At 47.3% G+C, this 57,671-nt stretch carries 53 protein-coding genes and 3 riboswitches (1 of these 56 running past the window's edge); of the genes, 20 read left to right on the top strand and 33 right to left on the bottom strand.

The annotated features are described in order from the left end of the window. Positions 1-2,682 (bottom strand): IPT/TIG domain-containing protein (locus GT589_RS05765; protein WP_293397355.1); only part of this gene is annotated, 2,682 nt, incomplete at its 3' end. Between the two features lie 428 nt (positions 2,683-3,110). Here GT589_RS05765 and GT589_RS05770 point away from each other — a divergent pair. Beyond that, positions 3,111-3,329, top strand: a complete 219-nt coding sequence (locus GT589_RS05770; protein WP_293397358.1) for a hypothetical protein — start codon at positions 3,111-3,113, stop codon at positions 3,327-3,329. Further along, positions 3,316-3,912 carry a sigma-70 family RNA polymerase sigma factor gene (locus GT589_RS05775; protein ID WP_293397361.1) on the top strand — a complete coding sequence of 199 codons (597 nt, stop codon included), beginning with the start codon at positions 3,316-3,318 and terminating at the stop codon, positions 3,910-3,912. The genes GT589_RS05770 and GT589_RS05775 overlap by 14 nt, the downstream gene beginning before the upstream one ends. A 102-nt stretch (positions 3,913-4,014) precedes the next feature. Here GT589_RS05775 and GT589_RS05780 read toward each other — a convergent pair whose 3' ends face one another. Further along, a complete protein-coding gene (locus GT589_RS05780; protein ID WP_293397364.1) occupies positions 4,015-4,422 on the bottom strand; it encodes a hypothetical protein in 408 nt (135 codons plus the stop codon). 218 nt (positions 4,423-4,640) lie between these two features. Here GT589_RS05780 and GT589_RS05785 point away from each other — a divergent pair, with 218 nt between their 5' ends. The 3 genes from GT589_RS05785 to GT589_RS05795 all read left to right on the top strand — a co-directional run bounded on the left by GT589_RS05785 (position 4,641) and on the right by GT589_RS05795 (position 5,574). Then, complete coding sequence (locus GT589_RS05785; RefSeq protein ID WP_293397367.1) at positions 4,641-4,859, top strand: DUF1659 domain-containing protein; 219 nt, start codon at positions 4,641-4,643, stop codon at positions 4,857-4,859. Positions 4,860-5,197: 338 nt separating this feature from the next. Beyond that, positions 5,198-5,416, top strand: coding sequence for a DUF2922 domain-containing protein (locus GT589_RS05790; protein WP_293397370.1), 219 nt, complete (start codon positions 5,198-5,200; stop codon positions 5,414-5,416). A gap of 11 nt (positions 5,417-5,427) precedes the next feature. Further along, entirely contained in the window at positions 5,428-5,574 is a 147-nt protein-coding gene (locus GT589_RS05795) for a YvrJ family protein (protein WP_293397372.1), read from the top strand. A 323-nt stretch (positions 5,575-5,897) separates the two neighbouring features. Here GT589_RS05795 and GT589_RS05800 read toward each other — a convergent pair whose 3' ends face one another. Together GT589_RS05800 and glyA are read right to left on the bottom strand one after the other, a co-directional pair. Next, positions 5,898-7,115 (bottom strand): MGDG synthase family glycosyltransferase, encoded by a 1,218-nt coding sequence (locus tag GT589_RS05800; RefSeq protein WP_293397375.1) that lies wholly within the window; start codon positions 7,113-7,115, stop codon positions 5,898-5,900. Between the two features lie 150 nt (positions 7,116-7,265). Beyond that, positions 7,266-8,516: a serine hydroxymethyltransferase gene (gene glyA, locus GT589_RS05805; protein WP_293397378.1), complete on the bottom strand. Its 1,251-nt coding sequence runs from the start codon at positions 8,514-8,516 to the stop codon at positions 7,266-7,268. Positions 8,517-8,954: 438 nt separating this feature from the next. On the opposite strand from glyA, the gene GT589_RS05810 reads away from it, so the two are divergent. Both GT589_RS05810 and GT589_RS05815 read left to right on the top strand, forming a co-directional pair. Then, complete coding sequence (locus GT589_RS05810; protein ID WP_293397381.1) at positions 8,955-9,473, top strand: NADH-quinone oxidoreductase subunit NuoE family protein; 519 nt, start codon at positions 8,955-8,957, stop codon at positions 9,471-9,473. After that, positions 9,466-10,719 (top strand): complex I 51 kDa subunit family protein, encoded by a 1,254-nt coding sequence (locus tag GT589_RS05815; protein WP_293397384.1) that lies wholly within the window; start codon positions 9,466-9,468, stop codon positions 10,717-10,719. Before GT589_RS05810 ends, GT589_RS05815 begins: the two co-directional genes overlap by 8 nt. A 202-nt stretch (positions 10,720-10,921) precedes the next feature. Here the strand turns inward: GT589_RS05815 and GT589_RS05820 are convergent, their stop codons facing one another. The 8 genes from GT589_RS05820 to GT589_RS05855 form a co-directional block, all read right to left on the bottom strand. Continuing rightward, positions 10,922-12,313 (bottom strand): alanine/glycine:cation symporter family protein, encoded by a 1,392-nt coding sequence (locus GT589_RS05820; RefSeq protein ID WP_293397386.1) that lies wholly within the window; start codon positions 12,311-12,313, stop codon positions 10,922-10,924. Between the two features lie 115 nt (positions 12,314-12,428). Further along, positions 12,429-12,586, bottom strand: a riboswitch (glycine riboswitch). 2 nt (positions 12,587-12,588) lie between these two features. Further along, positions 12,589-12,661, bottom strand: a riboswitch (glycine riboswitch). A gap of 583 nt (positions 12,662-13,244) precedes the next feature. Next, positions 13,245-13,382, bottom strand: a riboswitch (glycine riboswitch). A gap of 257 nt (positions 13,383-13,639) precedes the next feature. Continuing rightward, positions 13,640-14,104, bottom strand: a complete 465-nt coding sequence (locus tag GT589_RS05825) for a hypothetical protein (RefSeq protein WP_293397389.1) — start codon at positions 14,102-14,104, stop codon at positions 13,640-13,642. 229 nt (positions 14,105-14,333) lie between these two features. Further along, positions 14,334-17,159: an S-layer homology domain-containing protein gene (locus GT589_RS05830; protein ID WP_293397392.1), complete on the bottom strand. Its 2,826-nt coding sequence runs from the start codon at positions 17,157-17,159 to the stop codon at positions 14,334-14,336. A gap of 386 nt (positions 17,160-17,545) precedes the next feature. After that, the gene (locus GT589_RS05835) at positions 17,546-18,715 is read right to left on the bottom strand and encodes a hypothetical protein (RefSeq protein WP_293397394.1); all 1,170 of its coding nucleotides are present in this window, start codon (positions 18,713-18,715) and stop codon (positions 17,546-17,548) included. Positions 18,716-18,839: 124 nt separating this feature from the next. Then, complete coding sequence (locus GT589_RS05840) at positions 18,840-19,217, bottom strand: hypothetical protein (protein ID WP_293397397.1); 378 nt, start codon at positions 19,215-19,217, stop codon at positions 18,840-18,842. A gap of 219 nt (positions 19,218-19,436) precedes the next feature. Next, positions 19,437-22,271: an S-layer homology domain-containing protein gene (locus GT589_RS05845; protein WP_293397400.1), complete on the bottom strand. Its 2,835-nt coding sequence runs from the start codon at positions 22,269-22,271 to the stop codon at positions 19,437-19,439. A gap of 272 nt (positions 22,272-22,543) precedes the next feature. Further along, positions 22,544-23,929 carry a S41 family peptidase gene (locus tag GT589_RS05850; RefSeq protein WP_293397403.1) on the bottom strand — a complete coding sequence of 462 codons (1,386 nt, stop codon included), beginning with the start codon at positions 23,927-23,929 and terminating at the stop codon, positions 22,544-22,546. Between the two features lie 152 nt (positions 23,930-24,081). Beyond that, on the bottom strand, positions 24,082-24,252 hold the full coding sequence (locus tag GT589_RS05855; protein ID WP_293397406.1) for a DUF362 domain-containing protein: 171 nt from the start codon (positions 24,250-24,252) through the stop codon (positions 24,082-24,084). Between the two features lie 328 nt (positions 24,253-24,580). On the opposite strand from GT589_RS05855, the gene GT589_RS05860 reads away from it, so the two are divergent. Further along, entirely contained in the window at positions 24,581-25,642 is a 1,062-nt protein-coding gene (locus GT589_RS05860; RefSeq protein ID WP_293397409.1) for an S-layer homology domain-containing protein, read from the top strand. Positions 25,643-25,913: 271 nt separating this feature from the next. On the opposite strand, the gene GT589_RS05865 is transcribed toward GT589_RS05860, so the two are convergent. Both GT589_RS05865 and GT589_RS05870 read right to left on the bottom strand, forming a co-directional pair. Continuing rightward, complete coding sequence (locus tag GT589_RS05865) at positions 25,914-26,750, bottom strand: DegV family protein (protein WP_293397411.1); 837 nt, start codon at positions 26,748-26,750, stop codon at positions 25,914-25,916. A 62-nt stretch (positions 26,751-26,812) separates the two neighbouring features. Beyond that, positions 26,813-28,591: a transglutaminase domain-containing protein gene (locus GT589_RS05870; RefSeq protein ID WP_293397413.1), complete on the bottom strand. Its 1,779-nt coding sequence runs from the start codon at positions 28,589-28,591 to the stop codon at positions 26,813-26,815. A gap of 149 nt (positions 28,592-28,740) precedes the next feature. Here GT589_RS05870 and GT589_RS05875 point away from each other — a divergent pair, with 149 nt between their 5' ends. From GT589_RS05875 to GT589_RS05910, 8 genes are read left to right on the top strand one after another with little or no spacing between them, the layout of a single operon-like run. Beyond that, positions 28,741-29,232 (top strand): Na+/H+ antiporter subunit E, encoded by a 492-nt coding sequence (locus GT589_RS05875; RefSeq protein ID WP_293397416.1) that lies wholly within the window; start codon positions 28,741-28,743, stop codon positions 29,230-29,232. Then, positions 29,229-29,486 (top strand): monovalent cation/H+ antiporter complex subunit F, encoded by a 258-nt coding sequence (locus tag GT589_RS05880; RefSeq protein ID WP_293397419.1) that lies wholly within the window; start codon positions 29,229-29,231, stop codon positions 29,484-29,486. Before GT589_RS05875 ends, GT589_RS05880 begins: the two co-directional genes overlap by 4 nt. Next, positions 29,483-29,824, top strand: coding sequence for a monovalent cation/H(+) antiporter subunit G (mnhG, locus tag GT589_RS05885; protein WP_293397422.1), 342 nt, complete (start codon positions 29,483-29,485; stop codon positions 29,822-29,824). Before GT589_RS05880 ends, mnhG begins: the two co-directional genes overlap by 4 nt. Before the next feature lies 1 nt (position 29,825). Beyond that, positions 29,826-30,362, top strand: coding sequence for a Na(+)/H(+) antiporter subunit B (locus GT589_RS05890; protein WP_293397424.1), 537 nt, complete (start codon positions 29,826-29,828; stop codon positions 30,360-30,362). Next, positions 30,355-30,615 carry a hypothetical protein gene (locus GT589_RS05895; RefSeq protein WP_293397427.1) on the top strand — a complete coding sequence of 87 codons (261 nt, stop codon included), beginning with the start codon at positions 30,355-30,357 and terminating at the stop codon, positions 30,613-30,615. Before GT589_RS05890 ends, GT589_RS05895 begins: the two co-directional genes overlap by 8 nt. Continuing rightward, positions 30,612-31,025 carry an MnhB domain-containing protein gene (locus GT589_RS05900; RefSeq protein WP_293397430.1) on the top strand — a complete coding sequence of 138 codons (414 nt, stop codon included), beginning with the start codon at positions 30,612-30,614 and terminating at the stop codon, positions 31,023-31,025. The genes GT589_RS05895 and GT589_RS05900 overlap by 4 nt, the downstream gene beginning before the upstream one ends. Before the next feature lie 20 nt (positions 31,026-31,045). Continuing rightward, positions 31,046-31,381, top strand: a complete 336-nt coding sequence (locus tag GT589_RS05905) for a sodium:proton antiporter (protein WP_293397434.1) — start codon at positions 31,046-31,048, stop codon at positions 31,379-31,381. After that, complete coding sequence (locus GT589_RS05910; RefSeq protein ID WP_293397437.1) at positions 31,382-32,992, top strand: complex I subunit 5 family protein; 1,611 nt, start codon at positions 31,382-31,384, stop codon at positions 32,990-32,992. Positions 32,993-32,994: 2 nt separating this feature from the next. Here the strand turns inward: GT589_RS05910 and GT589_RS05915 are convergent, their stop codons facing one another. The 5 genes from GT589_RS05915 to GT589_RS05935 form a co-directional block, all read right to left on the bottom strand. After that, positions 32,995-34,593, bottom strand: coding sequence for a DEAD/DEAH box helicase (locus GT589_RS05915; RefSeq protein WP_293397440.1), 1,599 nt, complete (start codon positions 34,591-34,593; stop codon positions 32,995-32,997). Between the two features lie 314 nt (positions 34,594-34,907). Then, positions 34,908-35,657 (bottom strand): peptidylprolyl isomerase, encoded by a 750-nt coding sequence (locus tag GT589_RS05920; RefSeq protein WP_293397443.1) that lies wholly within the window; start codon positions 35,655-35,657, stop codon positions 34,908-34,910. 102 nt (positions 35,658-35,759) lie between these two features. Continuing rightward, entirely contained in the window at positions 35,760-36,557 is a 798-nt protein-coding gene (locus GT589_RS05925; protein ID WP_293397446.1) for a hypothetical protein, read from the bottom strand. Between the two features lie 63 nt (positions 36,558-36,620). Continuing rightward, on the bottom strand, positions 36,621-37,055 hold the full coding sequence (locus GT589_RS05930) for a DNA-directed RNA polymerase subunit alpha C-terminal domain-containing protein (protein WP_293397449.1): 435 nt from the start codon (positions 37,053-37,055) through the stop codon (positions 36,621-36,623). 45 nt (positions 37,056-37,100) lie between these two features. After that, a complete protein-coding gene (locus GT589_RS05935; RefSeq protein WP_293397452.1) occupies positions 37,101-37,367 on the bottom strand; it encodes a hypothetical protein in 267 nt (88 codons plus the stop codon). A 464-nt stretch (positions 37,368-37,831) separates the two neighbouring features. Here GT589_RS05935 and GT589_RS05940 point away from each other — a divergent pair, with 464 nt between their 5' ends. Further along, positions 37,832-38,248, top strand: a complete 417-nt coding sequence (locus tag GT589_RS05940; protein WP_293397454.1) for a CvfD/Ygs/GSP13 family RNA-binding post-transcriptional regulator — start codon at positions 37,832-37,834, stop codon at positions 38,246-38,248. Positions 38,249-38,329: 81 nt separating this feature from the next. On the opposite strand, the gene sppA is transcribed toward GT589_RS05940, so the two are convergent. The 4 genes from sppA to GT589_RS05960 all read right to left on the bottom strand — a co-directional run bounded on the left by sppA (position 38,330) and on the right by GT589_RS05960 (position 43,387). Then, positions 38,330-40,120 carry a signal peptide peptidase SppA gene (sppA, locus tag GT589_RS05945; protein WP_293397456.1) on the bottom strand — a complete coding sequence of 597 codons (1,791 nt, stop codon included), beginning with the start codon at positions 40,118-40,120 and terminating at the stop codon, positions 38,330-38,332. A 22-nt stretch (positions 40,121-40,142) separates the two neighbouring features. Further along, positions 40,143-41,438, bottom strand: coding sequence for an S-layer homology domain-containing protein (locus GT589_RS05950; protein ID WP_293397458.1), 1,296 nt, complete (start codon positions 41,436-41,438; stop codon positions 40,143-40,145). A gap of 102 nt (positions 41,439-41,540) precedes the next feature. Continuing rightward, on the bottom strand, positions 41,541-42,554 hold the full coding sequence (locus GT589_RS05955) for a dihydroorotate dehydrogenase-like protein (RefSeq protein ID WP_293397460.1): 1,014 nt from the start codon (positions 42,552-42,554) through the stop codon (positions 41,541-41,543). 635 nt (positions 42,555-43,189) lie between these two features. Further along, a complete protein-coding gene (locus GT589_RS05960) occupies positions 43,190-43,387 on the bottom strand; it encodes a hypothetical protein (RefSeq protein WP_293397462.1) in 198 nt (65 codons plus the stop codon). 269 nt (positions 43,388-43,656) lie between these two features. Here GT589_RS05960 and GT589_RS05965 point away from each other — a divergent pair, with 269 nt between their 5' ends. Beyond that, on the top strand, positions 43,657-46,053 hold the full coding sequence (locus GT589_RS05965) for a bifunctional diguanylate cyclase/phosphodiesterase (protein WP_293397464.1): 2,397 nt from the start codon (positions 43,657-43,659) through the stop codon (positions 46,051-46,053). Between the two features lie 129 nt (positions 46,054-46,182). On the opposite strand, the gene GT589_RS05970 is transcribed toward GT589_RS05965, so the two are convergent. The 5 genes from GT589_RS05970 to pap all read right to left on the bottom strand — a co-directional run bounded on the left by GT589_RS05970 (position 46,183) and on the right by pap (position 51,752). Next, a complete protein-coding gene (locus GT589_RS05970) occupies positions 46,183-47,133 on the bottom strand; it encodes an acetyl-CoA carboxylase carboxyltransferase subunit alpha (RefSeq protein ID WP_293397466.1) in 951 nt (316 codons plus the stop codon). Beyond that, entirely contained in the window at positions 47,123-48,064 is a 942-nt protein-coding gene (gene accD, locus GT589_RS05975; protein WP_293397468.1) for an acetyl-CoA carboxylase, carboxyltransferase subunit beta, read from the bottom strand. Before accD ends, GT589_RS05970 begins: the two co-directional genes overlap by 11 nt. 22 nt (positions 48,065-48,086) lie before the next feature. Then, positions 48,087-49,442, bottom strand: a complete 1,356-nt coding sequence (locus GT589_RS05980; protein WP_293397470.1) for an acetyl-CoA carboxylase biotin carboxylase subunit — start codon at positions 49,440-49,442, stop codon at positions 48,087-48,089. Between the two features lie 4 nt (positions 49,443-49,446). Next, positions 49,447-49,920 carry an acetyl-CoA carboxylase biotin carboxyl carrier protein gene (gene accB, locus GT589_RS05985; protein ID WP_293397472.1) on the bottom strand — a complete coding sequence of 158 codons (474 nt, stop codon included), beginning with the start codon at positions 49,918-49,920 and terminating at the stop codon, positions 49,447-49,449. A 275-nt stretch (positions 49,921-50,195) separates the two neighbouring features. After that, complete coding sequence (gene pap, locus GT589_RS05990; RefSeq protein ID WP_330582869.1) at positions 50,196-51,752, bottom strand: polyphosphate:AMP phosphotransferase; 1,557 nt, start codon at positions 51,750-51,752, stop codon at positions 50,196-50,198. 630 nt (positions 51,753-52,382) lie between these two features. Here pap and GT589_RS05995 point away from each other — a divergent pair. Both GT589_RS05995 and GT589_RS06000 read left to right on the top strand, forming a co-directional pair. Further along, the gene (locus GT589_RS05995; protein WP_293397474.1) at positions 52,383-53,390 is read left to right on the top strand and encodes a hypothetical protein; all 1,008 of its coding nucleotides are present in this window, start codon (positions 52,383-52,385) and stop codon (positions 53,388-53,390) included. A gap of 172 nt (positions 53,391-53,562) precedes the next feature. Beyond that, positions 53,563-53,790, top strand: a complete 228-nt coding sequence (locus tag GT589_RS06000) for a helix-turn-helix domain-containing protein (RefSeq protein WP_293397476.1) — start codon at positions 53,563-53,565, stop codon at positions 53,788-53,790. Positions 53,791-53,902: 112 nt separating this feature from the next. Here GT589_RS06000 and GT589_RS10110 read toward each other — a convergent pair whose 3' ends face one another. The 5 genes from GT589_RS10110 to pgmB form a co-directional block, all read right to left on the bottom strand. Further along, on the bottom strand, positions 53,903-54,046 hold the full coding sequence (locus GT589_RS10110; protein ID WP_293397478.1) for a lmo0937 family membrane protein: 144 nt from the start codon (positions 54,044-54,046) through the stop codon (positions 53,903-53,905). A gap of 117 nt (positions 54,047-54,163) precedes the next feature. Then, a complete protein-coding gene (locus GT589_RS06010) occupies positions 54,164-55,618 on the bottom strand; it encodes an alpha-amylase (RefSeq protein WP_293397480.1) in 1,455 nt (484 codons plus the stop codon). Positions 55,619-55,771: 153 nt separating this feature from the next. Beyond that, positions 55,772-56,950 (bottom strand): THUMP domain-containing class I SAM-dependent RNA methyltransferase, encoded by a 1,179-nt coding sequence (locus tag GT589_RS06015; RefSeq protein WP_293397482.1) that lies wholly within the window; start codon positions 56,948-56,950, stop codon positions 55,772-55,774. Positions 56,951-56,970: 20 nt separating this feature from the next. Next, positions 56,971-57,303, bottom strand: coding sequence for a MazG-like family protein (locus GT589_RS06020; RefSeq protein WP_293397484.1), 333 nt, complete (start codon positions 57,301-57,303; stop codon positions 56,971-56,973). A gap of 80 nt (positions 57,304-57,383) precedes the next feature. Then, positions 57,384-57,671 carry the final stretch of a beta-phosphoglucomutase gene (gene pgmB, locus GT589_RS06025; RefSeq protein ID WP_293397486.1) on the bottom strand. The gene runs 369 nt beyond the window's last position, so 288 of the gene's 657 nt are visible here — the last part of the coding sequence; the start codon falls outside the window, past its right edge; it ends in the stop codon at positions 57,384-57,386.

The raw sequence follows: 57,671 nt of genomic DNA on the forward strand, positions 1-57,671 counted from the left end.
GACGTTAAGCACCATGAACTCGTCTTCTGTACCTGAAATTTCAAGCACCACGCTGTGGTAGTAGTCGGCCAGGACAGGCTTCTTGCCGCTGGAGTCAAGCTCTATTATGTCTTCGCCTTCAGGCGCTTCATACCTCTTGAGTATTATCTTGCCCTTTGAGTCCTTGTTGTAGTTGTTTATGTCCTTTCCACCTATGAGCACCCTTGCTCCTATCAGCTTCTGTATGTAGCTCTCACTTCCGCTTGGATCAGGGAGGAGGAAATTCTGGCCGCTTATAACTACGAGCGTCGCCTCAATTCCCGAGCCGACGTCGTCACCGCTGCCCTTCCCTGGAGAAAACGAGCTTATCTTGGGATCTGTGTACGTCTTTACGAATCTGAACTCTGCAGTGTCAATTCCGCCCTCGGAATTCATGACTTGGAGCTGGGTTACCCCTTCCCTGCCCTTGGGAGCCTTGAAGGTTATCTGCGTGCCATCGAGCTGTCTTTTTATTCCTGTGACCTCGTAGCCGTCTATGAATACCCTGACTCCGTCCTGGAAGTTGGAGCCTGTGATTGTAACAGTCTCACCGCCTTCCTTCATGACCGCATCAGGCGCTACGCTTTCTATGACGGGTACCTTGGCCGACGGCGGGCTTGCAAACTCCACTCCGTACGAGAGTATCCCCGTCTTTCCCTCTATGCTGGTGCTGTCCTTCATTGGATTTATGACCTTTACGTCTGCCTTTGCCGCTTTGGACACCGGTGTGCCCGCAGGTATTATGGCGACTATTCTGACTCCTGTCTGTCCTGGAGTGCTGCCGTCCACCTCGTTGTCGTTTTTGTCAAGCACCTTGAATTCAAGCTTATCTGGAGCAACGGAGCTCTCCGCCCCCCCGTAGGTGTTCTTGTTGAGCGTTATTTCCTTATTTCCAAGCTCGACTATTGGATATTTTATCTTTTCCTGTCCTTTGTCGTCTATGTATCTGTGCACCAGGAAGTTCTGGCCGGTTATTGATATCATTATGTCCTTCGTTGTGACGTAGCCTCCGTCGCCATTGCCTTCAACATATATCTTCGGCGGCGTTATTCCGCTGACTGTTGGTGTTATTGTGCCAGGCTGGTAGGTGTAGCCGTTTTTGAGCTCTGCCCTGTCCTTTAGTACTATCGTGTCCTCGTAGATGCTCCCGTCAGACGCCTTCTTGTTGACCTTTATGGTGGTTTCGGTTTCTATTACTACGCTTTTTGTGGGACTGGTCTCTGCGTCTGTAACCTGCGGAGTTATTACCTTCACCTTGTCAAGCTGCGAGTTGAAGCTGTAGTCGTATGCGCTCTCAGACGCCTTTGCAAAGCTGGCCACGTCGCCTATTATCACCCTGACTTTCCTTTTTGCGCTTGTCACCTCGTCGCCCTTGTAGGTTCCCTTGCCGTAGTCTATGTACATGGACTTGTCATCGCCCGCTGGGGCCAGCACTGTCGTCTTCGCATCCTGAGCGGAAATGAAATCGCTGAGGTTAAGCGAGCCTATGAATACGCCCGATATCTCCGTCTTGGAGCCCGAGTCCGGACCCGAGCCTGGGTTTAGCGGGGAGTATATCTTCATCTTCTGGCTGGCGCTTATTATGGTGAACTTGTCGCTTCCGTCGAATTCGTACTGCTGGTTGACCGACTTGTCCGGATCCGCTCCTGTTGGTATCTTGTTTGTTATTACGACGTAGTATTCGCCATTTTCAATTATGCCCTTTTTCTCGGCAGGCACCTTGACTGTCAGCACCTGCTTGCCGTTGGCATCCGGATTGGAGCCTGCGAATATGCACTTGTTGTCGTTCGTATACTTGTCCGTGAGATTCTTTAGGAGGAACACATCGACGTTGTCGACATCAAGTCCCGAAGTGGCCGTAAATGTTATTTCATCGCCGAACTGACCCCTGTTAGGGTTCATCGATATGCCCTCTATGTCCATGTCCCTTGTGAGCCTGAACTGGTCGTTGTAGGTATTCTGTATTGTTATTTCTACGTTTTTGCTGCCTGATGTGAAGTCTACGCTCTTTGAGTATGTCTTCTTGAACACTATGTTCTGGAGACCCAGGTTGCCGTTTAGCGCGCTTGTCGAAAGCTTTGAATCACTGCGCGGCTCTGTCTCAGGAATTAACACCGGAAGCGCAATCTGTCCCACAGCACCGGCCTTGTCTTCGAAGTAGCCGCCTACCGCAGCCCCTTCATAAGTTGTCCCCACCTTGTCGAGATTGGCCCCTGATATTGTAATGCCCTCCTCACCGGCAACTATGGCTCTGTCGGTTATGCCCGACATTGTCGGGAGTCCGCCCTGGTCTATTGGAATGTCCTTTGTGCCGACTGTTATGCTGTTTCCTATGAGGTTGTCCGCTATTAGAAATTCAACTACTCCGTCCGTGTTGATTTCTTTGTTTGTGTATGTCTTGAAGCCCTGGGAGGTCTCGGCCACTATGGCTATGTCCTTGAGCCCGGATCCCTTTATGCCTATCCTGGTCTGGGTTACCTTGTAGAGGCCGTCTGCGTGTATTTTGGTTATTAGGACCTTTTCTATGTAGTATGTGCCTGCGTCGAACGCGTAGGATTTTGCCATGTCGCCCCACGGCACGCTCCCAAGCGCCATGAGCATAGTAAGCAGCATGGCTGTAATCCTTTTCATAAGCTTTGAAGCCCTCTGTCTCTTGTTTGTCATGTCTGTAATCACCAGTCCTTTATCTGTTTATATCTATATGTCCATTGAATTTGGTCTAATCAGACGGGTTAAACTCCCGCATATGGTTTATCGGCTGTTTCGGATTTTTCTTTAATTTTTAAGATATATTATTATTTTATGCGCAGAGCGGCGCAGAATGTATAGTGCTCCAGTCCTACAAAACTGCAGAGACAAGCAATATTTCGAATAATTATTCATCTGTGTATAAGCTTTGCAGCATCGGGGTTTTACGTTTTCAACCGAATGAATTTCAGGGGCGAACAAAAATTTGCGGCTTGTTTATGCAATATGTCTTATGTATAATGTGGGCAAGCTCAGGATCCCGGTTTTTCCAGTATGTTCACGTCTTTGTTTTGCAGAGTATTTGCCGTTTTCGGGTTCGGGCTAACTTTTGGGAGGTGGAGGGGTTGTATGGAAGGAGTTGCGAGGAATACTGCAGCGAGACTCTCAGGAGCGATATGATCGTCTTCATAAGGGAGTGTCAAAGCATGGGGTATTGTCCCAGCCGCAAGGAGATAGGCGCAAAAGTCGGCAGGGCTCCGAGTGTTGTAAACAAGCATCTTCACAGGATGGCAAATGATGGCGTGCTGGAGCTGAAAGGGGTGAGAAGGATTGAATTTCTGTAATCAGGAAGGCAAATCAGCTGTAGTAGAGCAGGAGCATTTGGAGGCGCAAAGGCTTGCCGAGCTGGCCTGCTGTGGATGCAAGGACTCTACTTATGAGCTTGTGGAGCGCTTTACTCCGCTGCTTAGGGGCAAGTGCAGGCAGTATTTCGGCGTGGTGGATGAGGATCTGCTTCAGGACGGCATCGTAAAGCTGCTCGAGCTCATTCGCGACTTCGAGCCTCAGCGGGGAGCGAATTTTTGCGGCTATGCCAAATACATGATAAGTACGTTCTACTGGAACTTGAAGCGCAAAAGGATTCTCGAGGAGTCAAGGCGCGCGGAGGCGGATGTGAGCGACGAGCATTCCAAGTGTTCGGGGACTTGCGACGACGAGATAGCAGGGGTTGAAACCAGGATGGCGCTCGAGACTCTTCCTGAAGCTCAAAGGGATGTCATCGAGCTTATTTATATGCAGGGACTCAGCACTGATGAGACTGCAAAGCGGCTTGAGATTTCGTATTCGTATGCCTCCAAGCTTTCGCGGCGGGCTCTGCGGCAGTTGCGGGACGGGGCGTTTTCACAGGAAATGTGCCGCGGAAGCTGAGTGGTGTGTTTTTAATGATAAAACGGGATAGGCAAGCCTTTCAGATTGCTTCTGAGTTTGGCGTGCTTATCCCGTTTGTGTTTGTCAGGGTATGGCTATTTATTATTTTGCTTCCTTGAGAGTCGTTATGTCGTACCAGTTCTTTGCGGCGATTCTTTCTACTATGTTGAAGTCATTCTTGAGTTTTTCAACGTCTCCTCTTATGTGGGCAATTTCGTTGAACATCTGGTCGTGCTCGGCCTTGTTGACTTGAGCCGAATGCTCGAGAGCTCTAAGGAGTTGTGTATGTTCATCAAGAGTGCTTTTCATGCCGGTCATTTCAGTTTTGATACCGGAAATTTCATCTTTTATTCCGGAGATTTCACCTTTCATGCCAGACATGTCATTTTTGATTCCCGAGATTTCGCCTTTCATGTCGGTCATGTCATTTTTGATTCCTGAGATTTCGCCTTTCATGTCGGTCATATCACTTTGGATGTTTTTTAGTATTTCCAGAATTTCCTTTTCCATTTTTCATACCTCCGCCTCTGATTTTCCGATAAACAGGGGTGTGATTTTGCGGTTGGCCATATTATCTATGTTAAGCTTTCGGTTGTTTTTTCTAGGTTATCGGTATATCCATTATACCACATCAGGAATTTTTTTGGCTTTTTTGAAAATATAGTGCTAATTTCCGTCCCAGGCTGAATATATATAGTGAGTACAAAATTTCAAAGGAGGTTTTTATAATGGCTAATGTTGAAAAGGTGGCATCTAATCTTCAGCTGACTTATTCGATGGGGATTGGCAATGACGGCAAGGAGGTCTTCAAGAGGAAGACTTTCAAGAATTTCAGGCCGGAGGCTCTCGACGCTGATATTCTGGCGGTGGCGAGTGGGCTGGCGTCGGTGCAGGAGCCGGAGCTGAGCGAGGTTAAGCGCATAGATGAATCGGTGATTACGGCTTAATGGCGGCTTAAATTAACTCTTGCCTTCTATTCAGTTTTGGGATTCCCTCTAGCTTGCCTACGCCAAAGTTCTCGAATTTTGAGAACTCGCTTCGCTCAGACACTCAAAATTCTTCGGCTTTGTGCGCATGCTGTGCTGGGTAATCCAACAAAACTTGAATCAAGTCGGCATGCGAGTCAATTTATAGCCGCGCAAAACAAGCGCGAAACACTAAATTCGAGTAAGACGTCTGCCGCTCGACTCCGCCTCAAGGGGGGAAATGTGGGCAAAGGAAATAAAAACTGCGGTGCGATGGCGCCGCGAATAATTACTACATTATATATAGGGGGGTTTTTGATATGAAAAGGACAATCGAAATGAGTTTTGTGAAGGCCGATGGCAAGAGATATACTCTCAGGCTTGAGAATGCAAGGGAGGATGTCACTGGCGCAGAGATAGACGCTCTTATGGATTCTCTGGTGCAAAAGGATGTCTTTGTGTTTGACGGGGCAGCTATAGAAGGCAAGTCTGCAGCGAAGATAGTGTCTATAGACGAGACGCCTGTTGCTCTTAGCTAGGTCGCATTGCTATGGAGCAGCTTGTCTATCTGCTTTCGAACGTGGGCTTTCCCATTGTGATATGCCTGTATCTTCTCATGAGGATCGAGGAGAAGCTGGAGACTCTTACTAATGCGATAAGTTCTCTCGGAAGTGCTATAGCTTCGATGAGGGAATAAGCCCTCTTCGAGGAAATCCAATATGTGTTATGCAAAAGGCAGCCGCATGGCTGCCTTTTTGCTGCGCGTATACAAGGTCTCCGCACATGAATTCGATAACTAAAGCACAAGGCGGTTGGTTTTGCATATTACAGGATTCAAGCTAAATGCGCAGTCGACTTAATTCGCGTTTTGGTGAATTTGCCTGCGAAGGTCGCTGATTAAACCGCAGAATTATGAGTGTCTGAGCGCAGCGAGTTCTCAAAATTCAAGAGTTTAATCAAGGCCAAGCAGTTGCAAACCGCAAAACCGAATTGGAGACAAGCATTTACTTTAATCCGGTCTTAGAGAAGACTCATTAGATGCTCTCCTATTTTATCCCGCTCGAGTGTGGCTTTGAAGCTTTTTATGTTGTCTTGAAGTTTTGTGAGCTCATCGTGGTCGCCAAGGAGGCGTTCTATTTCTCCGGCGACTTCAAGGGTTGTATTTTTTACTGCTCCCAGAGCGTATTTTTTGATGAAGTTGGCGTTTTCCATCTCCTGTCCGATGTTTGGCATTTTGGCTATGAGCGGAGTTTCGCAGTTTATGGCCTCAAATAGCGTGACTCCTCCGGGTTTTGTGACAAGAAGGGTGGTTCTTCTCATAAGGAAGGCCGGGTCCTTGACATAGCCTATTATCCTTGTGTTCTGAAAGCCCTGGTTATGGAGGGTTTCGAAAAGCTCTCTGTTTTTGCCTGTTATTATGCTGGTTTCGACTCCGCTCATCTGGTCGAGCGTCCTGAGCAGCTCCATTTCGATGTCGAAGTGGCCTCTTCCGCCGCCCATAACCGTGACTCTTTTTACTTCCCCGGGTGATGGTTTTTTTATGTTTTCAGAGTCGAGAAAGCTTTTTCGCACAGGTATCCCCGTGACCTTGAGCCTGCTCTCGCTTATGCCTTTTTTTATGAGGCTATTTTTGATGCAGTCGGCCGGCAGTAGGTACAGGTCGGTTTCATCGCTCAGCCATTCGTAGCTGTCGACCACGTCCGTTATGCAGGTGGCCAGCGGCATGCTCGATTTTTGCTTTTTCTTGAAGCGCGAGACTATGTTGGAGCATAGCGGGAAGGTTGAGATTATGAGCCTCGGCTGCGTCTCGAGTATGTATTCGGTGAGGCGCTGGAGGCCCATTATGCTTGTTATCTCGTCTATGTAGTACTCCGTGCAGTCCTTGCGCTTCCTGTAGAAGTAGTTGTAGAGCTCGGGCATTTCCTTTGTTATGAGCTCATAGAGGTCGTATGCGTACTGCTCGAGCAGAGGGTTGGTCACGCTGAAAAGGTCCCTGATTTCTATGCTCAGGCTCTGGTCGAGCGCCAGCAACTGCTCCTTTATGGCCTTTGATACATTGTGGTGCCCGGAGCCGAAGAACGCCGTGAGTATTAGTATGTCTGTCTTTTTGGGCGCGGGCATTTTTGACGCTGCCGGGCTGCGCAGCTTGCCCAGGCCGTTTTTGACTGCCAGGCTTTTTAGCTTGCGCACCTCTTCTTTTATGTCCAGATCGCCCATTCTGCGGATCCCTGTATTCATGTTCTCTACCTCACACGCTTTATTTTAATATTTACCCTTAAGGGTGGTATGTAAAATATCCCCGCAAAATAAAATCCGGACTTCCCTTTTGAGGAGATCCGGATTTTTATTTTGACAAGAGTGGAACAGTAGAAGCGTCACGTCTCCAGCTTATTTGAAGTAGCCCTGGTAGAGCGGGAAGCTGCTCCCAAGCTCGGTGACTTTTCTGGCTATTCCCTCAAGGGCTGTTTTGTCTCCTATGTTGCAGGCTACTTCATCTATGAGCGCGGCTATCTGCTCGGCCTGCGCCTCTTTCATTCCCTTTATCGTCATGGCTGTTGTGCCTATTCTGACGCCGCTTGTCACTGTCGGTTTTTCGGGATCAAAAGGTATCATGTTCTTGTTCACTGTGATGCCTACGCTCTCGAGCGCCTCGTCTAGCTGGACTCCGGTAAGGCCCTTTGGTCTAACGTCTACCAGCATCAGGTGGTTGTCAGTGCCGCCTGTGACTATCCTAAAGCCCCTCTGCGAAAGTTCCTGGGCAAGCTTTTGGGCGTTCTTCACCACCTGCTGCATGCACTCCCTGTACTTGCTAGTCATGGCATTCTTGAAGGTGTGCGCCTTTGCTCCCATTACATGGAAATGCATTGAGCCCTGGACTCCCGGGAATATCCCCTTGTCCACCTTGCTGGCGTATTCCGCCCTGCAGAGTATGAAGCCGCCTCTTGCCCCCGCGAGTGTCTTTGTGGTTGTCGAGGTTACAAAATCCGCATAGGGCACAGGACTTGGTATCACCTTGGCTGCAACAAGGCCGGCTATGTGGGCCATGTCCACCATGAAATATGCTCCGACTTCCCTGGCTATTTCAGACATTCTCTCGTAGTCTATGAGCCTTGGATATGCGCTGGCTCCGGCTATGAGAAGCTTGGGCCTTTTTTCCTTCGCAAGCCTTTCAACCTCGTCGTAGTCTATGATCTCAGTCTCCCTGTCCAGACCGTAGGATATGCAGTTGTACATCCTGCCTGAAAAGTTGACGCCGCTGCCGTGCGTAAGGTGGCCGCCCTGGTCGAGCCTCATGCCGAGTATGGTGTCGCCCGGCTCGAGTATTGCAGAGTAGACCGCCTGGTTTGCCTGCGAGCCCGAGTGCGCCTGTATGTTGGCGTGTTCAGCACCGAAGAGCTCCTTGGCCCTTTCTATTCCAAGCGTCTCCATCTTGTCCACCTCATGGCAGCCGGCGTGGTATCTTTTTCCGGGATAGCCTTCGGCCGTCTTGTTTGTGAGCACGGAGCCCTGAAGCTCCATTATCGCCTCGGGAACGTAGCTTTCCGAAGCTATAAGTTCTATTCCGTTCCTTTGGCGCGATAGCTCCGCCTTTACTATGTCGTAGAGCGCCTGGTCTTTTTCCTTGAGACTCCTTAGCATATTCAATACCCCCGTTTGTATGTTTTTGTGCGGCTGCTTTGCACCGCCGGTGATGCTATTAGTATATGTTTATCCTTTATTTTGCAGTTCTAATCAACTCTTGGCTTTCCGTCTTTTTGTTAACAAAAATAAGTTCTTTTTTCAGATTTTTCAAAAAAATTATTTTTCCGATCGCATCTCCGTCGTCTTTCGGGTTTGTGACTAAAATGCAAGGAATGGGGTATTACTTTGAGAACGGAAGGTTTGCAGAGCTTTTTTCGCCATAGAATTATTTTATGGCGTCAGGCCGCATTGCCGCCTTTATAATTAACAAATTAACATTCGTAGGAAAAGGATATGCCCAGTGCTATAATATTGACATGCTATCCAGTTTTTTGATGCTTTGACGCTCATGTATTACGCGTTCTTATAATATAGATGGAATCGGAGGTATGAAAAATGAATAAGCCTTTAAACAGCAAGCTCCAGGAGCAGCATCCGGAGCTTTATGCGCAGGTTAGCGAGATTGTATCAAAGTGGGGCGCTTCCAGGGACAACCTCATAGCTGTTCTGCTGGATGTCCAGTCCAAAAGCAAGCAGAATTACCTTTCCAAGGAGGCTCTGCTGGCGGTGTCTGAGATAATGGGGATAATAGTCCAGGACGTATACGAGGTGGCTTCTTTCTACCATGCCCTATCGACCCGCCCAAGAGGCAAGTTCCTTGTGCAGCTCTGCCAGGGCACTTCATGCACTGTAAACAAGGTTGTAAACGTAAAGACTGCCCTTGAAGCTGAGCTTGGAATAATGATAGGAGGCTCGACGCCTGACGGGCTGTTCACTTTTGAATATACGCCGTGCTTTGGGGCGTGCGATGTTTCTCCGGCAATGAGACTTAACGGAAAGGTTGTCGGCAATCTCACACCGGAAAAGATAAAGCAGATCATAGGCGAGTGCAGGGAGGCGGCTGAAAATGAGTAAAACTGTAAGCGTTATATCCAAGAATTTTTACACGGTAAATCCTGATTCCATAGACGAGTACATAGCGGCGGGCGGCTTTGAGGCTCTCAAGAAGGCCGTCACTATGAAGCCCGAGGAGATAATAGAGATACTCAACAAATCCGACCTTCAGGGAAGGGGCGGTGCGGCCTTCTCAGTTGCAACCAAGTGGAACCACGCTGTCAGGGTACCGGCACCTGTAAAGGGCATCATGTGCAACGCCGACGAGGGCGAGCCTGGAACCTTCAAGGACAGGTCGCTGCTTGAGCACAATCCCTTCGGCGTGATAGAAGGCATGATAATAGGAGCCTACGTGGGCGGCGGCTCGGAGATGAACCACGCCAGGATATATATAAGGGAAGAATACACATACCTGCACGGCAGGGTGAGAAATGCCATAAAGCAGGCTGAGGAAAGGGGCTTCCTTGGAAACAACATACTCGGAACAGGCCTCAACATTGAAATGAAGGTCGTTTCGGGCGCGGGCGCATACGTTTGTGGCGAGAGCTCCGCACTGCTTGAGTCAACTGAGGGCAAGGCTGGAAGGCCAAGGATCAAGCCGCCAAGGCTTAACAACGTGGGCCTGTACAACCTTCCTACTCTGCTCAACAATGTGGAGTCCTACAGCATAGTTCCTATACTTGTAAGGGATGACAGCGAGTACAGAAGCTACGGCACTGAAAAAAGCATAGGAACTAAGATGATAAGCGTTTCGGGCAACGTCCAAAAGCCAGGAGTCTACGAGATTCCTTTTGGAACAACTATAAGGGAGGTTGTCTACGACATAGCCGGAGGCCTAAGCTCAGAGCTGCCGCTCAAGTTCGTACAGATAGGCGGAGCCTCTGGAGCCATAGTTCCTGCAAGAGAGCTTGACACTCCAATATCCTACGAGGGGCTTGCAGAGATAGGCGTAGCCGTAGGTTCGGGCGCCATTGTGGTTGCTGACGAATCCAACTCCATGCTCGACTACTTCGATTCGCTGGCGCACTTTTTCGCCGAGGAGTCGTGCGGCAAGTGTACTCCATGCAGGGAGGGCAACAGACAGCTTGTAAAAATGGTGGGCCTCATGAAGTCAGGCAAGGCCACTATGGCTGATTTCGACAGGCTTGTTGACATGCTGGGGCTCATGAAGGGCGCATCTTTCTGCGGCCTTGGCAAAACCGAACCAGCTCCCTTCCTTGCTGCAATAAAGCACTTCGAGGACGAGGTGAAAGGCTACTTCAAATAGCTGAATACTCCCGCAATGCCGGGAGTTTCAATATACAATGGAAGTCATCATCCATTGACCATCATTTGAAATCAAACTGTTTTTAAGCGGCAAAAACCCCCGAACTCTTGGTGTCCGGGGGTTTTGCATTTGGGGTCGTTTGTATTTAAAATTTGAAGGATTAGTTTTGGCAATTTTACAATTATCAATTAAAAATGTTGGCTTATGCGATGGCTTTTTTCTCTGCTTCTTTCTTTTCAAGCTCTGCGAAGTATTGCTTTGTCTCTGCTACTATTACTCCGCTGAGGCCTATTATAGCTATGAGGTTAGGTATAGCCATAAGGCCGTTGACTATGTCCGCTATTGTCCATATGAGGTTAAGCTTGAGGAATGGTCCAACAGCTACTAGAGCTATGAATATATATTTGTAAGTCTTTATTCCCTTTACTCCGAAAAGATATTCTGTACATCTTTCGCCGTAGTAGTTCCAGCCAAGTATTGTTGTGAAGGCGAAGAATATCAGTCCTATTGTAACTATGAGCTCGCCTGCCATCGGCATTGCCGAGAAGCCTTGTCTGAACGCCGCTGTAGTAGCTCCTGCTCCTTCAAGCGATGCGTCGTTCCATACGCCAGTTATTACTAGTGTAAGTCCTGTCATAGTACATATTATTATTGTGTCGAAAAATGTTCCTGTCATCTGTACAAGACCCTGTCTTACGCATGATCTTGTCTTTGCAGCCGCCGCTGCTATAGGTGCTGATCCAAGACCTGACTCGTTTGAGAATACTCCCCTTGAAACTCCGCTCTTTAGAGCTACCATTATTGTGGCTCCTGCAAAACCGCCCGCAGCCGCATGTCCTGTGAATGCGCTTTTTACTATAAGTGCTATAGTTGCTGGAAGCTGAGCTGCATTAAGTGCAAGTATCAGTACAACACCAACTATGTAGAATACAGCCATGAAAGGCACTATAAGCTCAGACGCCTTAGATATGCTCTTTATTCCTCCGAGTGTAACAGCTGCAGTAGCTACTGTAAGCACTATTCCAGTTACTATTACCGGTATTTTGAAGGAAATCTCTACCGCTGAAGTTATTGAGTTGACCTGAGCAAATGTTCCTATTCCAAAGAACGCAACGCCTATTCCGAATATTGCAAAGCATCTTGCAAGGAACTTGTTGTTTAGTCCTCTTTCGATGTAGTACATAGGTCCGCCGGACATCTGTCCATTTTCGTCAGTAACCCTGTACTTGACTGCAAGCAGCGCCTCGGCGTATTTTGTAGCCATGCCGAAAAGTGCGGCCATCCACATCCAGAAAAGCGCTCCCGGACCTCCAAGCCTTATTGCCGTTGCAACACCGACGATGTTACCTGTACCTATTGTTGCTGAAAGAGCCGTACAAACAGCTCCGAACGCCGAAACGTCGCCGTCGATCTTCATGTCCTTGGCTTCTGGGTCTTCAGTGAAAAGATACTTAAGAGCCAGCGGAAGCTTAGTTACCTGAAGAAAGCCCAGTCTGATTGTCAGGTATATACCTGTTCCCATTAGGAGTATCAGCAGCGGCGGGCCCCATAGGAATGTGTTTACCGCTTGGAAAAATGAATTGACTTGCTCCATTTTGTTTACCTCCTGCTTTTTTTGAAATTTTTTAAAACAAAAAAGCAGGGACAATCTGATATACAGGAAGAATAATAAAAGATGATTGCTCTTTGGCTATTCCCGTATTCAAATTCCCCTGTCCTTTTACCTGAGAGATTCGCCGCCTTCATATTGCATACAGAATTCAATATGCATTATACTGCATGTTTTGTGCAGAATATAATGTGCATAATCCGGTATACATATGCGCGCGGCTTGCTCCTTCGGTGCTCTGTCGAGTCTCTCCAGAGGTTTGTCCAATAGCGGTCCTAAGACCTGAAAGCTTCACTTCTTCGGTGCCCGAATGGGCTCTCCCGCTATCTTCATCCAAAACTATTAATTTGTTGATTTCTTAATTACGATTATAGTATAGAAATTATTGATTGTCAACAATGTAACAACTTGTTTTTGAATGGGAACATTTTCAATCAGGCGTATTCATCCCAGCGCTCAAAGTGTTGATTTTGGCTGTTTTTAAAATTGTGCGTTTATGCAAACAATTCATCCGCACTCAAAATAAGCAAAAATATTTTTTTATGCCCGGATTTTTCACGCTGTAAAATGATGCTTTATGAATGTTCTTGAGGTTTTATTGCGGATGCGTGTTTTGGCAGAGCTTTATTGTTATATTATTATCATTTTAAATTGCGCATTATTCTGTTTTCTGCCACTTGCATGCTTTGCAATTACTATGTTTTAAAAATTCAAAATCTTCAGATATGGTATGCATAGCCTAAACATCCGATTTTCAGTCTGGCGCAGTCTGATGTAAGAGACAAAAAGACAGGGGGACGGTTCTCGTGGCAAGTCACGCCACGAGAACCGTCCCCCTGTCTTTTTGTAATTTTGTTTTGCGTTTTCGTCAAAAAATAAAAAAACCGCCTGGGCAGTTTGTATGTTTTAAGGAAAAATTCAGTTCTCTGTCCTTTTACCTGAGAGATTCATCTAATTCCAGATCTAAAAAAGGGATGAGCTTTTTATATAAAAAAGATCTCGATTAAATTTGCTCCTTCGGTGCCTTATATATGGTCTCTCCAGAGTATCGTCTTGATGACAGTCCTAGGCCTGAAAGCTTTACTTCTTCGGCGCCCCTCTTGGGTCTCTCCTGCCACCTTCATCCGATAATAAGATATTGGCAAATAATTATGGATTGCACAGTACCGCACTGCGCAATTGTTATTATATATCCTCACAGATATAAAGTCAACCGTATTTATAGATTATTTTTGGATTTAAACGTCAAAGACAGAGGGACGGTTCTTGTGGCTTGAGTAAGCCACAAGAACCGTCCCTCTGTCTTTTTGATTATGCTATGTTGGCTTCTCGTTTTTTCTCTTCCAGATAAGCGCACATGGCATGGAAGTCCTTGAGCCACTTTATCCTGGCCAGATCCCTGAGATCCACTACTATGCCTGTGGCCTTTTGCCTTATGGCCTCCATATCGTAGAGCTCGCACTTTACAAAACCGCCCTCAGTCCAGACGTATTTGCACGGTTCGTAGTCGTGCCAGTTGTTTTCGAAATATTTTACCTTGGCAAAGCAGAGCCTATGTATGTGGAATATCATTCCTATAACAGTTGACTTCAATGCAAGCTTGTAGCTGAAATACTCCTGAGTGGGATATTTGGGCTCTCTCTTCTCCCAGTACAGGTTCGAATTGAATTTAAGGCCGTATTTGTCGAGCACTCTGCACTTTTCAGCGCCGAGCTCCTCTCTCATGTAGTTTTCTCTTATTTCGTCGTCGCAAGTCCTCAAAAAATCATAATTCAAAATGAGCACCTCCATATGTCATGCTTTCTGCACTGCTTATATATATTATGCTATGAGGTGTGGATTTACTCAAATTGTAAAATCGCATTGAAGCGCTGGGATGGATAGAAAAGGTTAATTGAAGAGATGAGAGGATAGTAATGAACTGCGATGCCAGAAGGGGAACCAATACTTAGACTGGTTCCCCTTTTAGTTCAATGAGTTGTGCAGTTGGTGAGAGGTACCGCAATCACTGGTTGGCGTCAATCCATATCGAATATATCTCTTCCGTGTATTTGTTGTATGAAAACTTGACTGTTTCGCCGCCTTCCGCCAGCATGCCAAACAGCTCCACAGGGTCCATGCCCTCATCCTCTATCTCCATGTAGCCGTCCCGGAATACGAAATCAGCATCCTCGGCACATGCAAACGACCTCTCATTGCCGTCTACATCGATTACAAAGCACTCCCTTAAATCAGGGTCCACGCTAAGAAGAACACCCTGGGCTATTTTAGCGTCTGGTTGAGCGCCTAAGTCCTCAACTGCAACAAGCTTTCCATCCTCGATATAGGCCGCCACGAGGTCTCCCTCGTCAAAGCCTTCAACGTTTATGCTCATGCCGCCCCCGAAGCCTATGGCGTCGTCCTCTGTCCTGTAGCTTGTACCTTCAATGGATATGTATCGATTGTCTGCAGATGTCAGCTCCCCCGATACGAATTCAAGTTCCTCGTCTTCAACTATCTTTATCTTGTCTGATGTTGCTATTTGGAATGCAATAAGTCTTCCAAACAGCATCAGATCCTTGTACTCGTCCTCAAGCTTGTAGCTTTTGACTCCCTCCGAGCCGTACTCCTGCAGCTCGACGTATTTGTAGTCCCCAAGGCTGAAATTGTCCAAGACGTAGCCCACCTTGGTATCCTCCTTGATGCCCTCCAGATTGCTCCAGATGGCCATCATGAGCAGATAGTCGCCGTCCGTATCGGCTATTACCTCGACGTCGCCAACAACCTCTCTGCCTTTGAATTTGTCCCAGGTAAGGCGCTTGACCTTGTCGGGATCCTGCTCCGAGTAGTCGAAAAACACCGTGTCGGAATCCACCTTGTATGTCTGGCCTCCTATTTCAACGGAATCCTCGGTGAAATCGTCGCCGGAGTTTATAATGCTTATGTCATCAGTGTATATTATGTTTTCCGAGAAATCGTCGCTGAGATTCTTTATGGTGCCTGTGTTTATCTGGGAGTACTTCACTATAGTCCCGACTTCCACTCTGCTTTTAAGGTATTCGTACTCCTCGGAATCCTCAAAGGCAAACACGCGCTTGGAGCCAGCCTGGGTCAAAAGCTTTATCTCGCCCCGCACGGCATCCCCGTAATCCAGCAGCACGCCGTACTGGTCAATGACAAGGCTGAAGTTGCCTTCAATATAGATTACGTCATCCGCATAGTTCCTGTATATCTTGACCTTTTGGTTGTAGAATTCATTCAGACTCGATGCTATTGAAGAGCTGCCTTCAGAACCGGCTCTTACCCTTTTTCCGCCGTTGTAGGAGTACGCAAAGCTGTCTGCAAGCTGGTATGAATCCGTGACGCCCTTGAGCCTGAAGGTTATGCTTTTGCCGTTTGAGCCTCCCGACACCCTCTCGAAGGTGCCTTCCGCGTTGTTCCTGAATACGTAGACCGGACTTGTTTTCGTAATCTTGTTCTCATTCCCTACCCTGAACACGTCGCCGGCCTTAAGCGTACCAAAATCGGCCTTCTGGACGCTTCCTCCCGAAGAAACCACATAGAACTCATAGGCCGCCTTGCTGCCACTTAGTGTCAAGCTGTCCTCGACTCCTCCTTGCGTATCTATGCACATTACTCTACCTGTCTGCGCATCCAAGCTCTTTACGACAAAATCCCCAGAGTCCCAGGATATGAGGTTTGCATACTCCAGCCTTCCTTTTTCAACAACAAAGCTGCCGTACGCATCCTGCACCAGAACGCTTTCATATTCTTCGGAATTCACGTTCTTGCCGTCTAGCATTATGGTCGAGTCGGAATCCACCTCGATATAGCTTTCCTCTCCTGCAAGCTTTATCATTCCATAAGGCTTCTGGTCGTAAGCATTGTCAACCGTCTTCATTCCGACCGTTTGTACCGCATTGCCATTGACTGCATTGCTCGGTCTTGGCACATACAGTATGTTCTCGTCCTTGTCCACATATAAAACGAGCTCCTCACCCGGCTGCATGTAAATGCCGCTTGGATTGGCAAAGATGTATTTTTCTCCGCTTCTTGCCATGCCGCCGTCGAGCTCCGAATCACTCGTGATCTCGAATTCCATGCTTTCTATGTCAAGGTAGTTCGTCAGCTTCAATAGCCTTGCGCCCCTTACCTGGTATATTCCCCTCTTTTTAGACATGAGCATTCTGCCCTCGTCATCGCCAAAGAGATACTTTCCATGAAGGGCGTTCCTGACCATGAGAGCCGCATCCCCCCTGCCGAGGGCTGCTGAGTGCTCGCCCTCCGCTCCCGATAGTATCCCCAGCTCCGCGGCCTTGGATATGTAGTTGGCGGGCCAGCTGCCCTGTACGTATGAGTCATTGTAGCCAAAGCATCTGACAAGCATTGCCGCCGCCTGGGCTCTTGTGACGCTCTCCTCGGGCCTGAAGCTTCCATCCTCGAAACCTCTAGTCATTCCCACGCTTACTGCCATGCTCACATAGTGATGCGACCACCTGTCCTTTTCCACGTCTGTGAATATCTGCTCACCCTTTGAAAGCAGAGCCTCCTTTTCCAGACCCAGCACGCCCACAAGCAGCTTTGCAAACTCCTCTCTTGTTATTCCCTGCTCCGGGTGGAATTTGCCGTCTTCCTTTCCGTGTGCAAGACCAAGCCCCATGAGAAAGTCAGCTGCCTCTTGGGCCTTTTCGCTCACGTCATAAACCGGCTCTTCATTTGCCGGTTCTTCCTGTACCACGGCCTCCTTAGCCACATCCGGCGCTGCCTCTTTCTGCTCCGCAGCCTCCTGTGTTGTTTCCGACACAGCTTCCTGGCCGTATGACACCTGGCCGAGCATCAGGGCTGTTGTCAATAAAAAGCAAATGGCTGCAGGCTTAATTCTGGTGTTATGTCTCACTATACCACCCTCCATGGACCGCTTAAATAAAATAGCGTATGAAAAATATATTTTGCATTTTAAATAACCACTTTCACTATTCCACTATCTGTATGTCCACACTGCTTGTATGTTCACATTATACCACAATTATCATTTTTAATAACATGCACGCCATTCTAAGGTTAGTGTTAAGTATTTATGGTCAAATATTTCATCTTTCCTTTTAGCTTGATTTTAAGCTTGTGATTCTGTGTGAGAATCGTTTTAAGAAGTTCCTGATCTCAAAAAAGAGAACCGATCTAAGATCGGTTCTCTTTTGGCTTCAATAGCTTGTCAACTTGGTGCAAGGCACCGTTAAATTAAGGGGCTTCAGTAACTGTTGCTATCGCAGTATCAAGAGTGTTTAGTATGCCAGCTAGCCCGTCGAATTCAGCAGGTGCATTTGCTATGAATTCAGCTACTACTAGATCCGTATTTTCTGGGCTCAGATCATAGTATGCATCGTATACGTAGTCCGATGTAGCAGTTGGATTAGTAGATCCGACAGCCAGAGAAGCAGGTATGTTGTTTAGTGCTGCCTCAACTGCTACTGCTTGCTCGTTTACTTCTAATGTAGCTGGGTCATCTACAGTTTCAAGAGCAGTGTTGATTCCATTTATCCACTCAGGCATCTCTTCAATCACTGTTTGCAAACCGTTATTGTGCGAGTGGAACACAAGTCCCCATCTGTTGGCGTCAAATCCAAGATCATCATTTCTAACTGATAGCATGATTTTTGCAACAGCTTCTTTCTCAGTATCAGCTAAAGCTGTATAAGTGTCGAATGCAGTTTGAGCACTAGCACTAAGAATTCCAGCATCAGTCATTGCGTTAACGAAAGCCGTTATGGCTGTCTCCATGTCCGCTGGGTTTATAGCCGCATTTACATCAACCCTTGCATTTGTGGCGTCTACTACAGCCTGAACCGCTGCCACCGAGCCAGACAGTGGATCTGCAACCGAATCTGCTGCATCTTGGAAATCACTTATGTCATCAAAATACTCTGCTGCGTTGCCAGGTACAACATTTTCCAAGCCGAGAGCTGCATCCTGGAGCGCGGCGAGCAAATTGGCGTCAGTAACAGCAGGATCGGCTGGGTCCAGAGCGTCCAGAGCATCCAGAGCCGCAGCTATTTCCGCGTCGTTTTCACCTACAGCATCTCCGTTACCAGCCTCATATACAGTGCTCTCACCTGCAGAGTCTATGTATGTTATTTCTGGCCACTGGCCTATTTGCTCTTCTGTTAAAGCTGTGTTTCCAAATATCGTTCTCCACTGAGTCATTAGATTGATTTTATAATAGAATTGATTAGTTCCCTGTGGAACTGCGTTTATAGCCTGCTGTATCTCCCCCTTATATGCTGCATCAAACAGAAGATTAACGTCGTAGGCCTTACTTCCAATAATTATAGATTGCGATGGCACTTCTGCGAATGCTGCACTTCCCATCAACATTGTTGCAACTGTCGCTAATGAAACTAATTTTTTCAACTTCATTTTAACTACCTCCCCAACAATTAAATTTTATTTTACGTGTTATTATTTACCCAAATAACACATCGATAATCATTTTGGGAGTTTTTTAGTTTTAACAAATGACAAATCGGTTTGCAAACTAATAGATATCCACGACACTGAAAGATTCGCTGTCTGCCTCATCTCCATTGCCTGATTTGTATATATGCTCCATTCCGACAGCGTCAATATAAGTTATTTCTGGCCATTGTCCTATCTGCTCTGCCGTCAAAGAAGTATTTCCAAATATAGTCCTCCATTGAGTCATCATATTAATCTTGTAATAGAATTGATTAGTCGCTGGTGGAACTGCATTTATAGCTTGCTGTATTTCCCCCTTGTAAGCTGCATTAAATAAGAGATTAACATCATATGCCTTACTGCCTATTATTATTGTTTGAGATGGCACTTCAGCAAAAGCCGGTGCTGTACCCACTAATAAAATAGCAGCCACTAAAATCATAATTTTCTTAATCATATTATCACCCCTCCTGCTTTCCCGCATTTTAAGCATGGAAATATTTTGTAATAATTGACAACAATGCAATCTATCTATATGATACCCCATAAATAAATAAAAAACAAACATCTTGATGCGCTTATTTGATAGTGAAATCACTTTCACAAAATCAAATAAGCTTAGATGTATCTATAAAAAAAGGGTAGCCACTAAGGGCTACCCTTCTTTCAATTCTAATTAATCAGCAAGAGTTACTTCAAACTCTATGCCAGCTGTATCTACTGCCGGAACAGTTAGAGTTCCTGTAGCAAGTACAGTTGTTCCATCTGCCGCAAGTATGTTAACAGTTAGAGTTTCCATACCAGCTGTGTTGTAAGTTACTGCTGTGTTTAGATCAGCTACAACGCTATTTAGGTCTGGATCTACATTAACTATTTGGAATTTAGCTGCATTTGGTACATCTGAAGCAGTTATAGTTATGTTTGATAGTAGTTCAATATCAACTGTTGCAGTTGCAGTGTATTCTGGAGCTATGTCTCTAGCTGCATCAAGAAGTTTAACTACTCTTACGTTCTTGCCGTTTTCTACTACGAAGTCAACGAAGTCGCCTTTAGCAACGTTAGACTTAGACTTCTTGTCGTCTTCATCGTAAACTAGAGTTCCTGTAGTAAGCTTGTATGCAGTAGTATCGCCTACAAGGTATACAAAGTCTCCGTCTTTCTTGTCAACTGTACCAGTTACTATGTCGAAGTCTGCAGAAGCACCTTGAACACCAGCATCAGTTATATAAGATACTATTTCAAGTTCTCCGTCGCTTTGCTTCTTAACTATAGCTACCATTTCATCGTTAGCAGCAGCTTCAGATTTAGAATCAACCACTAGATCTTCAACAGCTCCGCCGTAGAAGTCAACTGTAGCAGCTTCGTCACCGTTTTGTCTGAATGTGTCAACTATATATACAGCTTCTTCGTCAGAAGTAGACTCAAGTCCTGTGAAGAATAGAGCTGCATCTATTTCGTTGTTCTCGTCAGCGAATACTACAAACTTAGTATTGGCATTTACATCATCTTCAGCTATGTCAGCCCATTTAACTAGTTCGCAGTCATCTCTGTCTATTGTTACTGGGTAAGCAGCGTTGTCTGGAGCATTTACAAATACAGATGTTTTTTCATCAACTGAGAAAGTAGTTCCTTCTACAGTCTTTATAGTATCTTCGCCGAATTCAGTGTCTACAGTGTAAACATCTGCATCAGCAACTTCGTACTTGCCATCTGCTATTTCGCCGTCTTTGTTAAGCTTGAACTTAACGAATTCGCCTGCAATAGCCACTTCTGAGTCAGCATCTTCTTCGAATGTGTATGTTACAAGCTTGTCTTCTGATGCAAGGTAAACTCTAACTCTTTCTCCACCGTCATAGTATTTGTCTACTACTCCGTAAAGAGTGCCAGAAGTTGCCTCAGCGTCAGTCACAAAGTGTATTACTCTTCCAACAACGTCAGTAATAGCTGTTACTTTTTCACCGTATACATCTTCTAGGCCAGTTCCGTTGTCGAACTCGTCAGAGTAGCTGTATATGTCATCATTGTTGTTTGATGAGAATGTAGCGTTTACAACATCGCCAAGCATAGTAAGGTCATAAGTTTTTCCGCCTATAACAGCACTGTCAGCTTTGTATTTGCCAAATTCGCCTTCAATCTTGCTAGCTTTAACTACTTGAACTATAGCGAAGTCATCTCCATCTATAGTTTGCTCAGTTACGTAAACTACATCGTCAACTGCTATGTCTTCAAAGCTCATAGCTGCTCTTGTTGTAGCGTTCATTACTTTCATGTCATCAAAATCATCTTCAAGATCAACTGTAAACTCATCATCTGGAGTTCCAGCGCCAGCGCCTACAACGCCAGTAAGTTCTTTGTTAGTCTTGTCTATTGCAGTTACAACCATACCTGTGTTGTCAGTAGAATCTGCATCGTAAACGTCAGCAAATACTATTTCGTCTCCACTTACTATGAATCTTCCGAAGTTTCCATCAGCGAAAGCAGCTTTAGAATCTCCGTTAACGTAAGTTATAGAATCATCAGTTACATCATAGTCGTCATCAAGAACATATAGAGAAAGAGTATCTCCATCGATTGCATCTACTTGGTCTATTACAGCTTTTTCAGTGCTGTCTTTTTCCATGTAAACTATTTCATCGTCATCGTTTACATAAACTTTAACTTTCATACCCATAAGTGCTTCAGTGTCAACGCCAGCTGCAACTTCAACAGCGTTTGACTCGTCATCTTTGTTAAGCTCTTCGCTTAAAAGTGAAGCATCGTCTTTAGTAGCTATGAAAGCCACTTCGTTAGCGTCTAGAGTATCGTCAAGTCTTTGGTTCTTAGCAAGTCTAAGGTCGCTGTACTTGTCGATTTCAAGCTTGTCTTCAAGAAGAGTAAGTTGAGTCTCTTCATAAGTTATAACATCTCCGAACTCTTTAACTTTAACTATCTTAGCGTCAAGAGTGTTGTTAACCATTACTGCAACTGATCCTCTGTCAGCAGTTATGCTGTCAGCTGAGAAGTTAACACCTGAAGTTATTCCAAGACCCGCAGCTTTAGCTACGTAGTTTCCTGGCCATGTTCCCGGAAGGAACTCATCTTTGTATCCAAGCGCTCTAACAAGCATTGTAAGCGCTTCAGCATATGTAACTTCCTTAGCTGGTCCGAAAGTTCCATCTGGGTATCCTTTAAGGATGCCTTGTCCAGTAGCTACGTTAACATAGCCAGTAGACCATCTTGTTGCTTCAACATCTGAGAACTTCGTAGCACCTGTTGCAGCGTTAGCAGCTGTTCCAAGTCCAAGAGCCTCAACAAGAAGCTTAGCAAACTGCTCTCTTGTTACCTTAAGTTCTGGATGGTATTTGCCATCCTCCATACCATTAACTATTCCGAATGCTGCAAGTCTTTCAACTGCTTTTACAACTTTGGCATCTTCGATGTCAGCTGTAAGAGTTCCTGCAGCGAAGCCCATGCTCATGCTTCCAAGTACAAGCGAAAGCACTAGCACTAGCGACACTAGTCTTTTCTTCATGACTTAATCCTCCTTTAATTTGTTTAAATATTTTTGTGCTTCTAGGGTTTTAACCCATTCTACATTGTGATTATACCACCTTCTTTTGTTTTCAGTCAACAACGTTACAAAATTTGTAACATTTCTGTAACAAAGATTCAGCAGCATAACTTGATGTTTAAGCTACTCATATTATACCGTGAAACTATGCTCAATAAACATTACAAATATATTACATGCTGTTTTTTTATTGATAATTATCCACAAAACGTGTTTTTCCATGCATCAAAATATTAAATTTGCTGATTTCTTAGATACTCAAGAGCCTTGCCCAGCTGATTGTCCATCTGGTCTGAGAGCATGTATTTCGAAAAACTTTCTGAAATTGCCGAAAGCGTTGTTTTGTCAGCCATTCCATACGGATATAGCCCTTTGGCCTTTTGGAACGCTGCCACAGCCGCCGCTGTGGACTGGCCGTACACGCCCTTTGCATCTGATGTTTCAAAGCCCTGGATTCCAAGTCTTTCCTGCAGTCCAAGCACATCAAGTCCTGCATCTCCGACTTTCATGGCCTTGTCTGTCGGGAGGCTTTGCAGCTTGCCAAGGTCAACTATGCTCTCTACATACCTTTCCGCTACTATGTCCGGCACAAGACCCGTGTGGTCTATTGATCTGCCTGATGGAAGAAGGTATTTGGCTATCGTAAGCTTTATGGCCTCGCCATTTTTAAGATTCAGCACCTTCTGGACTGTCCCCTTACCGTATGTGTTCTTTCCAACGAGCACTCCGGCTTTTGTATCCTGCATAGCACCCGCAAGTATTTCGGCTGCCGATGCCGAGGATTCGTCTACAAGCACTGCCACCCTTGCAAACTTTACATCGCCGTATGAGGGATAGCTGTTCTCAGCGCCGTCCTTATACTGAATTTTGACTATATTTCCCTTAGGCACAAACTCCTGCGCAATACCTACCACGTCAAGCAGCCCCCCGCCCGGATTGCCTCTAAGGTCTAGAACAAGCTTTTTTATGCCCTTTGCTTTCAATTCTTCAATCGCAGTTAGCGTATTTTGTGTTGCCGTTTTGTTGAACTCGGTTATCTTTATATAGCCTATGCCGTTTTCAAGGACTCTTGACTTGACTGGATTTATCACCACACTGTCCCTTGTGATTGAAACCTCAAAACTCTGGCCCTTTCTTTCTATAAGCAGTTTTACTACAGTTCCTTGAGGACCCTTTATCTTGTTTACTACATCCGCAAGATTCTTAACTTCACCTATTGCTTCCCCGTCTATTGCCTTTATTATATCCCCAGGTAGCAGACCTGCCTTAATCGCAGGAGAATTTTCAAGCGGCTCCACTATTGTAACGCTTCCGTTTTTAAGGGATATCTGAGCCCCTATTCCAGAAAATGTCCCCTGAACATCCTCAGTGAACTGCCTGTTCTCTTCGGCATCCAGATATGTGCTGTATTTATCGAGCGAGTCGTACATACCTTTTACAGCGCCATCTATTAGTTGGTCTTCCGTGACTTCGCCTGCATAGTTGTTGAGTATATACTCCTTTGCTGCATCGAAGAAGCTCATGTCCTTCTTGAAGTCTTCCCCAAACGATAGGCTTGTAAAGCTCATTACTGCTATCAGCAATGCCGCCGCTGATCTTTTGATTTTTCTTGCAATCATGAATCCACCTCTCTCCTGATAAAGTCTCTCTTCCTATAATATGCCATGGTTATTCAATATTATTAAAGTATACCACAGTATTTGCATTTTAAAAGAAAGTGGCAAAAAAAGAAACTGCCAGCAGTCAAAATGCCGGCAGCCTTGTTACATTATTATTCTGGTTGAGGAGCGTCTACTGGACATACGCTAGCGCAAGCGCCACAGTCTATGCAAGTAGCAGCGTCTACAACGTATTTTCCGTCTCCAGCGCTTATAGCGTTAACTGGACACTCAGCCTCGCAAGCTCCGCAGTTTACACATGCATCAGTTATTTTGTAAGCCATGATAAAATCCTCCTTTGATTTTTAAGCAATTTTTGTTGAGCCTTTCAACTTCTATTATAAGGCTATGCGAAGCGTTTGCAAATAAAATTTCGAAAAAACGTGTACTTTTTGTGAAAAAACAATCAACAGGATTGCTAGGGATTTGCTGTGGATTTGGTGGATAATTTTGCTTAAATGCGTGGTTTTCCACAATGCGCCTGTTGATAAGTCTGTGGGTTCTGTGGAAATCGCAGCGGATAAAACAAAACATAACGTCAATAATAAAGTGTGTCTGCTACGCTACCGTGGGTATTAATTGTATCAATTATAATGATAAGGGGGATTGTGTATGATCAAAAAAATGAGATCCGCTGTTGCAGTAGGTTTGGCGCTGGTTATGCTTCCTGCTACTTCCTTTGCAGCATATTTTTCTGATGTGAAGGTGTCTGATTGGTTCTATCAGGGCGTGCAAAAGCTTGAGGCAAGGGGGATTGTGAGCGGGTACGGCAGTAATGTCTTCAAGCCAAACAACACCGTGACCAGGGCTGAGTTCCTCAAGATGGTCATGGCTGGAAAAGGCTATAAAATCAACTCACTTGTGGGCGACTACTGGGCAAAAGCCTGGATGGACCAAGCCTACATGGACGGTCTACTAGACTCATCCGACCAAAAGTTTTTCACAATTTCGAAGATGGATCAGCCTATCACAAGAAGAGAAATGGCCAAACTAGCAGCAAAAGCTACCAACTCATATGCTTCTGACAAGAATGTTTACTCTTACATAACTGACTTTGACACGATTGAAATGGAATACAAAGATGCTGTTAATGCGGCTTTCTTCAATGGTCTGATAACAGGTTATACCGACAATACCTTCAAACCCTACAATACGCTTACAAGGGCTGAGGCCTGCGCCGTGATACTGAGAATTATAGATAAGAGCGAACGGGTGTATCCGAGCATGACCATATACCAGAAGAGACTTTCTGAAACCAAGAGTTTCATGAACATGCATTTTAACAACTTTGTCTTCAACGAAACCACTGGAACCGGTTTCGTATACAATACAACCATAATGAAATTGCCCACACCTTCAATGCTCGCAAAGGGTGGCAACTATGAGTACGACTTCACAATAGACGTGATGACAGAAGCTCTTAAGGATCAAAATGGCTACGACTACATGATTAGATATGATGTGAACATGGGCAGCGAAGCTAAAGCCGTATTAAATGACTATCTCAAGTTAATACTTCCTTACGATTACGCAAAGGTCATGGAGCTTGGAAACCAAAACTTTGCAGCAGGGGCAAGAAGCACAAAGACGGCAGAGGTTGGAGGCTGGACTCTTCAATTCTCGAATTCGCTGTCTGGAGATTCGAAGGTTACGATAAAGATCTACCAAAAATAAGGCTCTTGGGCGCGGACTAAGCTGAGCGCACAAAGCGATTTACTCAGCATAGCGCTGAAACCGATGTGTGCAGGCATTCTTGGATTTCGTTTTGGATTATTTCCAGACGATGAAAAATCGCAAAATCTTAGCAATTTCGAACTGTCCGAAGCGAAGCGAGTTTTCGAAATTGCCGATTTTGCGATTTTTTTGAGTCGCTGGAAATATCAAAACAAAGCAAATGCCAAACACATCGTTCAGCGCGTTTGAACAACTTATCCAAGCGAGCGCCCTAAAAAGAAACCACTATCCCGCCCTCCCCTGCATACACCGTCGTTATCCCTCGCGCCTCGACTATTATCACATCCCTGAAGCTGTACTTCTCCCTTATCTCATCCCTTAGCCTCTCGGCCTTCTCCCTGCAGTTCACGTGAGATATGCCAAGCACCCTGTTTTCCATATCCACGGCCCTCTCGCCAATGAGCTCAACAAGTCTTCCAAAGGCCCTGTTCGATCCCCTGGCCTTCTCCACAAGGTATATGTTGCCCTCCTTGTCGGCGCCCATTACGGGCTTTATCGAGAGCACGTTGCCAATAAGGCCTGCCAGGCGGCTTATCCTTCCGGCCTTAATGAGAGTGTCAAGCGATTCGAGTATAAATAGCGTGTTCATGCTCCCTATGTACTCCTCCACCTGTTCAACTATCTCCTGCGGCTCAACATCCCTTTCGGCGAGCTCCCTTATCTTCAGCCCTATGAGAGTTTCGGCCGAGGTTGCGCTCTTTGAGTCGAAAACATGCACGAACGTGCCTCCCCCGCCTTCTTCCTTCATAGTCTTTGCGAGCATCGCGCTCGAATAAGTGCCGCTCAGGTTTGAGGAGAGCGTCACTACAAATACATTGTCCGCTCCTTCATAAGATTTTAGAAAATCATGCGGCGAAGGGGCTGCCGTCTTTGGCCCGTTTTTAGACTCCTTTATCAGCCTTATCAGCTCAAGAGGATCGAGCCTTTCGTCGTCCCTTAGCTCCAACTCGTCCACTCTTATCGTAAGCGGCACTATCTGCGGCTTTACGTATTCATCTATGTATGCGCTTCTGTCGAAGCAGCTGTCTCCCACTATTTTGTATTTCACCGGCGGCATCTCCCTTCGTTTTCAGATGAGTCATTACTATATAATATACCACCGCATTAAGCTTAATCCACAACGAAATATAAAACTACCGGCTTTTCTAGGCTTATGCCGTCTGACGAGCTGACATCCTTGCTTATGCACAGCCTGTAGCTTTTGCCCTTTATATAGCCCTCAGCCGGAGGAATCACTTCTATTTTGTTGTCCTCCTCGCCAAACACCGCACAGGCCCCGCTGTCCAGGCCTCTCTGTGTGACCTGCACAAGGTCTGCGATGCTGATTTCCTTTGAAAGGGCGCCGCTGAATTCCACCGCCCATTTTTTGCCAGGATCGATTTCCCTTTTATAATCTATGATCTCAGCTTCCGAGCTTTCGGCAGGATCTTCCACTATCACCGTGCACTCGTCTGAAATTTCAGTTCCCTCAACTGTAGCCCTGAGTATGCATATGCCTCCTGAAAGGGCTGTAATGTTCCCGCTTGAATCCACCTGGGCAACCCCTGTATCGCTGGATGTCCATATTATGTCGCCCGAAGCTCCAGCCGGATACATTCCAAAGCCTACGCTGCTGCTGCCGCCCTTTGTTATTCTTAGGCTATCCTTATTAAGTTCTATGCTCTGCGGAGCCAGCGGCTCCAGGTATATGACTTCCGTCTGGTCCGTTCCTTCATTCAGGAATGTCAATTCATTCCCGTCTATACTTAAGTATGTAGAATGCACGTTGTTTATAATCTCTGTAGATGACCCGTCCGTGCTGGTTCTGTATATGTATCCGCCCCGGGAGTAGTTGCTGAAATATATCCAGTCGCCGTATCCGCAAAGGAAAAGCGATCTGTCAGGGCATATGAGCTGTCTGACGCTTCCGTCGAGCAGCATGCTGTAGAGCCTATCGTCGATGCTACTGCTGTAATACAATCTGCCGTCCATTGTTACAGGATACGTAACTTCATTCATGTAGCTGTATTTCTCGCTTGTGCAATCGGGATATGTGGCTTTGTCCCAGAAGTGGTCCCCGGACATTCTCTCGTCCGACAGGTTAAAGTATGTATACATTGTTCTGTTTTTGACATCGGGAAGCGGGTCATCCCATGTCAAATCAGAATGATACCAATTCCCGTCAATATTGACCATGTTCCAGGCGTGGTTCATAGACTCGTCGCCCTCTACTATCCGAGCCTGCACTCCCGCCTCCTCAAGCATTTTGTAGGCAAGCAGCGAGTATCCCTGGCAGACGGTTTTGCCGTATGCCAGCGCCGCGTACGCGCTGTGCTCCTTATAGCTTGTGTCGTATTCGACGTTTTTGACTATGTAGTCGTGTATTGCCAGCTCCTTTTCAAAGCTGCTCATGCCGGGCAAAACTATTTCAGAGAGTATACCATCTACTCTCGAGTCGACATAGTCCTCCTGCTCCTTGCTAGTCAGGTATGTCATATTGTAGTATATTCTGTAATTACCCGGATAGCCGCTGTAGCCGTAGCTTATGAATGTGTAAGAAAACTTGAGATAGTCGTCGCTTGCTGTTACATTTTCAAAAACCGCTTCCATGTCATTCAGCATGTCACTTGTACCACCTGTGTACACTGCCTCAAAACTTGCCTTTCTGTCTGTCATGGCGTCATACAGCATCGATTCAAGCTGCTCTAATGAGCTTACATATGTGACGCTTTCAAGACTACGAGTGTCTGTTTTTAGGGACGCCGTTGGCAGATCCTTGTATATTCGGTTTATGTACTCCGCCTCATCCTTTTCGAATATCCTTTGCCCTTCTGCGTATGCAAAGCTTGAAAAAAACGCCGTAAAAATAAATATGAATACAATTAATGTCTTTTTGGGCTTCAACCCCATAAAATCACTCCCCATTATCGGCTGCAGCAAATGTAGCAGTCGATTGAATAATTTGCATGTTTGCAAAATCTATTATCGGCAAAAACGTCTATTTTCTTACGCATTATGGGTAAAAATAAATTACTCTATAATTCACTGGAGGTCATATCATGTCATGGCGCATAATCAGGCTATCGCTGGCCCTTTTCATATTCTACATGCTGCTCTCAATGGATTTTTCGGCGCCGGGCGTGGCCATAGGCCTATCGCTCTCGCTGGCCGTGTCTTATTTTTCAGTAAGGGTGCTCTACGACCCTGCCGGCTCTGCCGAGGAAGTCAGGATACCCGGGCCCTTGCGACTGCTTTCATACCTGCTGTTTCTGCTGCTTTCAATATACAGGGCGTCGTTTCGCTACATGCTCCACATTATAAGAAACGACGAGGAGCCGGCGGCGCTTAGGATAAGGCTGCACACCTCCAACCCCTTCATAGTCTCCCTAATTGCCAACTCGGTCACCCTAACGCCCGGCACTGTAACGCTCTCGGCAAAGGGCGACGAGCTGACTGTGCTTTGCATAAAGGGCGATAGCGACTACGAGAGCCTGCGCGGTGAAATAACCGAAGGCTTTGAAAGGCACCTTACAAGGAGGCGACGCCCATGATGATCATAACCATCTACGTCATAATAGCCGCCATATTCCTGCTGACGCTCAAGGCGGCCTTTGGGCCCACCGTGTGGGACCGCCTGCTCGCGCTAAACCTCATATCCGCAAAGACGGTGATGCTGCTGACGGCCTACTCTGTCTACACGGGCGATTTGCGCCTCCTTGACATATCAATGTCCTACGTCATAGTAGGCTTTCTCGGGGTTGCCCTGCTTTCGAGCTTCATCTTGAGGGGAGGCCGCCAGAAATGATGATAATGATATCAAACATTCTTCTAGTGCTCTGCTGGATATATATAGCCTTTGGCATTGTCGGGCTATTCCGCTTTAGGAACGTCTACGCCAGGCTGCTTACCGGCAGCAAGATAGACACGGCGGCCATGATAACGTTGCTACTGGCGCTCATGCTAAGATCCGAGTCATGGGAATTCTCGGCAAAGCTCCTTGTGATACTGCTTTTCATAATAGTGACTACCCCCGTAGGCAGCCACATAATAGCGCGCTCGGCGTTCGACTCAGGGCTTCCTGTAAAGCTCATAGAAGAAGAGCCCGGCCTGACCGATTCGGATTCAGAGGAAGGAGGGAAGTAGCATGGACACCCTTTTGCTCTTGATAGTTGCCTTCATTGCAATAGCCATAGTCGCCCAGACAGACCTTTTTCAGATGGTAATACTCTACTCCATATTTTCGCTCCTTTGCGCCACGCTCTACGTTATATACATGGCGCCTGACGTGGCGCTTGCCGAGGCCGCAATAGGGAGCGCCTTCGTGCCCATGATATTCATAGTGGCAATTTCTAAGCAGCGAGAGTTCATAGTGCTCTCGAGGCTCGAGGACGGCTTCCTCCGCCCGGGCAAGGACGGCTCCCGCTCAGGACGAGGCTACGTCATCTTAAGCTCCCTGTGCAGGCAGTACGGCCTCAAGCTCGTGCTTTGTCCCAGCGAGGACGAGAAGGCCTGCCGCATACTGGCAAGGAGCAGTCCCGACGTATATGTCTACGAGCAGGAAGGCGAGTATATAATGGAGGGCAAGGGCTCGAGCATAATAATGGAGAGGCTCTCGCACATGCTCATAGACCACGAGGACATAAGCCTCGTGCTCACGGGAGATGAAGAAAACTATGATTAGAAAAATACTTACAGCATACATGCTGATAATATGCCTTTTTTACTTTTCAAGCGCCTTGACTGATTCGGGCAAAGGCGCCAGCAGCCTCTCGCGGGATTTCTACCTGGAAAATGGCTATGCCGATACCGGCGCGAGGAACATCGTCGCCGCCATATATCTTGACTACCGCCTGCTGGACTCCATATTCGAGACGAGTCTGCTGCTGCTTACTATAGCGGGCGTTGTCCATCTTGCGAGGGAGGGCGAGCGATGAGGCTTTCTAACCTGCTTGTAAACATAGCGCGCTTCATATTCCCCTTCATGCTCATGTTCGGGCTGTATATAATTCTCTACGGCGACGTTTCGCCTGGCGGAGGCTTCCAAGGCGGAGCCATCCTGGCAAGCGCCTATATAACGGCCTACATAGCCCGTGGCGAGAGGATATTCGAGATAGGCAGCCTGGTGCTCCTTGAGAAGGTGCTCTACGTTCTGATTGTGGCCATGGCCCTTATTTCGGTGCTTACAAAGGGCGAGGCCTTCACAAGCTTCATCCCTTCGGGTGAGCCGCTTGAAATCAGGCGCCTATTTCTCATAGCCATGAACGTCTTTATTGGCTTCAAGGTGGCCCTTGGCATAACTTCGCTCTTCTCGTCGTTTGTGGAGCAGGAGTCAGTGGACGACTAATTTTTGACAAGGAGGCTGCTATGCAGATAATGCTCGCAACAGCTATAGTGCTCATTGGCTTTTACGGCATGTGCACATCCAAAAATATAATAAAGTCGATAGTGTGCCTCAACATTTCCGAAGCGGCCATTATACTAATATTCCTCAGGAGCGTCTATTTCGAGGGTGCCGCGCTGCCTATAATAGGCTTGCGCCATGCCGGCGAGATGGTGGACCCCCTGCCCCAGGCGCTCATGATAACGGCCATAGTGATAGGCGCCTCCGTGACCTCGCTGGCCCTCATGATTTCCATAAGGCTTTTTCGCGCCTACGGAAGTCTGGACTGGCGCATGCTGCTTGAAAGGAAGGATAAATAGATGCTCACTTCGCTGCACATCATGCCCGCATACCTTATAATAATACCCATAGTGTTCGCCATAGCAGCCTACCTGCTGCCCGAGAGGGGCTCAAGGTGGGTCTGCGCCCTCTGCCAGACCCTGCTTACGCTCGCGGCCTTCCACTACTACGCCCTCATATTCGACATGGACATGCACCTTGTCGCCTTCGGCGGCTGGCCGGATTTTGCCGGGATAACACTGCGAAACGACCACCTGTCAATGGGCTTTGCCGCCATGGCCATATTCCTGTGGTGGTGCGTACTGCTCTACGCCTTTTTCGAGAGACTCAGCAGGAGCTACCTCTTCTTCCTGCTCTTTCTCGAGGGAACCTTCATGGGACTTATCATGAGCAATGACCTGTTCAACCTGTTCGTGTTCATAGAGGTAGTCACAATAATATCCACAATGCTCATCACCTACAGGGGCGACGGCTCCTCGCTTAGGGCGGGCTTTTACTACCTGCTCTTCAACAACGCCGGTATGCTTTTTTACCTTGTCGCCTTCATAATACTTTACCAGGTCTGCGGCACGCTCAACCTCCAGCTTATGAAGGAGGCTTTGCCCGCCCATATGGGCGAGTTCCCGGTTAAGCTCTCCTTCGTGCTGGTCACCGCGGCCTTCGGAGTCAAGTCGGCCTTTTTCCCGGTGTACAACTGGCTGCCCAAGGCCCACAGCGCCGCGCCGTCCGCGGTTTCGGCGCTCCTTTCGGGGCTCCTGGTAAAAAGCGGACTCTACGAGTTCATAAGGCTCAACGAGGTCTTCCACTACGCCTCGCTGGATTTTTTCCTTGTAGCCGTAGGCGCAGCCACGGCTCTGCTGGGCGTCATATTCGCCCTCTGCCAGAAGGATATAAAGCTCATACTCGCCTTCCACACTGTATCGCAGGTTGGCATAATGTTCATGGGGATAGGCCCTTTCCGGGGCTTTGCCTACTCGGGCGGCATGCTCCACCTTGTAAACCACGGCATGTTCAAGGCGCTGCTTTTCCTGTGCGCGGGGATGATAGTCTCGGACTACAGGAACAGGAACGTCAACCAGATTCGAGGGGTGCTGCGCCGCTTCCCGCTGCTCTCGGTCTTTATGATTGTCGGCATGCTTTCAATAACAGGCATGCCCTCGCTCAACGGCTACATAGGCAAATATATAATAGCCGACTCTGTCAGGCACATATTCTGGGAGAAAGCTGTCCTCCTTCTTGTAAACGTAGGTACGGCTGCGTCGTTTATAAAGATATCCCAGATATTCACGGCGGACTACAAACACCTTAGGATTCCCGTGAAACGCGTTGGCCTCGAGCACCTGCCACTTTTCCTGCTCTCCTCCAGCTGCGCCCTGCTGGCGGCATACTACAGGCAGCTGGCCTCCTGGCTCTTCGAGCTGCCAATACCGGCCTTTACGCCGTCCGATCCTGTGCACATGCTTGAATATCTGGGGATACTCGCCGCGGGCTACGCCCTGTATCATTTTTTCATAAAAAAAGATCCTCCCTTTGTAAGGAGGATCCGAAATGCCGATATTTCATTTGAAAACGCATGCATGCTGCTGCTTGGCTTTGTATGCATGATGAGCGTTATTGTAATGGGGCTTTGATATTAGTTCCTGCAGTTAGCCGGCTCTATAGCCACTGCGTGGCCTCTTATCTCTGCTCCGTTCATTGCGCTTAGTACCTGTCTGCAGCTGTCCTTAGTGACCTCTACAAATGTGAACTTCTCGTATATGTCTATCCTGCCGACATTCTCGCCCTTTATTCCGGATTCTCCGGCTATGGCGCCTATTATGTCCTTAGGTCTAAGTTTTTGCTTTCTTCCGGCATTGACGAAAAGTCTCACCATGCCTGCTTCTCTTGCTCCTGTGTTGTCGAATGTGCTCTCGAACACCGGCTGCTCTTCCTTGCTCTCAACAGGGTTGCACATCATCGATATTACGGCTGCAAGCAGAGCTTCAGGCTCCATTGCGCTGCCTTCGATAAGCGAGTGCGCCGCCTTGACATACGACTTCTTGATTGAGCCGCTTGCCTTGGCAAGTATTTCCTCGAGAGTCTTTTGTATCCTTATCTTCTCGACGTCCTCAACTGAAGGAGGAGCTATCATCTTTATAGGTGCCTTTGTATAGCTTTCGATTCTTCTGAGTCTTGAAACCTCTTCACCCCAGGCGAAGCTGAAGGACATTCCCTTCTTGCCCGCTCTTCCTGTTCTTCCTATCCTGTGGACGTAGTACTCTATGTCCTGAGGTATCTGGTAGTTGAAAACGGCGTCTACGTTGTCTACGTCAAGTCCCCTTGCCGCAACATCCGTCGCGATAAGCACTCTTATTATGCCGTTTCTGAACTTGTTCATTACGCTGTCACGCTTTTGCTGGCTCATGTCGCCGTGAAGGGCGTCAACATGGTAGCCCATTGACGAAAGCTCGAGCGCAAGCTCATCCACGCCTTTTTTAGTGTTCATGAAGATCAGCGAAAGCCTTGGCGAATGTATGTCCAGAAGCCTTGAAAGCATCTGAGTCTTGTCTGATGATCTTACCTTTATATATGACTGCTCTATGGCGTCGGCTGTGAGGTTTCTGCCCTCGACCTTTACCACTTGTCTGTCTTTTTTCTGGAATCTCTTAGAAAGGTTCATTATCTCCTTTGGCATAGTGGCCGAGAAGAATACTGTCTGTCTTTCTGAAGATGAGCCTGCAAGTATCTTTTCTATGTCGTCCCTAAAGCCCATGTTGAGCATCTCGTCAGCCTCGTCAAGTATTACAAGCTTAAGAGAGTCAAGCTTTATGGTTCCTCTTTCTATGTGGTCTATTACCCTGCCTGGAGTTCCGGCTATTATCTGTACTCCTCTTTCAATCGCCTTTAGCTGTATGCTTATAGACTGGCCGCCGTATATTGCAAGCGTCTTTATGCCCTTCTTGTGCTTTGAAACCTTCTTGAGCTCTCCTGCAACCTGAACTGCAAGCTCTCTTGTAGGGCAAAGTACCATTACCTGAAGCGAGTTGTCAGCTGGGTCTACTGCTTCAACAGCAGGTATTCCAAATGCCATTGTCTTTCCTGTTCCTGTCTTTGCCTGGCCTATTATGTCGTGGCCCTGCATAACCATTGGTATTGCCTGCTCCTGTATAGGAGACGGGTTCTCGTATCCAAGGTCCTTTATTGCCTTTAAAATCTTCTCTGATAGTCCTAGTTTTTCAAATCCGTTTGTCATTATATAAATCTTTCCCTTCGTATTATGCGCATAGCGCGAGTGTCCAGCTTAAAGCAAGTGCAATCCCAAATCTGTCTGCAATCCAAATAATGCAGTTAATATCTGCGTAAGTGACCTGCAGCTTCTGGGGGTATGCTCTCAACCAATAAGCGCTCCGCTGCTAGTCACATATATCGCCAAACTCAAGGAAGTTGCCTGATAAAGTACAGCCGAAGGTTCCCCTTCGGCTGAAATGTTCCTGCTTCATGCCGGCTTATTGATTATATCTTTAATAGCCGAACATTACAAGCATTATTTTTAATTATGGACTACATTTATCCTATTATTTCCACGCTGTACTTGCTTCTCATCTGGCTAGTCTTCTCGTTGTAGGCCTCGTTCTGCTTTTTGCCCAGCACTATCCTTGCAACGTCGGCCTTCGCCTCTTCGTAGCTCTTTTCTTCCTGCTCGTGCTTTTCATTAAGCTGAACTATGTGGTATCCAAACTGCGTCTGGAAGGGCTCGCTCACAGCTCCTACTTCCATAGAGAAGGCAACGTCCTCGAATTCAGGAACCATCTTGCCTCTTGTGAACATGCCAAGGTCTCCCCCGCCGCCGCCTGACGGACACTTTGAGTATTTCTGGGCAGCCTCTGCAAAGTCAAGTCCGCCTGCTATCTCGGCTGCTATGTTCTTTGCCTCTTCCTCTGTCTCTACTAGTATGTGGCTCGCTCTTGCAGACTCCTGGCTCACGAATGATGCCTTGTTGTCCTCGTAGAACTCTTTTGCCTCTGCAGGGTCAACAGTTATAGGAGTAAGCAGCTTTCTCATGGCGTACTGCTTAAGAAGGTTGATCTTAACCTGCTGAAGCTCGGCTACGAAGGCTTCGTCCTTGTCGATTCCGCTCTCAAGCGCGTCAAGGTAGAAAAGCTCCTGGTTTATAAGCTCGTCAAGCAGCTGCTTTCTGCCGTCCGGCGAATAAAACTGCATTCCCTTTTGTGGTCCAAGGCTCTGAAGCAGGAAGTCCACGTCTCTTTCTGTTATCTCTCTGTCGCCAACCTTGGCCAAAACTCTATTTTCTTCCATTTTGTAGGTCTCCTTTATGTGGTCTGTCGGGCTCATATTACAGCCCGCATATATTATTTTGTCAGTTTTTCGTCAATTCCGCAAGGGGAAAATAAGGACGCCCTAGATATGCCTCAGGACGTCCCTTGCGTAGCTTGAATAGTAGTTGTCATAGCTGCACTCGGCCGCCTCGCGAAAATGCGCCCTGGCCGCCGGGTACTCGTTTTTTGCATAGTAGTACCTGCCCAGCAGGTAGCTTGTGTATATGCCCTCGAATTCGCTGTCGGTGTAGAGAACGGTCCTGCCGGGGACTATTGCTTTTTTGCCCTTGAGCCGCTCATACTCGAGCAGGGTGTGCTCGGACTGCTCCTCCCTGCCGTTTAGGAGCTCAAGCAGCGCCCTAAGAAGCACTATGGAGGGCAGCTGCACCAGCCTTGAGGCTTCGCTGGCGTATTCGAGCGCATTTTTGAGGCGCTCGCCTCTTATCATGAGGTTGGCGCTGTAGAGACTAAGATACGATGCCCGAAGGTTCCTATCGGCTGACCCGGGGTCTATCCTGCCCAGGTATTCCATGGAGGAGTCAATGTCTCCTTTCCTGTTGAGAGCCATTGCTGCGTTGAAGTCTATGTGGCTGACGTGCTTTTTGTCAGTCTTCCTGAGCTCCTCGAGCCTGCTTATGAAGCCGTCGTAGTCGCCGTTTTTTATCGTCTGTATGAAGCTGCCGGCCGCCTTGAAATATACCAGCGCCCCGGCCGCCAGTCCAAAGAGCAGGGCTATTCCCATAAACAACAGCGGCGACTTTATCTCCAGATGGTCAAGCGTCGCTGCAAGGGCCATGCCAAATATCAGCGATACGATTATCAACAGCTTGTGCGACTTGATGAAGGCTTTGAATCCGCCCTTTGCTTTGTCCGTAGCCATTAACATGCCTCCCTTCAAAAAAAGACGGGTTTTCAGGGCACTATCCCCAAAAACCCGCCTTGTCTATACTTGCTTCCCTAGAGGAGGGGTGTCTATCTCTTCCCACTGGTACTGCCTCTGGTCGAAATACATGTGGCTTATGTCGACTCCCGAATTGGCGACCGGATCGAAAAGCTCGAACCTGTTCTTGTCCTTGTCGCTTCTTCTAAGTGTCATGTAGCCTCCCACGCTGTTCCTGAATACCTTCTTGGGATTCTGGTTTAGTATCTTGAGAGCCTCCCATGTCTTGTACATTTTTGAGTCGTATTCCTTGTTCCTGCCAAGCACGCTCATTATCTCTTCCAGAGTGTTCTGGCCAAGCCCCCTTATCAGGAGCAGCTCTTCTTCTGTCTTTTTGGCCAGTTCCTCTACATATCTTATATTTCCTCTTCTCAGGCAATTGTACGCCCTTAGCGAAAACTTAAGCTCCTCTATCGGAGTAAGCTCCTTACCGCTCATCCCTTTTTTATCCTCCCTCAGACCTGCAGCAACCTTATATTTGTGTTAGTCCTGCATCATTTCATGTATTTGTATTTCCATTTTTTTGATTTCGTTGACCATGGCTCTTATGGCGCTCTCGTCAGGAGTCTGTCCGCTGGCGTAGGCCTTGTATACAAGCTCGCCTATCTCGTCCTTTTTCTTTTTGATTTCCGACTCGAGCTTTGTCTTTTCAACCATGTCCTTGCCCTTTTCAACTATCTCGCCTGCCATCTCGCTTGATTTTTTTACAGCCTCTTTAGTCTTTTCAGTTATCTTGTCTAATATTCCCATAGTGCACCCCCTGGATTCCATTATTGTGCCTTTCGGCATCTTATACTTTTCATGATACCCAGAATATCAGAATAAAATCATATATATGATACTGAATACAAAACTTGTCTCACCGGCAACTAAGATTATATACCTGATGCGCTCTAAAATGAAATAGTATTTCTCTATGATTGTTATTTTTTTAATTAATTTGTTCTATTGAGAACATTCTGTTTTTTTCGGATATTTCTGTGTGACTTTGTGTTTTCAACGTTTGCGCAGCATGCAGCGCCTGGAGAAGTGGCATTATCGGCCGCCTTTGAAGAGCTCTTTCCAGACATAAAAGTTTAATTTTATGACATATGTTTAACTATTTTTTATTCTTCAGGTTAAATTTTATCCTCTTTTCCGGTTTATCCTATCGATGTTTTGGTATTTATGATATTATAGACTATATATAATTATATGATAATAGGAGTGTTATAATGTCAAAATTTGAACCTGGAATGATTGTAAAAGGAAAAGTTACCGGTATTAAGCCTTTCGGCGCTTTCGTGGCTCTCGATGCCAATACTCAGGGACTTGTCCACATATCTCAGATTACTCACGGCTTCCTCAAGGATATAAACGAGGCGCTTACTGTGGGCGACGAAGTGGACGTAAAGATTCTTACAATTGATGAACAGTCAAAGAAGATTTCTCTTTCTATAAAGGATGCCAAGCCTGCTGAATCCGAGCCTCCAAGGCAAAGACCTATGCAGCAGCAATATCAGCAGCACGCCAGAGGTGGCGACGCTGGTGGCGCCGGCGGTGGCGGTGGCGGCCTTGACGATCTGCTCAAGAAGTGGATGAAGGATTCCAACGAAAGACAGGCGGCTCTAAACAAGAGAACTTCAAAATAGTTTCAATATCGGGATAAAATAAAAAACCTCCATTTGGAGGTTTTTATTTTTGTGTCTTTACTTTTGTGCCGGTTATGTTGTCTAGTCAAGCTCGTAAGGCATGAGCAGGAGGGGCTCCTCCCTTATTTCAAGGAGCTTTTCGCATTCCAGCAGCAGCTCCTCTACCGGGCCCTGTATGTTGAGCGGCTCTCCCTGAAGCCTGGCCAGGTTGTCCCTTACCATGCGCGCCATCGTCATGTCTTTTTTTCCGCTTTCAACGAGCGTGACGTCAGACCTTCCAAGGCCCGTCTTTTTGGCCATGGCGTCCAGTGCGTCGCCCAGGTTGCCCACTTCGTCTACAAGGCCTATCTCGACCGCCTTATCGCCTGTCCATACTCTGCCCTGGGCGTAGCCTTCGAGCGTTTCCAGGTCTATGTTCCTGCCGCTTGAGACCCTCTGCTTGAACTCTGCGTATACGTTTTCTATGCTCCTTTGCAGGAGGGCCTCTTCATCCGGGGAGAGGCTCTTCGAAAGGTCCATTGTGCCCGAGTACTTTCCGCGCTGGAGCCTTTCAACGTTCACTCCCAGCTTCTCGTAAACGCCCTCGAAGGTGGGGATTACGCTGACTACGCCTATCGAGCCGGTCAGCGTCTCCTTGCCTGCAAATATCCTATCGGCCTGGCTGGCTATGTAGTAGCCTCCTGATGCCGCAACGGGCCCCATAGAAATGTAGACGGGTTTTTTCTCTCTGGCCATGGCTATGGAGTCGCTGATTATATCGGACGCAAGCGCCGAGCCGCCCGAGGAGTTGACCCTTATTACTATTCCCTTTATGTCCTCGTCGTCAGATGCGCTTTCTATCTGGCTGCAGAGGACGACCGGCGTTATTACCGATTCCTTCCTGAGTATGGAGGGATTGACATCGTCCATGTATATGTTGCCTTCGGCGTATATGAGGGCTATGCTGCCCTTGCCGCTCGCCTTGCTCTTGCTGACCTTTGGCAGGGAGGCATATTCAGATATGTCCCTTATGGGCGGCTTTTCGCCGTCCTTTTGGGAGAGCGTGCGCAGGAATCTTTCATAGTGCATAGTTTCGTCGATAAGGCCCTTCTCTTTGGCATCTGCGGGGCTAATGAAGGAGAGCTCGCCTGAATCTATCATCTGGACTAGCTTTTCCTTTTCGATGCCCCTTGATGAGGCTATGTCGTCTGTGAGGCTTTCGTATCTGCTCTCAAGCAGCGAGCTCATCTGCTGCCTCATGCCCTCTGACATGCTCTCGCGCTCGTAGGTCTCGCCGTATGTCTTGTACGGCCCGGTGCTGAGGACGCTGCACTTTATTCCGGCTTTGTCAAACAGCGTCCTGTAATAGGGGTAGGCCGCGTAGTAGCCCGGTATGCTGAAGCTTGCTGCCTGCGATGGCGTCATGACTATATAGTCCGAGAGGAGCGCAGCCCTGTAGGATGACGCGTCTGCCCCGTCGCCTGCGGCGTATACCTTCTTGCCGCTTTTTTTGAACTTTTCAATGCTGACTCGCAGCTCGCCAATTTGCTGCGCAGGGATTCCCAGCGAATCCATGTCGAGTATGAGCCCCGCCACGTTCTTGTCTGTGGCGGCGTATTCTATGGCTTCGAGTATGGAGAAGAAGTCTGTCTGCCTCTGTATCTGCCAGTCCTGCACGTACATGTAGGGGTTCTCGGTTATGTCGCTTGGCAGAGACACCTCGATGTAGGTCCCGGGCTTGACCACCTTGGCCCTTGATGAGAATAGGCTAAAGCCCCAGTATATTATTAGCATCGCCAGCGCCACTACAAGGAGCGTCACTGTGAGGTTGTAGAATTTTTTTAGTATGTCGATTCCGAAGGTTTTTGCTATGTCCATTATCCTGGCTGCCATGTTTCCCTCCCACGTATATGGTTTAGTAGAGCTTGCTTAGAGCCTTGGCGCACTGCGCCCTTGTGGCGTTGGTCTCGGGATCGAAGCCCTCGTATATGAGTCCCCTTCTTATGGCTGCGCTTACGTAGCCGTCGTACCACTTCTCGCCCTCGAATCTGGCTGCTATTCCCTCGAGGCCCTTGGCCCTAACGAGCATAGCGACTATCTGCGCTCCCGTCACGTTCTGGTCGGGCGCGAACATGCCCTTGCCTATGCCGTTTATGAGCTTTTTGCCCACTGCCGTGTATACTATCTTTTCAGCCCAATGCTCTTCAAGGTCTTTAAATGTTATAGATTCCCTGGCGGGCGAATTCTCGTACCCGAGCGCGTAAACGAGGAATTTCGCGAACTCAGCCCTTGTGACCCTGAGATTCGGCCTGAATGTGGAGTCCGGGTAGCCCGAGGCTATGTCCCTGTTTACAAGCTCCATTACCTCACTGTATGCGTAGTCGCCGCGCCTTAGGTCCTTGAACATGTCGGCGTTGTGGAGCTTTTTGAATACCGAGTAGCCGTTCTCATATTCCTTGAGCGCCAGCAGCGCAGCGCAGGTTGCGGCGTAGTTGTAGGTCTTGTTGGTTGATGTCAGGGAATACGAGCCGTCCGGAAGCTCGTAGCTTCGCAGCCTCTCATAGAGCTTCTGGTCCTCCTTGCCCATGCTGTGCTTTGCAAAGAAGGCCCATGCCAGCTTCTCGCCGTTTTTTTCAGCCGGCAGCTTGGATTCCACGTATGCAAGCGCCCTGGCTGCAGCCTCCTCGGACTCTATGCCCAGAGCCTTGAACGCAAGCACGGCTTCAGACGTCGTCTTTATGTCAGAGGGCTTGCCGGCCTCGTAGCCGAATCCGCCATCGGAGTTTTGCTTTGTCTTTAGCCATCTTAGAGCCGAGGACTTGTCATAGCCGTTGTCCCATGCGCTGTAGAGTGCTATTATGCCCCATATGTGGGCCCTTACAGACTTTTCGCCCGTGCCGTCAGTGAAATCGGCCAGCTTGCCGTTTTTCATCTGGGATCGCTTTATAAGGCCCGCCGTTGCGGACACGTCCCTGCCCACTGCCTTTGATGCCATCAGGAACACTGCCTGCTCATATGTAGAATTGGTCTCAAGGCTCTGGGGAAGAGCGCTGGATGGCGCGCCCGCGTCGGCGCTGTACTGGGCTATTATGCCCCACTCGCCCGCGCCCTCTGACGAGAGTCGGTATGCCGTATCCTCGCCCAGGGCGTACGCAGGGCTTTGCACCGCCAGTAATATTATAGCTGTTATGATTGCAGTCAACTTCTTCAAAACCATCACCGCCTTACTTTGGATTTGCTTGCAAAATAAAATACCCGGCAGGCGAAATGCATGCTGCCGGGATTCACCTGCAAGCTTATATGACTCCGACTACTATCTCATCGGCTCTTTTATTAGTGATTCAAAGGGCCTCATGAGAAGATCCACGTATTGAGCCCTCTCGTATGCGTAAGGATCCTTGAGGTTGCTCTTTGAGAGCTTGCCCCTGAAATCCTCTATGTTCTCGTAGCCCTTGCTGTCCATCCATCTTACTATGTCCTCGAGCATTATTCCCACATGCCTGTAGCCGTGCTTGTAAACTGCGCTTACAGTCTGGACGCATTTGGCACCTGCAAGCAACATCTTGAGCACATCGTCGCCCGTGTATATGCCCCTTGAGCTGCATATGTCGGAGGCAATCTTGCCTTCCAAAAGCCCTGTGTATCTAAGAGGCAGCCTCATCTCGTCGCTTGAGCTCAGAGTCATGTCGAGCTTGGTTGTCTCGCTCTTTACGTCTATGTCAGCCTCGTAGAGCCTGTTGAAGAGCACAACACCGTCTGCCCCGCCCTTTGACATCCTGTATACGACGTTCATTATGTTGGTGTAGAACGGGCTTATCTTGACTGATATCGGTATTTTGACGGCTCTCTTTATTTCCGTCAGCTTTTCGAGATGCTCGTTTTCTATGAACGCGGCGTCGAGGTCCACTCTCTTTGGAATCGAGTACAGGTTCAGCTCAAGCCCGTCAACTCCAGTATCCTGGAGCTTCTTTGCGTATTCAACCCACGATTTGCCGTGGATTGCGTTTAGGCTTGCTATAACAGGTATGCTGACGCTTTCTTTGGCCTTTCTCAGCTTGACCAGATGTTCCTCTATGCCGGCATGCTCCATGTGTGGATGGGTAGTTATCATTTCTGCGTGCCTTTCATTGTACTCCTCAAGATCAGCTTCGAGCTCGAGCTTTTCAAGCTGTATTTGCTCTTCGAACAGCGACTTGAATACTATTGCGGCAACTCCCGCCTCCTCAAGCCTTTTTATGTTGTCGAGCTTGTCCGAGATGTTGCTTGCACCCGCTATTATAGGGTTTTTGAGATGTATGCCCATGAAGTTCGTGCTTAGCCTTTTCATCCAAATTCCTCCTTTGAAATATACACGTTCCAATTACATATTTCTTACCCAGTTTTGCGGTTTCAAAGCAAAAAAAGAAGCTATAGAAATAGTTGGAGAGGCTTTTTGTGATTGGTGTTTAGACTTCGATTTTGGAGGTATAAATTTAATACATAAAATAATAAAGGAGCTGATTCCACCACAGAATTCATGCAAGACAACAGACACTCGCGGAGATAAACCATAATTCTCCAAATACATAGCGAAGGGAGTCGATACCACCAAAACAGACAGAACCCACACAGGATAATCTGGAGATAAACCATAATTCTCCTAATACAATATGAAAGGAGACGATTCCACCATAGAGTTCAATTTTCAAACCAAAACTTCGGAGATAAAAAATAATTCTCCTAATACGAAAATCACGAAAACGAAGGGAGACGATTCCACCATAATATGAATAGTTTAGATGAGAGTTCAATGTAAAAGGCCGATGTTGAAAAAAATCAATGTCGGCCTTTTTGTTTTTTTGATTATGAAAAATGCGCCATTCAGACAAAATCAAAAAATCCCCGTCCGGAATATTCAGTGGGGATTCTAATTATCATTGATATATGGAGCTGCTATGTGCTTGCAGCATTCTGTTTCTAGCTCTATACCAGCTTTTTGAGTTGCTCTTCTTTGTAGTTCACTTTTCTTGGGGCTGTGAAATCAACGTATATGACTTTGCCCATGTCCTTACATTTTACGCTTTTGCCTGATTTTGCACCAGCCTTCACGTCAGCTTTCTCTATTTTTAATATATTCTTTGTCTTTGTTTTGAAAACATCTATAAATGTCATCCAGTTCATAGCACGTCATCCCCCTCGAAGTATGTTTTTTTATTATACTTTATTATATACCTCCTTGTATATTTTTTAAACACGGAAATTTCAGAAAAATTCAAAAAACTTTCCGTGCAAAACTTTGCAAAACTGTGCAAAACATTGTGGAAACACTTGCAATACTTGTTTATAATGTCTTTAAATAAAGTCAGATTGTTGCTAATCCAGTTCGTCACATGCGGATATTGCGTATTATTGCAATTCATATATCATGTAGTGCTTAGAAGGGGGATTTCATGAAAAGCATCGAGAATTTGAAATCATGGATAGGTTATCGGCTATTTATTCTTTTCACACTGCTCATAGTAATTCCATTGACCATTGTGGGGATTGTTTCATACTCGAATTCCATACAAGTTATCGAGAAAAACCTTCAGCTTTACACAGAGCAGCTTATCGGTGAAACTGCTAATTCCATAAACATATACTTTAATGAGGTTGAAAAAACAATGCTAAAAACCTCTAAGCAGCCAAGCGTAACCATGGCAGCATTAAAGCCCGATGCAGTGTCATCTGCAACACCATCGGCGCCTCACGGAAACAACAATAACCAGGGAACCTCCGTCAAGACCAGATGGCTTATAGACGATTTTAAAAATTTGTTCAATTCTCACAATGACATAAATCGCATATATCTGGCTACAGAATCCGGAAAGCTTTACTCCTATCCTTCTACAGCATTTGAAAAGGATTTTAAGCCTGCCGATGCGGGCTGGTACAAGAAAGCCATCGCTAAAAACGGCATCATTTGGGATTCTCCCTTCAAGGATTCCAAGACCGGCAACACACTTGTAACGACCGCAATTCCGGTGTATCCTGACGATGACTCTGAAAAACAGCCAGTCGGTGTCCTTGCCATAGAAATTTCGCTCAATGAAATATCAGACAAGCTCAACGGCATGTATGTAGGCAAAATGAATTATCCGTATTTGCTTGATGAAAATGGCAGGATACTGGTCTATCCCGACAGACAGCTTCCGGATAAAAATATTCCTCGAACCGAAATCCTGAATGCCATAAATTCAAGCACCTCCAACAGCGTCAACTTCAAATGCGTCAACTCCGGAATTCTGCACAAGCAGTTCGCAGTGTTCAAAAAAATAGATTCCTTAGGCTGGACTCTGGTGGCTGACATACATATGGACGAACTGTCATCTGACGCCCACGCACTACTCTTCAACGTGCTCATTGTCGGCGGAATTACGCTGCTCATTGCCATACTTATATCCTCTCTTTTTTCAGGGGCTCTTACAGGCAACATAAAGCTGCTCATGGAGAAGATGCAAATTCAGGCGATTGAATTATCCAGAAAAAACAATGAGCTTGATTTCATAGCCAATCACGACCCGCTTACAGAGCTTCCAAACAGAAGGTTTTTGATGCGCAGGCTTGAATCTGCCCTTGAAGCAGCCCAGGCGCAGGACGGCATTCTTGCCTTGCTCTTCCTGGATCTTGACAGGTTCAAAAATATAAATGATTCTCTCGGGCATGACGTAGGCGACTTGCTTCTTGTGGCCGTATCCAAAAGGCTGCTTGAGAACGTAAGGGATACCGACACAGTTTGCCGGCAAGGCGGCGACGAGTTCATAGTGCTGATTGAGAATGCGCATGACAAATCGGAAATATCGCATATTTCAAACAGGATACTCGAATCATTCAAGAAATCTTTTGTATTGAAAAACCACGAGATAAACGCCACAATCAGCGTTGGTGTTTCTGTATTCCCGGATGATGGAGATACTGCTGAAATGCTCATGAAATATACCGACATAGCAATGTATCATGCCAAGGAGAAGGGCAAAAACAACGTTCAATTCTTCAATAAGTCCATGAGTCATAAGGTATCGAGAAAATCATCGCTCGAGAGCGACCTGCACAAGGCTCTTGAATATGGCGAGTTTTCCCTCAACTACCAGCCTCAGTTCGAGCTTAACACCGGGGATATCACAGGCATGGAGGCTCTGCTTAGATGGAGCCATCCAAGACTTGGAAGCATTCCTCCAAACGAGTTCATACCGCTCGCCGAGGATTCCGGCCTCATTATTCCTATAGGAAAATGGGTGCTTGAAACCGCATGCACCCAGGCCAAGAGGCTATATGACGGGGGACTTGAGATAAAGACAGCCGTCAATATATCGCCTTGTCAGTTTGTACAGCCTGGGTTTGTTGAAATGGTGAGCAGGGTTCTTGATGAAACTCAGCTCAAGCCTCATCTTCTGCAGCTTGAAATAACAGAGGGCATAGCCATATATAATGAGGAGCACACTATCTCCGTCCTGGAGCAGCTCAAAGCAATGGGCGTAACAACATCCATAGACGATTTCGGAACGGGGTATTCCTCGCTTTCGCTGCTTAGGAAACTGCCCATACAGACTCTAAAAATCGACAGGTCGTTCATAAGCGGCGTGCCTGAAAATCTCGACGACATATCTATAATTAATGCTATAACGGCAATGGCCAAAAACCTGCGCCTCGACATAATAGCCGAAGGCGTTGAGGAGGCCGCACAGATGGATTTCCTAAGGAGCATAGGCTGCGACAAGGTTCAGGGCTACTATACGGGAAGGCCTGTTCCGGCCGAGGAGTTCGAGGAAAGGTTCCTCACGGCGGGCTACGCTGATTCAAATCTATAAAAACAAATAAAGGCAGCTGCCAAGCTAATTTCAGATTAGCTCGGCAGCTGCCTTTTCAATTTCATCATGTTCATTATGGTCAATGCACAAGTTGCTTGCAATATGTTCACAAGCTCGTGACTGGCACCGCTACATCCACTTGCCCATTTTTCTTATCTTTTCGTATCTCTCTTCCGCCAGCTCTTCTCCACGCATTGCTGAGAGCTTTTCGAGACAGCCTGTTATATACGCTTTTATCCTCGATGCCGTGAGGTCGACATCCTTGTGGGCTCCGCCCAGGGGCTCTTCTATTATGTCGTCTATTATGCCTAGCCCTATAAGGTCCTGTGCTGTAAGCTTCATCATGCTTGCGGCCTCGGATGCCTTTGAGGCGTCCTTCCAGAGTATGCTCGATAGGCCTTCCGGCGATATTACAGAGTACACAGAGTGCTCCAGCATTGCTATGCGGTTGCCTACGCCCAGCGCCAGCGCTCCGCCGCTTCCGCCTTCGCCTATTACTATGGCTATGACAGGAGTCCTCAGCCTGCTCATTTCAAGCAGGTTCCTGGCTATTGCCTCTCCCTGGCCCCTTTCCTCGGCTCCCAGTCCGCAGAAGGCTCCCGGGGTGTTTATGAGAGTCACTATAGGCCTTTTGAATTTCTCGGCCTGCTTCATGAGCCTCAGCGCCTTTCTGTAGCCCTCGGGGTGGGGCATTCCGAAGTTGCGCATTATGTTGTCCTTTGTGTCCTTGCCCTTTTGGTGGCCAATTATAGTCACAGGCGTGCCGTCTATTATACCCAGACCGCCCACTATTGCGCGGTCGTCGGCGTAGAGCTTGTCGCCGTGGAGCTCTATGAATTCGCTTGTTATCCTCTCGATGTAGTCAAGCGTCGTAGGCCTTTCAGGATGCCTTGCGAGCTTTAGCTTCTGTGACGGCTGAAGGTGCTTGTATATGTCGTCCTTCATTGAAGCGGCCTTTTTCGAGAGCATTTCTATCTCGCCCGAGAGGTCGACTCCTGTCTCCTCCACCAGTGTTTTGAGCTCCTTTATCTTCTCCTCCAGCTGGAGTACCGGCCCGTCGAATTCGTTCCTACTTGTCATCGAGTTCACCTCCAGTAGAATGGATTGCAAGCAGCTTGCCTATGAAGTCCTTCATGTCGCCTCTTTCAACAATAGTGTCCACAAAGCCCTTGTCCTGAAGGAACTCGGCTCTTTGGAAGCCCTCAGGGAGCTTTTGCCTTATCGTCTGCTCTATTACCCTTGGTCCTGCAAAGCCAATGAGCGCCTTAGGCTCGGCCACTATTATGTCGCCAAGCATCGCAAAAGAGGCAGTAACGCCTCCCGTTGTAGGGTCCGTCAGCACGGATATATACAGCAGTCCCGCGTCGTCGAGCTTTCCGAGCGCCGCGGAGGTCTTTGCCATTTGCATGAGCGAAAGCATGCCCTCCTGCATCCTGGCTCCGCCCGATGTCGAGAATATGACTACCGGAAGCCTTTTTTCAATGGCCTTTTCCACGGCTCTTGATATCTTTTCTCCGACTACAGATCCCATGCTGCCCATCATGAAAAGCGAGTCCATTACGCAAATAACGCAGCTTTGGCCGGAGACTTTGCACTCTCCCGTAACTACGGCCTCGTCCAGGCCTGACTTTTCGGCCGCGTCCCTTAGCTTGTCGTCGTAGCTTGCAAATTCAAGGGCGTTGACAGTCCTTATGATTGTGTCATACTCCCTGAAGCTGCCGGCATCCGCTGTTATCTGTATCCTTCTTCTGGCTCCCAGCCTTGTGTGGTGAGAGCACTCGGGGCACACTCCCAGATTGTCTGATAGAGCCTGCTTTTCGATTACCGCCGAGCAGGAAGGGCATGACATGTGATTCTCGTCCAGTTGCACCTGTGGCTTTTGCGGCTCCGCCTGAGCTTTTGGAGCTTCCTGCGGCTCGTCTGCTGGCTTTTCCTTTTGAACATTTATGACAGCGTAGCCTTTTTCATGATGGCTTTTTTGACTTTTCTTAGTAAAGAGGTCCTTTAGCAATTCAATTCACCTCGCCTGTTTCTTATTTGTGGCCTGCGCCGAACATCTTTCTATCTATGAAGCCCGTGTCGAACTTGTTTTCCACGAAAAACTCGTCGCTGAGTATTTCCCTCTGGAAGTCTATGTTTGTCTCAATGCCCATTACGATAGTCTCGTCGAGCACTCTTTTCATCCTGCTTATGGCTTCGTGCCTGTTTCTGCCCCACACTATGAGCTTGCCTATCATGGAGTCGTACGTAGGGGGTATCCTGTAGCCGCTGTATATGTGCGAGTCGACCCTCACGCCATATCCGCCCGGGAAGTAAAAGTCGCTTACCGTTCCAGGGCATGGCCTGAAGCCGTGGCTGACGTCCTCCGCGTTGACTCTGCACTCTATGGCGTGGCCGTTTATCTTTATGTCCTCCTGCGTGAAGGACAGCTTTTCGCCTGAGGCTATGTTTATTTGCTCTCTTACTATGTCCACGCCCGTTACCATCTCTGTTACGGGATGCTCGACCTGTATTCTCGTGTTCATCTCTATGAAGTAGAAGTTCTTGTCCTTGTCCACCAGGAACTCTATTGTGCCGGCGTTGACGTAGCCCACAGCCTTGGCTCCCTTCACAGCGGCCTCTCCCATCATGCTTCTTATGTCATCGTCAAGGAGCGCGCTTGGGGCTTCCTCCAGCACCTTCTGGTTTCTTCTCTGGAGCGAGCAGTCCCTCTCGCCAAGATGTACTACATTGCCGTGAGAATCCGCGATTATCTGCACCTCTATGTGCCTTGGATTCTCAATGAGCTTCTCGACGTACATGGAGTTGTCTCCAAAGGCCATGGCCGATTCCGACTGGGCGACGCTAAAGCCCTTTATGAACTCGTCCCTGTTTCTGGCGACTCTCATGCCTCTTCCGCCGCCGCCGCTTACTGCCTTAATCATGACAGGGAAGCCTATCTTCTCGGCCTCCAAAAGAGCTTCTTTGGCGTCTGTGATGCTGCCTTCAGTTCCCGGAACTACGGGAACCCCCGCTTCTATCATCGTTTTTCTGGCCTGGGCCTTGTCGCCCATTTTTATTATGTGGTCCTCTGTAGGGCCGATGAATATTATGTCCTCGTCCCTGCACCTTTTGACGAAGGTCGGGTTTTCCGAGAGGAAGCCATAGCCCGGATGTATGGCATCGGCGCCCTTGATTAGCGCGGCGCTTATTATGCTGTCCATGTTGAGATAGCTCTTTGTCGAAATTGCCGGACCTATGCATATCGCCTCGTCGGCTATGTGCACGTGAAGAGAATCCCTGTCCATTTCCGAATAGACGGCGACAGTCTTTATGCCCATCTCCTTACAGGCCCTTATTATCCTTACTGCTATTTCACCCCTGTTTGCAACGAGTACCTTGCTTATCATAAGTCTACCTCCTGATTTTCATAAGAGGCTGACCGTATTCTACAATATCCTCGTTTTGAACTAGTATCTCGACTATTTCGCCCGCTTCTTCGCTTTCTATCTCGTTCATTATCTTCATGGCTTCTATTATGCAGAGCGTGTCACCCTTGGCAACCTTGTCGCCAACCTTTACGAACGCAGGAGTTCCCGGGCTTGAAGATCCGTAGAAGGTTCCCACTATAGGCGATTTGACTATGTAGAGATCTTCTGCAACAGCAACCGGAGCCGCTTCTACCGCAGCTGCCGGCGCTGCTGGGGCTGACGCTGCAACGGCGGCTTTTGGAGCCTCGATAGTCTGGTATACTGCAGCCGGAGCGGCTGAAGCAACCTCTGCTGTCTTGCTTATCTTTATCTTTAAGCTGCCTTCTTCCATTTCGAATTTTTGTATACTGCTGGCATCCAGCGCGTGTATTAGCTCTTTTATATCTTTAATATCCACAGTTTTTACCTCCGAATTTGCATGATTTCGATTATCCGAGAAATCATGACTTGATTTTAGTATCTGGTGCTAATTTGACATATGTAAAATATTATATCAATTTTCACAGGTTTTTTCAATCTTATCGGCATTTCTGATTGACACACAGAAACTCATTATACCACAAAACGGCATGAGAAATGAATCCGTAAGCCAGGGGGACGGTTCTCTTGGCCCAAAAAGACAAGAGAACCGTCCCTGTGGCTATGCTCAGAATCATCATGTGAAAACCCCTTCTATCTCTTTTGAAGGGCTTTTTCTATCTCCTCTATTGTGTGCTCCAGGACCTTGACTCTGGCGTACCTTTTGCAGTTGGACTCTACTATTGTCCATGGGGCGAAGGTTGTGCTTGTCCTAAAGAGCATCTCGTCGACGGCGTCCTTGTAGCTGTCCCAGTTGTACCTGTTGCGCCAGTCCTCGTCCGATATCTTCCAAGTCTTGTTTGGGTCCGACTCCCTCTCTTGGAAGCGCTTCAGTTGCTCGTCCCGGTCTATGTGTATCCAGTATTTGAGGAACACCGTGCCGAAGTTGACTATGTGCTCTTCCATGTCGTTTATCTCCCTGTAGGCCCGCTTCCACTCGGCCTCGCTGCAGTAGCCCTCTACGCGCTCGACAAGTACTCTTCCATACCAGCTCCGGTCGAATATCGCTATGTGGCCTGTTTTGGGCATCTCTCTCCAGAACCGCCACAGGTAGTGGTGGTTTTTTTCGGTGTCGTCGGGAGAGCTTATCGGCACGACATCGTATCCCCTTGGGTCCAGCGATGCAGCCAGGCGCTTTATGTTGCCGCCCTTGCCTGCCGCGTCCCAGCCTTCATATGCTATGACGACGGGGATCTTGGCCCTGTAGAGCTCGTTGCCGAGCAGCCTCATTTTGCACTGCAGCTTGTCTATTCGTTTTTCATACTCCTGCTTGTCCATTGAAAGCGAGAGATCAACCTTGTCTATAACCGAAGATTTGAGGCCGCTCACTCTTAGAATTGAGCCGTTTTCGGGATTTTCTCCCGGAGCCTGGTTTCTCATTTTTCTTATCATCTGGGCGTTTGCGACGAGCTCCCTTTGCCTGTCTATCCTTGCAAGCCCGGATTCCATTCCCTCTATGAAGCTCATAAGCGTCTTTATTATCCCGAATCTGTAATCCTCGCACTCGACTATTGTCCAGGGCGCCCGCTCTGTGTCGGTCTCCTCTATGGCCCTTTGCATGGCCTGCATGTAGACGTCGTATTTTTTGTTCTGTCGCTTGTCGGCCTCTCTTATTCTCCATGCGGTGGCAGGATTTTTCTCCATGCGCTCCTGCCTTTTTTTCTGCTCATCCTTGCTTATGTGGAGAAAGAACTTGAGTATTATGAAGCCGTCCTCATAGAGCACCCTTTCGAAGGAGTTTATCTCGCCGTATGAGGTTTCGAGGGCTTTGCCCTTCACGTTGCCTTCGGCTGCATCGTCCATTATCCGCCTGTACCAGCTCCTGTCGAATACTGCCATGTCGCCTTTTTCGGGCGTCTTTATCCAGAATCGCCAAAGAAAAGGCCTTCTCATCTCTTCTTCGTTTTCCTCCTGCATTGTGATTACGCTGAAATATCTGGGATTCATGGGGAGTATGAGCTCGTTTATTATTCGCCCCTTGCCCGATGCGTCCCAGCCCTCGAATACTACTATTACAGGCACCTCCTTGTCCTTGGCCTCGCGCTGGAGCTGGCCGAGGCGTATTTCTATGTCCTTCATTAGCGCTTTGTATTCCTTCTTGTCGATTTGCTTTGACAGGTCTATCTTCTCGAACATATACTCCGGATGCATGCCTTTTTGGCCGCTCCGGCTTCACCTCCCTGCTTGTGGTTAATTCTTTTTTTTATACCCTTTATTCGGGGTATAAAATACTTATAGTATACATGTGTGTGAATCCATCTGAATAAATGTCCTTTGAGATATAATCCGATGAAAAATCCGGTCTTATGTCTCGTTTTCGAGGCTGCAAGGGCTTTCATATTTCAAAGCTCTTGAATTTTGAGAACTCGCTTCGCTCAGACACTCAAAATTCTGCGGCTTTGTACATATGATTCGCCTGCAACCTCAGCAAAACAAGCCTCAATAAGACCTGGCTTTGTTTCATCGGATTACGCTGCAAAACACGCTGATATCCCATGATTGCGGATGCGCATCAGGCCTAGCATTCTTTCATAGCATTTGCGCAATTCTTCCGATGGAGCTCCGAGTAAAAGTTAGGCCTGGTTTAATGAATTTTGGAAGATTTCTTGGCGCAGTGAAAGCTTGAAGTCATAGCGGTTTTGAGTGTCTGAGCGTAGCGAGTTCTCAAAACCCATGACATTCGAGCCGGAATGAGCCAAGTAGAAATCTCAAAATGAAATTTAAAGGCCGGCTTTCATCGGAGCTCACCTTTGTACGCATTCTACTAAAGGAGTGATTGAATTGAAACGAACGTATATACTGACTTTAGCTTTGATTGTTGTTATGACGCTTGCGGGGTGCAAGGCGGAGCCCCCGATGGATACTCTCAGGAAGGCTATGGACAAGACGCTTCAGATTGAAAGCGCCAGGCAGGATTTTTCTGTGGATATGAAAATGGATCTTGGCGGAGCTTCTGAGGAGGAGCAGCAGGCCCTTTCGCTTATGCGCAATGTGACTTTAAGGAGCGAGATTGCCTATATATCTGCAGGCGCCGAATCTGCCGGGGATTTTTCAGTTCACTCCGACGGCATAACCTACGAGGGCCAAATTTTCACTCAGGGCGGCAAGTCTATAATGAAGCTGCCTGCTATGGACAAGTATTTGGTTTTTGATTCAACGGGCTACAGCAAGGAAGATATTGATGACATGAAGGAGCTCAGCGCCCAGCTTTCTACTATAATGCTTGAGACTGTGGGAGAAGATGCGATAACGCTCGAGAAGAACGTGGCTACAGAGTCGCCGCAGGGGAGCTTCAAGGGCAAGCGCATAAGCTTTTCAATGAGCGACACTCAGCTCAAGGATTTTGTGAAGAAGGCGGCTTTCCTCATTGTCGAAAACGACTCTTTCAAGAAGAATATGAAGGAGAGCATACGTATGCAAATGCAGATGCAGGGTGAGGTGTACAGCGAAGCTGAGGCCGAAAAAAGGCTGAGGGAGTTCCAGGACGAGCTTGAAACCGGCGTGGACCAGCTCTACAAGGTTGTGCAGTTCGACGGCATGAGCGTTGATTACATCATAGATAAGGACTACAACATAAGAAGTTCGAAAATGAAGCTCAAGATGAGAGTCGACGATCCTCAGACCTCCAGATATGTTGACATGACGTTCGACATGGATTCAAATCTGTGGGATATAGGCGATAAGATGAAGCTGGACATTCCAAAAGTCACCTCTGAAAATTCAGTGGACTGGGGTGAAGCGGACGGCTTTATGACTCCTGTTCCCGAAGCATCTGTTCAACAGCAGTAGCTGCCTGCCGTCAGGCGGATTCAACAGGCTCAGGCCAGGTGCATTGTTAATTATGTTAACTTCGCGCGAAATTGTGGAATTTGGAGTTTCAAGGTAGTATAATGGTTTTAGGGACAATGTCCTTGGCTCGTAACATTACACTGTATAAAACACTGTAAAAGGGGGCTTGCGAATGCTTGATGGGAATAAGATAAGGGAATTCAGACTTAATCTCGGTTACACCGCAAAGGATATAGAGGTGCTGACGCAGGATCAAAAGTATGGAACTTGCATTTCCAAATCGTATCTCGAGGAGCTGGAAAGAGGAGACAAGAAAAATCCAAGCTTCCAAAAGGTAGTTGTGCTTGCCAGCATTCTGGGATGCAAGCTTGACGAACTCATCACCTCTTATGAGCATTAGACCATTTTTAGACTAACCGAATCTCAAACGAAATTAAAAAACCTCCCATAGAGCAGTGGTAACACTGCGCCGCGGGAGGTTTTTATGGTTCAGATAAAATCAGTTCTGCTAATTACCTTTTTCCTTGAATCACATTTATCAAAACCATAATAATGGCAACTACCAAGAGAACATGTATAAACCCGCCCATGGTAGTCGAGCTAACTAGGCCGAGAACCCATAAAACTATGAGTATCATCGCAATTGTCCATAACATATTCGATCACCCCTTTATAATTAACGCGTTTACCGAAGTTCTAGTTGCCAGATAATATACTTTATAATTTACTTTATACCCTTGCGCGGAGTTTTTAACCAAATTTTTACACACAGGCTATTTCACTTCCTGTACATAGACAGAAACTGAACCTGCATTTGTTTTGAAGGTACCCTGTCCCTTTTCATCGATAGTCACCTTGTCTGCTACAAAGCCCATTTTGTCTGCCCATACCTCGCCGGCATGAATCTCGCCGACAAACATGGCTTTTTCCCCGGCATCTCCAGTTGACATTATGACGGCGCAGCCGTGGGGATGCTCCTCATTGCCCGATCGGACCCAGCCTACAATGTTATTGTGATCAAAGAAATCAAATTGTTCTCCAAAGGCGTTTTCTTGACGAATTCGAATCAGCTTATCCAGATTTTCCTTTTGTCCCGGGATAGGATTTTCTCCTGATATGCCATAATAGTCTCCATAAAATATAACCGGATACCCATCCATTCGGAGCAGTATGAGCGCATAGGCCAGCGGCTTGAACCATGCTTCCACGAAGGACTGCAAGGACTCATGCGGCTGCGAATCATGATTGTCTACGAATGTAACCGCTATATCATTGTATTTATTCACGAGAGTTTTATCGAAAAGGGTTCGCATATCAAAGTTTTTTCCCTCCAGTGATGCCTGATGGAATTTAAAATGCAATGGAACATCGAAAAGATCAATCTGATAATCGGTGTTTCTCATGTAGTTTTCAAGCTTGCTCTTGTCGGCTGACCAATATTCTCCTACACAGTAAAAATTTTCTCCGAAGGTTTCTCTAATATGGTTCACCAGGTCTCGCATGAAAAAATCATTGATATGCTTGATCGCATCAAGCCGAACTCCATCCACCTTGGTCTCCTTGATAAACCAATCGATCCATTTGATGGTCTCCTCTCGCACCTGAGGATGAGTGTAGTCTATATTTGCAAACATTAGATAGTCATAATTGCCTAGTTCATAATCTACGCCCTGGCTCCATTTCTTGTTTTCACCCATGATCAGGTAAATAGCTGTTTTTCCATTAGAATTATTAAAATCAGTGCCGGAAAAATGCTCCCAGGACCATTTGAAGTCGGAATACTTGTTGTTTCTGCCTGGAAATATAAATCTAGTCCAGCCTTCGATTTCATATTCATCTGAAATAAATGTCATCCTGTCCTGCGGATCGACCTCGACAGCCATGAATTTTTCCGTTTCATCTGCGCCAGCCTTGTGGTTGATTACAATATCGGCGTAGACTTGTATCCCGTTTGCATGCAATGCATCTATGGCTTCATGCAACTCCTGCTTGGTTCCATATTTTGTCCGGACGGTGTTTTTTTGATCGAATTCGCCAATATCATAAACGTCATACACGCCATAGCCTATATCCCTGCTGCTTGTTGCTTTGCAGCAGGGTGGAATCCAAACCGCGCTGACGCCAAGCTCCTTCAGATGCTGAGCATCCTCCCCAAGAGCCTTCCATACACTTCCATCGTCCTTCATGTAACATTCAAAATACTGCATGATCAATCCATTTTTATGCATGGTTTCCACTCCTTAACTGTTTTAAGGTGACTGTGTGTTATTATTTATACCCCTACCATTAAAAAAACAGCATGGGCATCGCTAGATACGCACAAAATCCAGGGACACGCGGATATGGCGCTTCCCTGGATTTCATTTGTTAAACTTGGTATTCTATTCTGCGCTTTCAGTATTGCTTTCCGTTTCGCTAATTTTCTTTCTTGGAGGCCTGGGTCCGAAATACTGGTAGTAGTAGCATTTTATTCTTCCGTTGTAGAGCTTCCTGTTCTTGCTCGATTTTTTGCCGAAGCTCCTTTCGAAATCCTCGCTCGAGGTTATGACGTAGTATGACCAGGTATCCAGCTTTGCGAATGCCTTGCCCATGTCCTCGTACAGCCTAAGCACGCTTTCCCTCTCGCTCATACGCTCTCCGTAAGGCGGGTTGCATATTATCTTGCCGTACTTTTTGGAAGAGCTAAGCTCCTGCATTGGCCTCGACTGGAAGTGTATGTGCTCGTCCACTCCGGCGTTTTCAGCGTTTTGCATGGCGCTTTTTATGAGCCTGCCGTCTATGTCGTAGCCTTCTATGCTCATCTCCACGTCGTAATCTATGGCCTCGTAGGCTTCCTTTTTTACTCTCTTCCACATGCCATCTGGAATCATATCCCATTTTTCAGATACGAAGCTTCTGGAAAGTCCAGGCGCTATGTTGGCTCCTATCATGGCGGCCTCTATCGGTATTGTGCCCGAGCCGCAGAAAGGGTCTATGAGAGCTATGTCGCTTTTCCACTTGCTTATTATTATAAGGCCCGCCGCAAGTGTCTCCTTTATCGGAGCGTCGCCGAAGCCCTCCCTGTAGCCTCTCTTGTGGAGTCCCGCGCCACTTGTGTCTATCGATACTGTCACCACGTCCTTGAGTAGCGATACATGTATTGGATACTTGGCTCCCGTCTCGGCAAACCAGTCCTTGCTGTAGGTCCCCTTCATGCTCTCTACGACGGCCTTTTTAGTTATGGCCTGTATGTCTGAGAGGCTGAAGAGCTTCGAGTTTACCGACTTTGCATCCGCCACCGGAAACTCGCCGTCCTCCGGTATTATGTCAGCCCATGGCAGCGCCTTTGTCTGTTGGAACAGCTGCTCGAATGTTGTCGCCTTGAAGCTCCCCATCTTTAGGTACACCCTGTCGGCACACCTTAGCCAGAGGTTGCACTTGCATATGGCCTCCTCGTTGCCGGTGAATGTCACTCTGCCGTTTTCCACTGTAATATTTTCGTATCCGAGCGCTTTTATCTCGTCGGCCACTACCGATTCAAGTCCGAATGCGGCCGTGGCTATTATTTCATATTTTCCCATTTACGTCTCCTGTTTACACTTTATTTTCCCGGGGCTTTTATATAACCCTTGTTTATGAGCTTTTGTATGTGCTCTTCGACCTTCTGGTCTATGTCAACGCCGTACTCCTCCTCGAGCACGAAACACATTGATATTGTTGTCTGCGCCACATCGAGCAGCTCCTTTGCTATCTCGTCGAGCACTTCCTTCTGAGTCATGCTAACCTTCTCGCCACTGATGCCCCTGAACTTGCCTATGGCGCGCGCAAGCTCACCCTGCTCCTCGGCCACCTTGAGCGCTGTACTCTCTAGCGATGGCGAGAGCCCGTCAAGCTTTGGAAGGCTTATTGTCTTGAATTTGAGGTGTTTTTTCATGCTGATTTTCCCTCCGGTTAAAAAAATAAAACATCCGTTTGAATGCTAAAACAAGTATACCATAAGCTTACTCGTTGTTGTTAACGCAAGTTGAAGCATTCTGAAAGTTTCTCAAGGTCAAGTTCCCGCAGGCTTTTCACTCTCATGTCGGCTTTTTCGAGGATGTTTTCGGCCTCGACTCCAACACTGAACATGCCGGCACCCCTTGCCGCCTCTATTCCGGAGGCCGCATCTTCAAACACGGCGCACTCGCTGGGAGCCGCAGCCAGCATCCCCGCACAAAGCAGGAATATCTGCGGGTCTGGCTTTGCCCGGCTTATCATGTTGCCGTCGATTATTGCGTCAAAGCGTGCTTCTATGCCGAGCCT

Origin of the sequence: Peptoclostridium sp., from assembly GCF_009881055.1 — a bacterium.
Taxonomy (GTDB): domain Bacteria; phylum Bacillota; class Clostridia; order Peptostreptococcales; family Peptostreptococcaceae; genus Peptoclostridium_A.

What these genes read in the sequence shown, in the direction of transcription:
- GT589_RS05780 (WP_293397364.1), bottom strand. Translation starts at nt 4,422, where the DNA reads ATGGAAAAGGAAATTCTGGAAATACTAAAAAACATCCAAAGTGATATG.
- GT589_RS05785 (WP_293397367.1), top strand. Translation starts at nt 4,641, where the DNA reads ATGGCTAATGTTGAAAAGGTGGCATCTAATCTTCAGCTGACTTATTCG.
- GT589_RS05790 (WP_293397370.1), top strand. Translation starts at nt 5,198, where the DNA reads ATGAAAAGGACAATCGAAATGAGTTTTGTGAAGGCCGATGGCAAGAGA.
- GT589_RS05795 (WP_293397372.1), top strand. Translation starts at nt 5,428, where the DNA reads ATGGAGCAGCTTGTCTATCTGCTTTCGAACGTGGGCTTTCCCATTGTG.
- GT589_RS05800 (WP_293397375.1), bottom strand. Translation starts at nt 7,115, where the DNA reads ATGAATACAGGGATCCGCAGAATGGGCGATCTGGACATAAAAGAAGAG.
- glyA (WP_293397378.1), bottom strand. Translation starts at nt 8,516, where the DNA reads ATGCTAAGGAGTCTCAAGGAAAAAGACCAGGCGCTCTACGACATAGTA.
- GT589_RS05810 (WP_293397381.1), top strand. Translation starts at nt 8,955, where the DNA reads ATGAATAAGCCTTTAAACAGCAAGCTCCAGGAGCAGCATCCGGAGCTT.
- GT589_RS05815 (WP_293397384.1), top strand. Translation starts at nt 9,466, where the DNA reads ATGAGTAAAACTGTAAGCGTTATATCCAAGAATTTTTACACGGTAAAT.
- GT589_RS05820 (WP_293397386.1), bottom strand. Translation starts at nt 12,313, where the DNA reads ATGGAGCAAGTCAATTCATTTTTCCAAGCGGTAAACACATTCCTATGG.
- GT589_RS05840 (WP_293397397.1), bottom strand. Translation starts at nt 19,217, where the DNA reads ATGATTAAGAAAATTATGATTTTAGTGGCTGCTATTTTATTAGTGGGT.
- GT589_RS05845 (WP_293397400.1), bottom strand. Translation starts at nt 22,271, where the DNA reads ATGAAGAAAAGACTAGTGTCGCTAGTGCTAGTGCTTTCGCTTGTACTT.
- GT589_RS05850 (WP_293397403.1), bottom strand. Translation starts at nt 23,929, where the DNA reads ATGATTGCAAGAAAAATCAAAAGATCAGCGGCGGCATTGCTGATAGCA.
- GT589_RS05855 (WP_293397406.1), bottom strand. Translation starts at nt 24,252, where the DNA reads ATGGCTTACAAAATAACTGATGCATGTGTAAACTGCGGAGCTTGCGAG.
- GT589_RS05860 (WP_293397409.1), top strand. Translation starts at nt 24,581, where the DNA reads ATGATCAAAAAAATGAGATCCGCTGTTGCAGTAGGTTTGGCGCTGGTT.
- GT589_RS05870 (WP_293397413.1), bottom strand. Translation starts at nt 28,591, where the DNA reads ATGGGGTTGAAGCCCAAAAAGACATTAATTGTATTCATATTTATTTTT.
- GT589_RS05875 (WP_293397416.1), top strand. Translation starts at nt 28,741, where the DNA reads ATGTCATGGCGCATAATCAGGCTATCGCTGGCCCTTTTCATATTCTAC.
- GT589_RS05880 (WP_293397419.1), top strand. Translation starts at nt 29,229, where the DNA reads ATGATGATCATAACCATCTACGTCATAATAGCCGCCATATTCCTGCTG.
- mnhG (WP_293397422.1), top strand. Translation starts at nt 29,483, where the DNA reads ATGATGATAATGATATCAAACATTCTTCTAGTGCTCTGCTGGATATAT.
- GT589_RS05890 (WP_293397424.1), top strand. Translation starts at nt 29,826, where the DNA reads ATGGACACCCTTTTGCTCTTGATAGTTGCCTTCATTGCAATAGCCATA.
- GT589_RS05895 (WP_293397427.1), top strand. Translation starts at nt 30,355, where the DNA reads ATGATTAGAAAAATACTTACAGCATACATGCTGATAATATGCCTTTTT.
- GT589_RS05900 (WP_293397430.1), top strand. Translation starts at nt 30,612, where the DNA reads ATGAGGCTTTCTAACCTGCTTGTAAACATAGCGCGCTTCATATTCCCC.
- GT589_RS05905 (WP_293397434.1), top strand. Translation starts at nt 31,046, where the DNA reads ATGCAGATAATGCTCGCAACAGCTATAGTGCTCATTGGCTTTTACGGC.
- GT589_RS05910 (WP_293397437.1), top strand. Translation starts at nt 31,382, where the DNA reads ATGCTCACTTCGCTGCACATCATGCCCGCATACCTTATAATAATACCC.
- GT589_RS05915 (WP_293397440.1), bottom strand. Translation starts at nt 34,593, where the DNA reads ATGACAAACGGATTTGAAAAACTAGGACTATCAGAGAAGATTTTAAAG.
- GT589_RS05920 (WP_293397443.1), bottom strand. Translation starts at nt 35,657, where the DNA reads ATGGAAGAAAATAGAGTTTTGGCCAAGGTTGGCGACAGAGAGATAACA.
- GT589_RS05925 (WP_293397446.1), bottom strand. Translation starts at nt 36,557, where the DNA reads ATGGCTACGGACAAAGCAAAGGGCGGATTCAAAGCCTTCATCAAGTCG.
- GT589_RS05930 (WP_293397449.1), bottom strand. Translation starts at nt 37,055, where the DNA reads ATGAGCGGTAAGGAGCTTACTCCGATAGAGGAGCTTAAGTTTTCGCTA.
- GT589_RS05935 (WP_293397452.1), bottom strand. Translation starts at nt 37,367, where the DNA reads ATGGGAATATTAGACAAGATAACTGAAAAGACTAAAGAGGCTGTAAAA.
- GT589_RS05940 (WP_293397454.1), top strand. Translation starts at nt 37,832, where the DNA reads ATGTCAAAATTTGAACCTGGAATGATTGTAAAAGGAAAAGTTACCGGT.
- sppA (WP_293397456.1), bottom strand. Translation starts at nt 40,120, where the DNA reads ATGGCAGCCAGGATAATGGACATAGCAAAAACCTTCGGAATCGACATA.
- GT589_RS05955 (WP_293397460.1), bottom strand. Translation starts at nt 42,554, where the DNA reads ATGAAAAGGCTAAGCACGAACTTCATGGGCATACATCTCAAAAACCCT.
- GT589_RS05960 (WP_293397462.1), bottom strand. Translation starts at nt 43,387, where the DNA reads ATGAACTGGATGACATTTATAGATGTTTTCAAAACAAAGACAAAGAAT.
- GT589_RS05965 (WP_293397464.1), top strand. Translation starts at nt 43,657, where the DNA reads ATGAAAAGCATCGAGAATTTGAAATCATGGATAGGTTATCGGCTATTT.
- GT589_RS05970 (WP_293397466.1), bottom strand. Translation starts at nt 47,133, where the DNA reads ATGACAAGTAGGAACGAATTCGACGGGCCGGTACTCCAGCTGGAGGAG.
- GT589_RS05980 (WP_293397470.1), bottom strand. Translation starts at nt 49,442, where the DNA reads ATGATAAGCAAGGTACTCGTTGCAAACAGGGGTGAAATAGCAGTAAGG.
- pap (WP_330582869.1), bottom strand. Translation starts at nt 51,752, where the DNA reads ATGCATCCGGAGTATATGTTCGAGAAGATAGACCTGTCAAAGCAAATC.
- GT589_RS06000 (WP_293397476.1), top strand. Translation starts at nt 53,563, where the DNA reads ATGCTTGATGGGAATAAGATAAGGGAATTCAGACTTAATCTCGGTTAC.
- GT589_RS10110 (WP_293397478.1), bottom strand. Translation starts at nt 54,046, where the DNA reads ATGTTATGGACAATTGCGATGATACTCATAGTTTTATGGGTTCTCGGC.
- GT589_RS06010 (WP_293397480.1), bottom strand. Translation starts at nt 55,618, where the DNA reads ATGCATAAAAATGGATTGATCATGCAGTATTTTGAATGTTACATGAAG.
- GT589_RS06015 (WP_293397482.1), bottom strand. Translation starts at nt 56,950, where the DNA reads ATGGGAAAATATGAAATAATAGCCACGGCCGCATTCGGACTTGAATCG.
- GT589_RS06020 (WP_293397484.1), bottom strand. Translation starts at nt 57,303, where the DNA reads ATGAAAAAACACCTCAAATTCAAGACAATAAGCCTTCCAAAGCTTGAC.